The sequence below is a fragment of the Corticimicrobacter sp. genome (assembly GCF_040137905.1).
Lineage (GTDB): Bacteria > Pseudomonadota > Gammaproteobacteria > Burkholderiales > Burkholderiaceae_B > Corticimicrobacter.
Genome location: NZ_JBEFDG010000030.1, coordinates 56,916 through 114,586, shown reverse-complemented (window position 1 = coordinate 114,586; position 57,671 = coordinate 56,916). Strand labels below are relative to the sequence as shown.

Genomic DNA, 57,671 nt, shown 5'->3' with positions numbered 1-57,671 from the left:
GGGATCATCCAGCTTGGCAGCAATCGCCTTGTGGCCCAGTTCCTCAACCACGATCATGGCGGTTTCCTGATCCAGCACCTGGTTGATGGTCACCATCTGGCCCAGCTTCATCAACAGCTTGATGACTTCGGCGGCCTTGACGGACATCTTGTGCGCCAGATCGGCTACCGTGACCGTTTCGGGAACGTGCACTTCACGGACGATGAATTCAGGTGCTGCACTGGCGGCCTGTTGCTCGTCGCGGCGATCGCCGCGACGGCCCTTACCACCACCCTTGCCACTGCGCCAGCCATCACGGCCGGCAGGTGCATCGCTGCGCTGCGGGCGATCGGACGGCTTCTTGCGATTGCCATCGGACCACGACGAAGAGCCTGCATCCGCCGTCTTGACGGTTTTCTTGCCCGGCGCATTGTCAGTCGCCGGCTTGGCGTCTTTTTTCACGCCTTCCTTCTTGGAAGGCTTGTGCAGTGTACCGGCCACATTCTGCGGCTCGGGCTCAGGCGCACGCAGCACCTTGCGGGGACGGTTCAGCATGGCACGCAATGCCGCTGCCTCTGCCTCGGCTGCCTTGCGGGCTGCTTCACGATTCGCCGGAGGAGTGGCACCCGCTGCCGCTTCCACTGGTACTGCCTGGCCGGACATATTTTTCTTTCCTGTTGCCGCTTTGGGCGCGGACGAGACGGCTGCCTGCTTGGCAGGGGCCGGTTCCGCGTGTGCTGCTGCGCTGACGGAGGACGGCTCGGCCGTCTGCTCCTGCTGCGCCACGGAGGCCGTGGCCTCCTGCGCAGGGGTGGGTTGTTCTGCCGCGGGTGCAGCCGCGCCGGTATCGGCGGACTCCACTTGCGGAACGGATGGAATGGATGGCGCTTCGGTGGCAACCGGCACAGCCTCTTCTACGGCAGGCACGTCGGCCACGGCAGCCTGTTGCTCGACGGCAACCACCTCCACAGGAGCAACCGTGCTCTCTGCCGAAGCGGTCACATTCGACTCGATTGCCGCATGATCTTCAGCAACAACCTGAGCGACATCAGCCTGTACGGCTGCCGCCGCTTCGATGGGCGCGGCAGTTTCGTGGGTGACGTCCACAACCGGCACTGCTTCCTGGCGATCAACGTCGGCAGCATGGTCCTGGTCAGAGAGCGCGGCTTCGGCTGCCAGCGGATCCTGCACATCACGCTTGACGAAGACACGCTTTTTGCGCACTTCGACCTGCACCGTGCGGGAACGGCCGGTGGCATCGGCATGGCGGATTTCCGAAGTCTGGCGACGAGTCACCGTGATCTTCTTGCCCTCACTGCCTTGCGCCTTACCCTTGCGCAACGACTCGAGCAGCTTCGCCTTGTCGCTTTCGGTGACGACATCGTCGGCCGACTTGAGGTCGATGCCGGCAACGCGCAACTGCTCAAGCAGCGCGACGGCGGGCATTTTCAGCTCATTTGCGAACTGGGCGACGGTATTACTCGACATTCGTTTCTCTCTTCCCTTTCTACTGCATTTTTCAATATTGATGCTGTTGCCTGGCGGGAGACGGGCCGGCACTCACCGGCCGCTCCTGCACTTACGCCTCATCATCAAACCAGTGCTCGCGAGCACGCATGATCAGGTCGCTGGCCGCCTGCTCGTCGACACCAACCATCTCGGCCAGCTCATCGCTGGCCAGATCGGCCAGGTCATCGCGGGTTTCAATGCCATGCTGGGCCAGTTTCTCGATCAGTTCGGGCGTCATGCCTTCGAGACCGTTGAGATTCTGGGCAGCCTCTGCCTCTTCTTCCTTGGCAATAGCCTCGGTCAGCAGCGCGTTGCGGGCGCGAGTGCGCAACTCGGTAATGGTTTCTTCGTCGAACGCCTCGATGTCGAGCAGTTCCTGCATCGGCACATAGGCGATCTCTTCCAGGCCGGTGAAACCTTCGTCGATCAGGATGTCAGCGACTTCCTCATCCACGTCCAGTTTTTGCATGAAAGCGGCACGCAAAGTCTCGCGCTCCTCTTCCTGGCGGCTGTGGCTTTCTTCCTGGGTCATGATGTTGATCTGCCACCCGGTCAGGTCGGATGCCAGGCGGACGTTCTGACCACGGGCACCGATCGCCTTCGGCAGGTTTTCCTCGTCGACGACCACATCCATGGCGTGCTTGTCTTCATCCACCACGATGGACTCGACGTTGGCCGGAGCCAGCGCGCCAATGACGAACTGCGCGGGATCGTCAGCCCACAGGACGATATCGACCTGCTCGCCACCCAGCTCATTGCGCACAGCCGTCACACGCGAGCCGCGCATGCCGACGCAAGTGCCAATGGGATCGATACGCTTGTCGTAGGCCACGACAGCGATCTTGGCGCGAACGCCAGGATCGCGCGCTGCAGCCTTGATCTCGAGCAGACCCTGCTCGATCTCGGGCACTTCGTTTTCAAACAGTTGCTGGATGAATTCGGGAGCCGTGCGCGACAGCAGTACCTGCTGGCCACGTGCCGTGCGATCAATGGTCTGAACCCAGGCACGCACACGATCACCGATACGCAGATTTTCCTTGGGGATCATCTGGTTGCGAGGCAGGCGGGCTTCGATCTTGCCGCTTTCGATGATGGCATCGCCCTTGTCCATGCGCTTGACCGTGCCGGACACGATACTTTCGCCACGATCCAGAAAATCGTTGAGAACCTGCTCGCGCTCGGCATCGCGGATCTTCTGCAGAATGGCCTGTTTGGCGGCCTGCGCACCGATACGACCAAATTCGATGGCCTCGAGCGGTTCTTCAATGTAATCGCCGATCTCGACGTCGGGTGCCAGTTCACGCGCATCCGACAGCAGTTCCTGCTGATCGGGCTCTTGCAAACCTTCTTCGTCGGGCACGACCAGCCAGCGCCGGAAACCTTCATAGTTGCCGGTATCGCGGTCGATCGCCACGCGAATATTGACATCTTCCTCGAAGCGCTTTTTCATGGCCGACGCCAGCGCACCCTCAAGTGCACCAAAGACCACTTCACGCGGAACGGCCTTTTCGCTCGCCAGCGCATCCACCAGTAAAAGAATTTCGCGACTCATCGCTTCTTACCCTTGAAATTCAGGACGGGATCCAGCTTGGCACGCTCGACATCATCCAGCGTAAAGCTCAACACCTGCATCTCACCCTTCTGTGCCTCGAACTCCAACCCGAACGTTGCGCCGCCCTGCTGATCGGCGGCTTCGCCTTCCGTTTCCGGAAGCGTCAGAATCCCTGAAAAAACCTTGCGGCTGTCAATCGCCTCGCGCAGCTTGATCTCGACACGTTCACCAGCAAAACGCCGGAAATCGGCATCCTTGCGCAGTGGTCGATCGGTACCGGGAGAACTGACTTCGAGCCGGCTGTAATCCAAATTTTCGACTTCGTAGACGCGCGACAGATGCCGCGAGACCTGCTCGCAATGTTCGATCCGCACACCTTCGGGCGTATCGATAGTCACACGCAACAGCCCCTGGCCCGCACGTTCGACATCGACCAGTTCGATATCCATGCCTGCCAGCGCCTGCTCCGTCAACGAAAAAATGTCTGCCATATGCTCAAAAAAAAAGGGCTGAACAACCAGCCCACTGTGTTGCACCGGCACACGCCAGCGCAAGAGTCGCTATGTATGTGCCAGCCACCACGACAACAAGCTGACCATCCGGGCCGGGCATGCCTGCACAAAGTGCGCCTGCAAATTGCGTCCGCAAAGCGCAGACACAACAACCCTAGCCCATCAAAACCGTCTATTTTAACAGAAACAGTTGTCAGCGGCTACGGCCAATCACACCCAGGCGGGACTCATGCGCCGCTGCGCCGCGTGGCTGCCAGTCATCCCCCTGACTACCTTTCTTGCGTCGGGCAGGACGTTGGGCAGACGCCTTCGCAGGCGCATCACCCTGCCGGCCCTGCTTGCCACCACCGCTCCTGGCCGCCTTGCCACCACTCTTGGCGGCAGGACGTGCATTGCCTGTCGCAGCAGAACCGGACTGGGATTGAGATTGCGACTTGCCTCGCGGCTTGCGGGCACCACCGGCCGGCTTCGCCCCTCTGGACTCGCCACGCTCCAGAGGATGGCCGTTTGCGTACCCACCCACCAGGGGAGAGCCCGTCCCAAATGGATCGGACGGGCAACTGAATGTTGCACCGCCGCCGCCTTGCAGTTTGCCCTTGCGGCTGACTCGCGCACCATTGAGACCATTGCGCTCCATCGTACCGAAGCCCGGCGGCAATGCGCTGTCGTGTGACTTGGGCTGCTTGCGCACACGTTCACCATCATCATCGTCGTTGAGCAAGCCAAGCTGCACCATCAATGCAGCCGCCAGATCCTCGCTCAACTCCTCCCAGCGACCACGGCGCAGATTGCGCGGCAGGACAACCTCGCCGAAACGGGTACGGATGAGCCGACTGACCGTCACGCCTGCCGCCTCGAACATGCGACGAACCTCACGGTTGCGCCCCTCATTGAGCGTCACGCGATACCAGCGATTGCTGCCCTCCCCCCCCAGATAATCCAGGGAGCCGAACGCCGCCATGCCATCATCCAGCTGAACCCCTTCGACCAGCGCCTTGCGCTGTTCGTCGCCCAGCTCGCCCAGCACACGCACCGCGTACTCGCGCTCGGCCCCATAACGTGGGTGCATCAGGCGATTGGCCAGGTCCCCGGACGTTGTCAGGATCAGCAAGCCCTCGGTATTGAGATCAAGCCGACCGACCGACAGCCACTTTCCAGTGCGCAGCTTGGGCAGGCGCGCAAACACGCTGGCACGACCCGCGGGATCATCATGACTGACGATCTCGCCTGCCGGCTTGTGATACAGGATCACACGATGCTTGCGCTTGGAGGCCTGGCGGGCCACCAGACGACCATTGACGCGCACCTGATCCTTGGGACCAACACGCTGACCGATATGAGCCGGTTCGCCATTGACGGACACCCGGCCCGCCACGATCAGCTCTTCCATTTCACGCCGCGAACCGATGCCGGCCTCGGCCAGCACCTTGTGCAGCTTGGGCATGACCGCATCATGCTCAAGATATTTGCCCAGGCGCTTGGGCAGGGAGTCCGCCTGATCCAGATAGGACAGCGCCGCTTCCGCCTCACGCTCGGCCTCGGGATCGATAATGACAGCCGACTGCTGCACATCGGCGCTCACAGGTTTTTCAGAACGCCTGCGAGGCGTCGCCGGGCGCTTGCCTCGTCCCGCAGCGGGTGCCGCACCCTGGGCTTCCTGGGGCTTTTGCGCCCGGGGAGCCCCCTGACGCTTGCGCCCACCCGTCGTCTTGCGTGGGCTTGCACCCGCCTCGGGCGCAGCAGCCTCGACGCGAAGCTGGGCATCGCCAGCAGACTGCGGCTCGACAGCATCGGCGCGGCGACGCCGGAATGGCGTCCTCAACTTGCGCCCCTTGCCCTTGCCGCCCGCGGTTTCGCCCGCAGGCATGGAGGCGGATGCATCCGCCTGAGTCTGCAACAGTGCTTCTTCTTTAGTCGCCACTGACACTCCAACTTCGTGATTTCAAGAATTATTGTTCCGGCTCGCCTTGCTCGCGAGCCGCAGTATCTGCCTCATCGGCCACGCCATCCTCATCAGGCACGACCTGCGCAATGCGGGTGACGGCAAGCCGATCCGGCACAATCGCATCGCGCCCGGCATCACCCTCAGCCTCTCGGGCCATCATCTTGCTCAACAGACCAGCTGTATCCTGCTGTTCCAGCATGGGTAGCTCATCCAGCGCACGCAGCCCGAGATCATCGAGAAACTGTCGCGTGGTCGCGAGCAATCCTGGCCGTCCAGGCGCATCACGATAACCAATGGTATCGATCCACCCCCGATCCTCAAGCGTCTTGATGATCTGGGAAGAGACAGTGACCCCCCGGATATCTTCGATATCGCCACGCGTAACCGGCTGGCGCCATGCAATGATTGCCAGAGTCTCAAGGACTGCCCTCGAATAACGAGGTGCCTTTTCGGTACTCAATCGTTCAAGATAAGGCCGCATCGTTGCGCGGCTCTGGAAGCGCCACCCGCCAGCCAGTTCGACCAGTTCAAGCCCGCGCCCACTCCATTCATGGGCCAACTGCCCCAGTAGAAGTCGAAGCCTGCCGCCATCGAGCTGCCCATCTTCGAATAACTTGCGCAGCTCGGCATTTGGCATGGGTTGTGCAGCACACAGCAACGCTGCCTCAAGCACTATTATGACATCCTTATCGTCCATATGGTCCAGTATGCCCGCGTGACGGAAAGCCTATTGTTGCAAATATCGCATGGTAACGCAGTCACCATCAGACTCAACTTGCGCGGAAGCAACAGGCCTGTTAGAATCTTTTTCTCAGACGCGGGGTGGAGCAGTCTGGCAGCTCGTCGGGCTCATAACCCGAAGGTCGTAGGTTCAAATCCTGCCCCCGCAACCAGATATTCAAAAAGGGCTTGCCTTGTTGGCAGGCCCTTTTTTCATGCCGGGTTTCTTGCTGCACACTTCTTGCTGCGCACCCGCGAGCCATCGCGCGCATTGCTCAAACACAGACATGGTTTCCCACAAAACGCAATCCCACCAGAAAATCCTGACTCGACTGGCAGAGCAGGATGCACAACACATTCATCGGCAATTCCCCTCCATGAGAGCCATCCTGGAGAAAGACTCTGATGGGGGCATGCAGAAAATCGCCATTTCGGTATTTGATCATTGGCTTCGCGATGCGTCTGAATGGCATCTGATGAACATCACCGACTCAATGGAGCGCAATAGAAGAAACCAAAGCATGGAAGCACATTGGGCTTCGCTTTTTGACCTGACCCCAATATATACACCCAGATGGCGTGGTCGTTGGCCCGGAAAAGCAAAATTGACACTGAAGCGCTACACCTCGCGGGACGGTTTTTTAGCGCAGTCGCGCTTCAGCCCATCGAAAGCACCCACACAGTTCATCATACTCCCCGAACAAGGCTGCATATACGCAGCAGGATGGGATGACACAAATGTGCTTTACTTCCAGAACCGGGACAATGCGCAGCCCGTGATTCAGCTTGCCGTGGCCGCGGGCCTTTGCGTATTGCACTTTGACGAGACCTGAAAGAAAAATACCGGTCAGCGCGGCACGCTACCGGTATTTTTCCTGCCCCCTTCGGCTACCTCAAGCCTCCTGGCGCTCCACGCCCTCAGCCAGCCTCAGCAACACTTCCTTGGCCTCGGGCATTTCGTCGTAAAGCGTATCTGCATAGAGCCGCAGACGGGTTGCCAGTTTCCGGGCCACATCCTCGGGGTCGATATCACTGCCGCTGCGGACAATCTGCTGCCGGAATCCGTCCAGCAGTATCGCCACTTCGGCATCCCGCGCAGCCCCTGACAGGGCTTCCTTGTGTGCCCGCTTGGACAGCAGCGCAGCCTGTTCTGCGCAGGTATCGACGATACCGCCATCGCTTTTCACGATTGTCATAGTCTCCTCCTTGGTGGTGATCTGGCCGCAGGAGCACTGCAGCCGATAGGGACATTATGCCCTCTTGTCCCCGAAGATCAACCGCCAAAAGGTCGTAGATGCGCCCGTTGCTGCGTCACCAGTTGCGCAATGCCGCCCTGGGCCAGATCCAGCAGTCCATCCAGTTCCTGGCGAGAAAAGGCCCGGCCTTCGGCCGTGCCTTGCACCTCGACCAGATTACCCTGGCCCGTCATCACCACATTGACATCGGCCTCGCAACCCGAATCCTCTATATAGTCGAGATCCAGCAGCGGCGCACCGCGATACAGCCCCACCGACACGGCCGCCACCTGATCAAGGATCGGAGATTCGTCCAGATCACCGCGCTGCAGCAGCAGATCGACAGCATCGGCGGCGGCCACCCAGGCACCGGTAATCGAGGCACAGCGGGTTCCGCCATCAGCCTGCAGCACATCGCAATCGAGATGCAGGGTGCGCTCGCCCAGTTTCTGCAGATCGAACACCGCGCGCAGGCTGCGACCGATCAGACGCTGGATTTCCTGGGTTCGCCCACTCTGCTTGCCCTTGGCCGCCTCACGATCACTCCGCGTATGGGTCGCACGCGGCAACATGCCGTACTCGGCCGTCACCCAGCCCTGCCCCTTGCCTTTGAGAAAAGGCGGCACTTTATCGAGCACGCTGGCCGTGCACAGTACATGGGTCTGCCCCATGCGGATCAGCACCGAACCTTCGGCATGACAGGTAAAGCCACGCTCCAGCGACAGATCACGCAACGCATCGGGGCTGCGCCCGTGGGCACGGATATGGGAAGTCGAGTCATTCATGGAGATATCCTGGTTGCATGGGCATTCATGCGGTCATTCAAAATTTGCAGCCTGCTCGCGCATCTGCTCGATCTGCAACTTGAGATCCATCGCCGCACGGGTCATGACCAGCGCGCCCGACTTGGAGCCCAGCGTATTGGCTTCACGGTTCATTTCCTGGAACAGGAAATCCAGCCGCTTGCCCGCACTGGTGCGCTTGCCACGAGCATCCTCGGCAGCACCATGCTGCAACAGGTGCCGCAGTTCGGCCAGGTGCGAGCGCAGGCGGGCGATTTCTTCCGCCACATCGATACGCAAGGCAAACAGATTGGCCTCACTGGCCAGACGTTCCGACAATTCCTGCCCACCGATATGAGCAAAGCCCCCCGGAAATGCCTGCGCCACCGATTCCTGCAGGCGGCCCTGGAGTTTCTGCCGGTAATCGTCCTGAATACCCGGCAACTGCGGCTCCAGAGCATCAAGAATCGTGACAATTGTATCCGCGCAGCCCATGACCACCTCGGCCAGGCGTGCGCCTTCGCGCTCGCGCGCCTGCACGAACTGGGTCAGCGCCGTTTCTGCAGCCTCCAGGGTCAGCGCCAGTTGCACCTGCTCGCGCTCGCCAGGATCGGATTGCTCGGCCTGCCCGCCCAGCCACTGCAGCACTTCCTGCAGACGGGGCGCAGGCGTATCCGGCAGAATGCTGCGTACCTGCGCCAGTTGGCGAGCCAAGGCCTCAAGCGCAGCCATGTCGGGAATGCGCGCGACATCGCTGCGTGCCCCCTGGCTGGCCAGCCGTATCTCGACCTTGCCGCGCAGCAGACGAGCCGACAACAATTCACGCAGGCGACTTTCGGCGTGGCGGTATTCGTCCGGCAACTTGAAATGAAGATCGAGAAAACGGCTGTTGACCCCTCGCAGCTCGATGGTGAGTTGGGTATCGTCGTGCCGTGCGGTGCCGCTGCCGAAGGCAGTCATGCTGAGAATCATGGGCAATGTCCGGTTGGGCCCCATCAGGGGCAGAAAATATCTTTGAGCGTGGCGATCAGGCGCTCGATGCGCGGATCGGCAATGCGATAGTGGAGCGTTTGCGCTTCACGGCGATAAGCCACCATACCTTCCTCGCGCATTCGCGCCAGATGCTGCGACAGTGCCGACTGGCTGAGGTCGACATGCTCAAGCAGCGCACCGACGCTCATTTCCTGGCGTTCGATGAGCAGGCACAGGACAAGCAGGCGGTGGGGATTGCCCACAGCCTTGAGCAGCGCGGCAGCCTCGGCGGCACCGGCGAGCAGGAATTCCTTGTCTGCGACATGCGTATTCATGGCCCGATTTTATCGCAAAGCCCTGTTTATCAGCCCAACAGACAAAAACCATGCTGCAAAGCCGCAACGCCTCTTATGTCTTATATAAGAGTATTGCCAGTCTGCAGGCTTCGTCCTACAATACGGTCAATGGGTGCAGACTCACACGCTGTGGTATGCAATCCGGATTTTCCCACTCACTTCTCATATACAGGCCGCCATGCTAGAAGCCTATCGTCAACATGCCGCCGAACGCGCCGCGCTTGGTATTCCTCCCCTGCCCCTTTCTGCCCGGCAAACGGCCGATCTGATCGAACTGATCAAGTCGCCTCCGGCAGGCGAAGCCGATTTCCTGCTCGACCTGCTGACATATCGCGTGCCGGCCGGTGTGGATGATGCCGCCAAGGTCAAGGCCTCCTATCTGGCAGCCATCGCGCTCGGCAAGGAACCGTGTGCACTGATCAGCCGCAAGCACGCGGTCGAACTGCTCGGCACCATGCTGGGCGGCTACAACGTTGCCCCGCTGATCGAACTGCTGGATGACGCAGAGGTAGGTGCCGCCGCGGCCGAGGGCCTCAAGAAGACCCTGCTGGTGTTCGATGCCTTCCACGACGTCAAGGAAAAGGCCGACAAGGGCAATGCCAATGCCCGTGCCGTGCTGCAGAGCTGGGCCGACGCAGAATGGTTCACCAGCCGTCCCGAAGTGCCGGAAAGCCTGACCATCACCGTTTTCAAGGTCCCTGGCGAAACCAATACCGACGATCTGTCGCCCGCCCCCGATGCCACCACGCGCCCGGACATCCCGATGCACGCGCTGGCCATGCTCAAGAACAAGCGCGATGGCGCAGCCTTCCAGCCCGAGGAAGACGGCAAGCGCGGCCCGGTCAAGTTCATCGAGTCGCTCAAGGAAAAGGGCCACCTGGTCGCCTACGTGGGCGATGTGGTCGGTACCGGTTCCTCGCGCAAGTCCGCCACCAACTCGGTGCTGTGGTTCACCGGCGACGACATCCCCTTCGTGCCGAACAAGCGTTTTGGCGGCGTGTGCCTGGGCAGCAAGATTGCCCCGATCTTCTACAACACCATGGAAGATGCCGGTGCCCTGCCGATCGAGCTGGATGTGTCGCAGATGGAAATGGGCGACGTGGTCGAGCTGCGCCCCTATGAAGGCAAGGCCATCAAGAACGGCGCCATCATTGCCGAATTCAAGGTCAAGTCCGAAGTGCTGTTCGACGAAGTGCGCGCTGGCGGCCGCATTCCGCTGATCATTGGCCGTGGCCTGACCGCCAAGGCACGTGAAACGCTGGGTCTGGCACCGTCCGAACTGTTCCGTCTGCCGCAAAATCCTGCCGACACCGGCAAGGGCTACACTCTGGCACAAAAGATGGTGGGCCGCGCCTGTGGCCTGCCTGAAGGCACCGGCATCCGCCCAGGCACCTACTGCGAACCCAAGATGACCTCGGTCGGCAGCCAGGACACCACCGGCCCGATGACCCGCGACGAACTCAAGGATCTGGCCTGCCTGGGCTTTTCGGCTGACCTGGTGATGCAGTCGTTCTGCCACACCGCCGCCTATCCCAAGCCTGTCGACGTCAAGACCCATCACACGCTGCCGGCCTTCATCAGCACGCGCGGCGGCATTTCGCTGCGTCCGGGCGATGGCGTGATCCACTCGTGGCTCAACCGCATGCTGCTGCCGGATACCGTCGGTACCGGCGGTGACTCGCACACCAGGTTCCCGATCGGCATCAGCTTCCCGGCCGGTTCCGGCCTGGTGGCCTTTGCCGCTGCCACCGGCGTGATGCCGCTGGACATGCCCGAATCCGTGCTGGTCCGCTTCAAGGGCAAGTTGCAGCCGGGCGTCACACTGCGCGATCTGGTCAATGCCATTCCGCTGTACGCCATCAAGCAAGGCCTGCTGACCGTTGCCAAGCAAGGCAAGAAGAACATCTTCTCCGGTCGTATCCTGGAAATCGAAGGTCTGCCCGACCTCAAGGTGGAACAGGCATTCGAACTGTCCGACGCCTCCGCCGAGCGTTCGGCTGCCGGTTGCACGGTGCGCCTGAACAAGGACCCGATCATCGAGTATCTCAACAGCAACATCGTGATGCTGAAGTGGATGATCGCCAACGGTTATCAGGACGAACGCAGCCTGCGCCGCCGCATCGCCGCCATGGAAGCCTGGCTGGCTGATCCCAAGCTGCTGGAGCCGGATGCAGACGCCGAGTACGCCGCCGTGATCGACATCGACCTGGCCGACGTGCATGAGCCCATCGTCGCCTGCCCCAATGACCCCGATGACGTCAAGACGCTGTCTGACGTGGCAGGTGCCAAGATCGACGAAGTGTTCATCGGCAGTTGCATGACCAACATCGGTCACTTCCGTGCCGCCTCCAAGCTGCTCGAAGGCAAGCGTGACATCCCGGTCAAGCTGTGGGTCGCCCCGCCGACCAAGATGGATGCCCAGCAACTGACCGAGGAAGGCCACTACGGTGTGTTCGGCACGGCAGGTGCGCGTACCGAAATGCCGGGCTGCTCACTCTGCATGGGTAACCAGGCACAGGTGCGCGAAGGTGCCACGGTGATGTCAACCAGCACCCGCAACTTCCCCAACCGTCTCGGCAAGAACACCAACGTGTACCTGGGTTCGGCCGAACTGGCTGCCATCTGCTCGCGCCTGGGCCGCATTCCGACCAAGGAAGAGTACATGGCCGATATCGGTGTGATCAACGAGAACGGCGACAAGATCTACCAGTACCTGAACTTCGACAAGATCGAAGACTACAAGGACGTGGCAGACACCGTCAGCGCCTGATCCCCGGCATCCGGGTTGCATCACTTCACAGTCGCGCAACACCGGTTTCGCCACGCGCAACGCTCCTGGTTTCTCACGATCCAGGAGCGTTGCTGTTTTCAGCCAGCCAGAATACGGCTTTTCTTGCATTTCCTGACCGTCACACTCCGTTTGCCATGGTTTCCCTGTTTCTCAAAATGCTGCTCGGTGCCTTGACGGTGCTCGTCATTGCCCTGCTGTCCAAGTCTCGCAGTTTCTTCATCGCCGGCCTGGTGCCGCTGTTTCCGACCTTTGCCCTGATCGCCCACTTCATCGTGGGCACCTCACGTACTGCAGCAGACCTGCAGGCCACGGCGCTTTTCGGGCTGTGGTCACTGGCCCCCTATGCTGCCTATCTGCTGGCGGTGTATTACGGCAGCGTACGCTACAGCCTGCCCGCCACGCTGATCGGTGCCACAGTGGCCTGGGCGATCGTGGCCGGCATCCTGCTGATCGGCTGGAGTCGTTTCCATGCGGCGACCTGATTGGCCCAGTGCATGCAAATCATGCATACTGCCGCTTTTATCCATTCAGGCAAACCATGACGCACCGACCTGAAACCGCTGCCGGTATCGACGACACCCAATTCCTGCAGGCATTGCGCAAACGCTTCAATGCAGGCGAAAAACTCAAATATGTGTTCTTCTGGGGGCACCAGCAGGCCAAGTCAGGCATCACAGCCAGTTGCTTCAGCCAATGGTACGGTGCCCCGTTCGTCGTGGACGGACATCGCTACGCCAGCGCCGAACATTTCATGATGGCCGAGAAAGCCCGTCTCTTTGGCGATCACGAAAACCACGCCAAGATCCTCCAGGCCTCCAACCCCGGTGCCGCCAAGGCCCTGGGGCGGCAGGTACGCGGCTTTGACGATGCGACCTGGCTGGCCCAGCGATTCAATATCGTGGTCCGGGCCAACCAGGCCAAGTTCGGCCAGAACGAGAACCTGGGCGACTACCTGAGGCAGACAGGCTCACGCATCCTGGTCGAAGCCAGCCCTGTGGACCGCATCTGGGGCATCGGCATGGCCCAGGACGATACGCATGCAGGCAATCCCATGCTCTGGCGCGGCCTCAACCTGCTGGGCTTTGCCCTGATGCAGGTGCGGGAAGAATTGAGCAACCGTATCTAAAGCTCACGACATCAGTTTCAAGAGGCTTTCCCGCACAGGTTACCCAGGCACACGCCGATAGACCATGACACTCCAGTATCCGCTTCCGCTCCGGGCGTGGCACGTCCACCCGTCTGCTTCCAGGTGCCTGGCAATCAATCGATTCATGACACCGTGCCCTGCCAGGAAAACACGACCCTCACTGGATAAGTCCTGAAGCCGTTGTGCCGCCATATGTGCTCGCCGTTTCGCGCAACGGACACTTTCGGCCGCGCCCGAAAAACCGCATAGCCAGAGCACTCGAAAAACAAATGCCCACGTAAATGGGGAGAGGCGTGGATGATGCCAGTGTGTATGAGGCAATTGCGCTTCGCAGAAAACATCATCCACGATATCGGGCTCAAACCCCAACGCCTGCAGGGAAGAACGCGCCCTGGGCGCGCTGCTCGACACAATGACACTGGCTGAAGCAGCCAGTGTCATGCAGGCATCAGGAGCCTGCTCGTCAACAATCTCGGCACAGTCATACTGTGCCATCCAATCTTGCATCTCACGAGCCGGGATTTTTTGTGATGAGGACAGATCAGGCCGTCCATGCCTCATCAAAATGATTTCCCTGTTCACCATATCCATACCTTGATTTCGAGTTTATCTTCCCAGGCATGGCAGCCATTCAGGCGGACGATGCCCCGCCACCCGAGTCGAGCGTCGCAATCAAATCATTCACGGACGCCCGATATTGCGCCAGATCGAAATACAGGTCCGGCATGACATGAGAGATCCGGTCGTCATCATCGTCCGGGTCTTCAGCCTCTTCGGGGTCTGTTTCATAACGGATGTCGCGCCAGCACACGCGGTCACCTTCGACCTCCAGTTCGCAGGAAATCACACCGCAGTAATCACTGCCGCAATGACAGCGATACAGTACAAAGCGCCCGGAACCAAACTGGTTGAACGGCACGCAAAGGCCAAGAAAGCCCTGTAGCTGGTTTTCCCTGGCAGCCTTTACGGAATCCAGAAAAGTCATGCCGAACCAGGGTCGACTGCCGGCAAAACCTAACAGTGTAGACAGCGGCTGCCCATCGACGATAAATTCGGACTGCTCGCATGTGTTTGACTTCCCATTGATGACATAGGGGATCGACCTGCGTTCGATCTGCAACCGGCTGGTCGCAGGCTGGGACATATTCGACTCAGAAATATTTTGCTTGTTCATTTGGAGCGTGACACATATACAGGAGGCTGCCGGCTATCAACATAGCCCCACACCCGGAAATCCTGCCCAACCCGACTATATGGAACACCAACGGCCAGCAAGCAGGCTTCGATCGCTTTTTCATGATCAATCAGGGCAGGCGGCACCAGGCGGCCACGATGGATTTCCTCGATGGCATGCACATCCAGCCACTCGTACCACTCGGGCCCCTGCCTGATGAACTCCGGCCAGTCGATATGGCATTTGCCGCTGCGCACATCCGGGTCAAGATAGCGAACGGACGCCAGTGGGCCATTCTGGCCGATCCTGTCCAGCCCTTCGGCCAATTCGGTCCATTTGGTCCGGTTCATGACGGACACCAGTCCCCGTGCGTCGAGAAATGCCCTGATCCTAGGGTGCATGGTACTGCTCCAGCGCAGGCGCATCATCGGCACGGAACGCGCGTATGTATACAGGAAAAGTCATCGTGATCGGAAGTGTAACCTGCCTACTTCCCTGCCTGACACCGATCTCCTGCCTGCCTGGGTGCCACAGGGCTGCCCCTTTCTAGGCAATCAGGCCGGACTCTGGCACACTGTCGTTCATGCTTGCGGCAATCCGGACCCGGCATCCGGATGTCTGCCACGACAGCCGCCCATACATGGAGTCCGAGATGAATAACGACAGTTTCAAAACGCTCAAGACCTTCAAGCTGGGAGACACCTCCTGTCACTACCATTCACTGCCGGCGCTGGGCAAGACACTCGGTATAGACGTGCAGCGCCTGCCTGTCTCGATCCGGCTGGTGCTGGAATCCGTACTGCGCAATTGCGACGGCCAGAAAATCACCGAAGCACATGTGCGCGAGCTGGCAGGCTGGCAACCCTGTGCGCACCGTGAAGCGGAAATCCCCTTCGTGGTGGCACGCGTGGTATTGCAGGACTTCACTGGTGTGCCGCTGCTGGCCGACATCGCCGCCATGCGCTCGGTCGCCAGGTCCATGGGTCGCGATCCACAGTTGATAGAACCCCTGGTACCCGTCGATCTGGTGGTGGACCACTCGATCATGATCGACTATTACCGCCAGAAAAACGCCCTCGACCTCAACATGAAGCTGGAATTCAAGCGCAATGAAGAGCGCTACCGCTTCATGAAATGGGGCATGCAGGCCTTCGACACGTTCAAGGTCGTGCCGCCCGGCTTCGGCATCGTGCACCAGGTCAACCTCGAATACCTGGCGCGTGGTGTGCATCGCAGCCCTGACGGCATCCACTACCCCGACACGCTGGTCGGTACCGACAGCCACACCACCATGATCAACGGCATTGGCGTGGTCGGCTGGGGCGTCGGCGGCATCGAGGCCGAGGCCGGCATGCTGGGGCAGCCCGTCTACTTCCTGACGCCCGACGTCGTCGGTGTCGAGCTCAAGGGCAAGCTGCGCGAAGGCGTCACCGCCACCGATCTGGTGCTGACCATCACCGAAATGCTGCGCAAGCACAAGGTCGTCGGCAAGTTCGTCGAGTTCTGCGGGCCGGGAACCTCCAGCCTGTCGGTGACCGATCGGGCCACCATTGCCAACATGGCCCCCGAGTACGGTGCCACCATGGGCTTTTTCCCGGTCGATGACCGTACCATCGAGTACTTCGAAGGCACTGGCCGGACTGCCGAGGAAATCGCCACATTCCAGGCCTACTTCAAGGCCCAGAAGATGTACGGCGTGCCGCGAGCCCGCGACATCGACTACACCACGCTGCTGACCCTCGATCTGGGCAGCATCACCCCCTCCCTGGCCGGCCCCAAGCGTCCACAGGACCGGATCGAGATTGGCAACGTCAAGCGAACCTTCACCGACCTGTTCTCCCGACCGGTCGCCGAGAACGGCTTTGCACAGCAGGCAGACCGGCTGGATCATACCTACAGCACCACCCATGGCGTGCCGATCCGCAACGGTGATGTCCTCATCGCCGCCATTACCTCCTGTACCAACACGTCCAACCCGAGCGTGATGCTGGCCGCCGGACTGCTGGCCAAGAAAGCCGTTGAGGCCGGGCTCAAGGTACCGAAACACATCAAGACCTCGCTGGCCCCTGGCTCGCGCATCGTGACCGAATACCTCGAAAAGACCGGCCTGCTGCCCTACCTGGACAAACTCGGCTTCAATGTGGCGGCCTATGGCTGCACCACCTGCATCGGCAATGCCGGCGATCTGGACCCCGAGATCAACCAGGCCATCCTCGAAAACGATCTGATCTGCGCCGCCGTCCTCTCGGGCAACCGCAATTTCGAGGCGCGCATCCATCCCAACCTCAAGGCCAATTTCCTGGCCTCACCGCCCCTGGTCGTGGCCTACGCCCTGGCCGGCAGCGTGACGCGCGACCTGATGACCGAGCCGGTCGGGCGTGGCAAGCACGGCGATGTCTGGCTGGGCGATATCTGGCCGACTTCCCATGAGATCCAGGCACTGGTGCAGTATGCGCTCAACCCGTCTGCCTTCCGGGAAAACTATGCCCAGGTGCGCAGCAAGCCGGGGCCGCTCTGGGAAAAGATCAAGGGCGTGACCGGCCAGACCTACACCTGGCCGGCCTCGACCTATATCGCCGAACCGCCGTTCTTCCAGGGATTTTCCATGACACCGACTCCCATGCCGGCCGTCACAGGGGCGCGGGCGCTCGGCATCTTCGGCGACTCGGTCACGACCGACCATATCTCGCCAGCCGGCAGCATCAAGGAAACTTCGCCGGCAGGCAAGTGGCTGATGGAAAACGGCGTCATGCGCGCTGATTTCAACAGCTACGGTTCACGTCGCGGCAATCACGAGGTCATGATGCGCGGCACGTTTGCCAATGTCCGCATCAAGAACCTGATGATTCCGGCACGCCCCGACGGCACCCGCTTCGAAGGTGGCGACACACTGTACCAGCCGGATGGCGAGCAGATGTCCATCTATGACGCTGCCATGCGCTACCAGGCCAAGGGAATTTCCACCGTCGTCTTCGGCGGCGAGGAATACGGCACCGGCTCTTCGCGCGACTGGGCGGCCAAGGGCACCCAGTTGCTGGGCGTCAAGGCCGTCGTTGCCCGCAGCTTCGAACGCATCCACCGCAGCAACCTGGTCGGCATGGGTGTGCTGCCGCTGCAGTTCAAGGATCAGGACAGCGTGCAGTCGCTGCAGATCGACGGCAGCGAGACCTTCGATATTACCGGTCTTGAAAACGGCATCCGACCGCAGCAGGATGCCACCCTGGTTATCCGCCGGGCCAACGGCAAGGTCCGCAAGGTTGCGGTCTTGCTGCGCATCGACACCCCCATCGAGGTCGAGTATTACAAGCACGGCGGCATCCTGCCCTACGTACTGCGACAACTGCTGGCGGCATAGCGCCAGGGCGGCTCACACCGCCGAAACAGTTGTTATTTGCTATTATTCGCCCTGATTCATTATGTGCGGCGGCCGCTGACGGTCGCCGCTGCCATTTCAGGAGCCTGACCGAATGACCGCCGATCCCTCTGCCGCCGACGACTTCCTCGCTACGGTGGAGTCATTTCCCGTCCCCTCTCCCTCCCAGCGCAGGGAAATTCCTGTCGCGTTCAACGGCACTGCCGGCGATTATTTCGGTGTCTGGATCGTCAACCTGCTGCTCACTATCCTGACGCTGGGCATCTGGTCTGCCTGGGCCAAAGTGCGGACCAAGCGCTGGTTCTACGGTCACACCAGCATCGATGGACACGCATTTGAATATCACGCCACCGGCATGCAGATTTTCAAGGGTCGCCTGCTGGCCATCGTCCTGATCATCCTGCTGGCACTGCCAGGCGCATTCTTCCCGCCCGCCCAGTTGCTGACGCTACTGGTGCTGCTGCTCCTCATGCCCTGGGCCATCAACGCCGGCCTGCGTTTCAATGCCCGGGTCAGCAGCTGGCGCAATGTGCGCTTCAATTTCCAGGGCAGCTATGGCCGTGCTCTCTGGCTGTTTGTCGGCCTGCCGTTCATCGCACTGCTCACGCTGGGGCTGCTGACTCCCGTACTGTCCCGCATGATCGCGCGCTACGTCGTCGGCAATACGCAGTTCGGCAATGCCCGCATGGACACGCAGCCGCGCGTAAGCCATCTCTACGGTGTGTTCGGACTGTCCTTCCTGCTGTTCCTGGCGCTGTTCATCGGCATTCCGCTGATTCTGGCAGGGCTGTCCATACTGCCCACGCTGAGGGACATTCTGTTCATTCTCCAGTCGCCACACATGGCCAGCAGCTCGATGCCACCCGAAATGTTGCTCAAAATGGTTCTGGCCATTCTGCTACCCCTCATCCTGTCTTTCTATCTGGCCGTTTTCGTCGCAGCGCTCTACTACGGAACCCGCGAGCGCAACGAAATCCTGAACCAGCTCAGCATCGACAACGTACATGGCATGCGCAGCACACTGTCGCCCTGGCGTCTGATGTGGATTTTCGTCTCGGGCGGACTGGCGACAATCTGCAGCCTTGGCCTGGCCTATCCCTGGGCGCATGTGCGTCATTACCGTTATCAGGTCACGCAAATGACACTGCTGGCACAGGGAGATCTCGATTACTTCGTCACGGCCCAGGGCAATACGCCCAGCAGCTTCGGGGGCGAATTTGGCGAACTCGAGGGTTTTGCAAGTGCCGTCAGCCTCTGAGGCATCTGTCGTACTCTCCGGCCGTCTCTTCGCGGCCGGCTCTGCGGCCTGCGCCGATGCCACGCTGTCCATCGACGGGCATGGCCTGCTGCGGCTCGACTGCGGTCTGCAGCAGGAACACCTCGATGCCACCACCCTGGCCTGGGGTGACCGCATCGGCCGGGCACCCCTGCGTATCGAGCTGCCCGATGGCCGTATTTTCGAAACCAGCATGCATGACACTGCCAGCCAACTGAGGCAGCAACTGTATGGCCGGGTACCGCACAATGTGCTGTTTTACCTCGAACGGGTACATCCCCGCCTGCTGCTGCTTTTCGTGGTGGCCATCGCGCTGATGTTCGCTGGTGTGCGCTGGGGGGTTCCATGGACAGCCGATCTAGCAGCCCGCCTGGTTCCGGTTTCGGTCGAGCAGCGAATCGGCACAGGCGTCATGCAGACGCTGGATTATGCCGTCTTCAAGCCCAGTACCCTGCCCCCCAAGCAACAACAGCAGGTCCAGGCTGTGTTTGATGATCTGGTGCACAACCAGGTGGATCTCGAGCACACGCTGCAACTGCACTTTCGCAAAGGCGACACCATCGGTGCCAATGCGCTGGCCCTGCCCGGCGGTGACATCGTCATTACCGACGAACTCATCGAAATGGCGTCCAGCCAGGATGAAATCGCCGGTGTCCTCGCGCATGAAATCGGCCATGTCCACCATCGCCATGGCCTGCGCCGCATGGCACGTGCCGTTGGCCTGTCCGCCGTACTGATGATGATGACCGGCGATATCAGCAGCATGGTCAGCGACACGGCCGCCATGGGAGCAGGCCTGCTCGACCTGGCTTATTCCAGGGACTTCGAGCGCGATGCAGACACCCATGCCAGCGAACTGATGCACGCCAGCGGTCGCGATCCCGCGGCACTGGCGCACATGCTGGAGCGGCTGGAAAAATCGCATCCGGACAGGCTGTCACTGCCCGACTGGACGGCCTCGCATCCCGCCACGGAAGAGCGCATACGCAGACTCAGGGAAAGCATGCCTGCGCACCCGACGGATTGATACGGGTTAAACTGGGCAGTCATATTCCGTTTATCTTTTTTGCAGGCTGCCCTGCTCCCTACATGCTCCGTACCCGCCGTACCGTCTCCTCTTCCCTGCAACGCGATGCCAAGCGCCTGGGTGCCCTGGCACTGGCACTGGGTGCCTCCGGCAGCCGTGTCGAAGACCTTTACTGGGAAAACCAGTTGGCCGACCAGATTCGCAAACTGCTCCGGCAGCAACAGGACGAATCGCTGGAACACGCCCTGGACGAACTGGCCCAATCCGATACCAATGCCTACGAAGTACTGATCGAGCTGATCGAGACGCAATCGGAATCCGGCACCGTGACCGGCCCCGACGGGCAGCCATGGGATGCGTTGCTGATCGTCGCACCGCTTGCAGCCTGGACCCGCTACAGCATTTTTTCAGGCCCATTGGCAGCACCTGCCCACACTAACCTGCAACAGGCGCTGCATACGCATATCCTGGCACAGGATGCCCGGCTGGCACTGCTGCCGGCACTGTTCAGCATGGATCAGATGCCGCGTTCATTTTCCGAAACCTGGCGCTGGATGCAGAATCTCGCGCAGCAGGCGGTCCAGGGCAGTGACGTACATCTGCAGGACTATCTGCTGTCGGAGCAGGTCGAAACGGCTCCGATGCTGGCAGATACACGCTACCTGGTAGGCGTGGTCGCCGCTCCTGCGGGTGCACCGCTGTTCCGCTGGCAGGAAGGCGGCGGCCGTCCCGAGGCCAGCCGCGGCAACAGTCTCGAGCAATGGGTCGCCCATACGCATGAAGCCTTTTCGGAACTGCTGCCCGGTTGTGCGTTCGAATGCATCCTGCCCGATGCCTACTACGTCAGCAACCGCGAAGCCGACAAGACCATCCGTCCACTGACGCTGCAGGCCGCCCTTTCCTGGCTGCAGGAAAGCATGGACACGCCAGCCGAAACGCTGCGTGCCGTCATCGCCGGATGCGGCGACTCTCGGATCGAGGAATACCGCATCGGCCTGACCGCCAAGCAAAGCAACGAGGTCATCTACGGCTGCATGTGGCCGCTGTTCGGACCCGAAGTGGCCATCCAGGCCATCGATGACGGTGCCGAGACTGTCGCGCAGATCAGTGAACTGCTGCGCCGCCACGGTGTGCGCGAGATCCGCCGCATTCCCGGCCTGTTGACTCCCGAGCACTGCGAAGACTGCGGTGCGCCCTATTTCCCCAACCCGCAGGGGGAACTGGTGCATCCCGAGATGCCTGAGGAAGTTCCCTCCGCTCCTGCGCTGTTCCACTGACATGAATACGCACCCACCTCTCGTCCTGACCATCCAGTCCCACGTTGCCTGGGGCCATGTCGGCAATGCCGCCGCCATGCTGCCGTTGCAACTGTCCGGTGTCGAGACCGTGGCCGTGCATACGGTTCAGTTCTCGAACCACACGGGGTTCGGCGAGGTCAAGGGGCAGGTATTCAGCGCGGAGCATATCCGCGACGTGATCGAGGGGCTGCAGGCTCGCGATGTACTGGCCCACTGCTCCGCAGTGCTGTCCGGCTACCTGGGCGATGCGGGAATTGGTCACATCATTCTCGACGCAGTCCGCAAGATCCGACAGATCAATCCATCCGTGCGCTATCTGTGCGACCCGGTCATGGGCGACGTACATCGGGGCATTTTCGTCAGGCCCGGCATTCCACCCTTTCTGCGCCAGTATGCCATGCCGCAGGCCGACATCCTGACGCCCAACCAGTACGAGTTCGAACTGCTCGGCGACACCACGCTGCGAGACCTGCCACACGCCATCACCGAAGCGCGACGCCTGCTGCGCAGCGGCCAGGGCCAACCCGGCCCCGATACGATTATCATCACCAGCCTGCTGACCCCCGACATGGATGGCCAACTGGGTACGCTGGCCGTGCGCCGCGATGATGCCTGGCTGGTCACGACCCCGATCATCTCGCTCGATCCCATGCCCAGCGGCATGGGCGATGTATTCTCATCGACCCTGCTGGCCCGGCTGCTGGTCGGCGATGCCCTGCCACAGGCTCTGGGCCATGCTGTCAGCACCCTGTACGGACTGATTGCGGAACTGCCCAGCGGTAGCCGCAACCTGCCGCTGGTGCAGGCCCGCCAGCAGATCATCCAGCCAACGCGGCTTTTCGACGCCACAAAGGTGGCATGATGGCAGCGCGACAGTCCGATCCCCGTGCCATGCCACCCGCAGCGCCCGGCGTGGATCTGTTCTGTCGCGTGATCGACAACTATGGCGACATTGGCGTGTGCTGGCGACTGGCGTGCTGCCTGCATCACGACCATGGCTGCCCTGTCCGCCTGTGGGTGGACGATCTGCGTGCATTCCAGCATCTGTGCCGGGCTATCGATCCGGGGCTGTCCACCCAGATCCATGCGGGGATCGAAGTCATCCACTGGTCCGGATCGACGCCTGACCTTGAGCCACATGAGATGGTCATCGAAGCCTTCGCCTGCGACCCACCCAGCCATCATATCGCCCGCATGCCCGGCCACAGCAAGCTTTGGCTCAACCTTGAATATCTTGCCACCGAGGAATGGGCAGCAGGCTGCCACGGCATGGAATCCCCCCAGCCCGATGGGCAGCGAAAATTTTTTTTCTTTCCCGGTTTTCTCCCCGGCACCGGTGGCGTGCTTCGAGAACAGACGCTGACACAACAACGCCAGGACTGGCAATCGAATCCTGCCCAGGTGCGACGCTGGCTGGCAGGCCTGTTGCCTCACGACGAAACTGCACGTGCACTGATCGAGCAGCCCCAGTTGCAGATCGTCACCCTGTTCTGCTACCCGGATGCCCCCGTTGCCGAACTGCTACAGGCACTGGGACGACTGCCCGGCCAGATGCTGCTGCTGGTTCCCGAGCGGGTCATGCTGCCTGCACTGCCAGGTGCAATGGCATCCAATCTGCATCTCGCCCGGATTCCGTTCCTGCCACAGCCTGAGTATGACCGCCTGCTGTGGAGCGCCGACCTCAATCTGGTACGGGGCGAGGATTCTTTCGTGCGTGCACTGCTGGCTGGCCAGCCCATGCTGTGGCAGGCCTACAGGCAGGATGACGAGGCACACCTTGCCAAGGTCGAGGGCTGGCTGCGCCAGACCCGGGCACCTGAAACGATCCGGCAGGCCTGGCTGGCCTGGAATCGCCCCGCCGACACCGGCACGGTAGATCTCCTGGAGCAGGGGTTGCGTTGCGCAAACCGGGCTCGCTGGCACACGTTTTTCCAGGATTTTTCCACCTATCTTGACGGCCAGCATGATCTGGCCAGCGCATTATTGGCGTTCTACTACAAGCAGACCGGCCTCTCAGGCTAAAATAGCTGGCTTTACCATTTTTTCACGATGCAGACCCGGCACCGGCAGCGACCGGTACGGGCGTATCTGGTTCCCTGGAGTACTTATTAATGAAAACCGCACAGGAATTGCGCGTCGGCAACGTCGTCATGGTCAATGGCGCGCCACTGGTCGTCCAAAAGGCTGAATACAACAAGTCCGGCCGTAACGCCGCAGTCGTCAAGCTCAAGTTCAAGAACCTGCTGAGCGCCTCGGGCAGTGAATCGGTCTACAAGGCCGACGAAAAGTTCGAAGTCGTGATGCTCGAGCGCAAGGAATGCACCTATTCGTATTTCGGTGATCCCATGTATGTCTTCATGGATGCAGAATACAACCAGTACGAAATCGAAGCCGACAGCATGGGCGACGCACTGAACTACCTGGAAGAAAACATGCCGGCTGAAGTCGTGTTCTACGACGGTCGCGCCATCTCGGTTGAGCTGCCCACCACCGTGGTCCGCGAAATCATCTATACCGAGCCTGCCGTACGCGGCGACACCTCGGGCAAGGTGCTCAAGCCTGCCAAGCTGGCCACCGGTTTCGAGATTCCCGTGCCGCTGTTCTGCGCAATCGGCGACAAGATCGAAATCGACACCCGCACCGCTGAATACCGCAGTCGTGCCAACTGATCCCGACCCTGACCCGGACGGGGTGCCGCCAGACGGCCCCACCCCACGGGACTCTGTCTTTCACTGCCGTTTGTGCCAACAGGCATATGCTGGTCAGCAGGACGTAGAGGATCTTAAACCCGGATTGGCTTGCGCCGCATCCGGGTTTTTTATTTCATGAATATGAATCGGCCAGAAAAAATCATCGATGCTCTCAGAGTCATCTCGGCAAGGATCAAGTCCTTCAACCCCGAACATGAGAACCCAGAGGAGATATCATCATCAATAGATGAGCTTGAAAAAATATCCCGAAAGGAGTACTCAAAACACTATGAAAAATTTCTTTCCGACCCATCTCTGGCCAAAAAAATTGTCTCTTTATGCAGGGCAGAAAGTTTCGATATAAAAACAATCATAAACACGATTTCCACGATAGGAAACATGATCAAGAGATATGGACTTCCTCCATCTGACTATTTGTTTGATTTTTTTGACGAAACAAAACATCTAAAAAAAGCAAACTACTACGTCTCTTTGTTCATCATGCGCTTCCCGCAGTTTCGTATGCGGCAGGACAGACTCGACTACCTTGCATCGATGCCAAGAATTTCGCCAAGAAAAAATTCCGAGAGAAATTTCTATGTCGAGCTGAAAAAAATCATTGATTGCAGAGAACTGATTCCGGATCCCGAAAAAAGAAAGCTCACGCTTTCTCTTAAGAACATGATCGACAAGGAAGAAAATACCTTCTACAAAAATGAATACAAAGAATTACTACAAAAAATAATTCAATAAAAGCATATTGCACGGCAGGCATGAGCAGATCCGGGGGCGCGCTGCAACACCGGGATCATAGAAGACGATCATCATCCAGAATATCCGGTATCGGCATGATGCCGATACCGTCATCGGCCAGAGACTGGCGCTCCTCGGGCGTGGCGGTGCCACGTATCGGCCGCTCGGGCAACTCGCCCTCGTGAATGCGGCGTGCCTCTTCGGCAAAGCGCGGCCCTACATTGTCCATGCTGCGCACGAACTCGCGCATCCGCCGCAGCGCCTCGGCCTGTAGCGCCTGACCTTCCGGTGTTGCCAATGCAGACTGTGCCGAGCCACTGGCTGCAGTGTCGGCAGCCCCGCTATCTCCAGTGATTGCAGCGGTCGCGCCCGAGACATTCAGCCGGGGAGCCGACAGTCTGCGCTCGATCTGCGTACTGCCACACAATGGGCACTGCAGCAGGCCACGCGCCTGCTGATCCGCATAGTCTTCCTGCGAACCGAACCAGCCTTCGAAGAGATGTCCCTGGCCACAGGCCAGATCGTAGACTTTCAATGCCATACCCTGGAAGAATGAACGCTCATGCCTGCATTTTAGGGCAGTCTTGCATCAAGGCGCGGCACTGCGGCCAGCAATTGACGGGTTTCTTCGTGGCGTGGCTCCAGCAGGACCTGCTCCGCAGGGCCGATTTCCACAATACGACCCTGCGCCATGACGGCAATATCGTCGGCCAGATATTCGACCACGCCGAAATTGTGCGACACGAACAGGTAAGCCATGCCCAGCTCCCGCTGCAACTCCTGCAGCAGATCGATAATCTGTGCCTGCACCGATACGTCCAGCGCCGAGGTCGGTTCGTCGCAGACCAGCACGTCCGGCTCGGTCGCCAGGGCCCGGGCAATGGCGATGCGCTGGCGCTGGCCGCCGGAAAACTCGTGCGGATAGCGCGTCTGCGTATCGGCAGGCAAACCGACCCGTTCCAGCAACCCGGCAATCCGCTGGCGGCGCAGCTCGACCGGCAAGTCGCGACGCAACGAAGCCAGGCCTTCGTCCAGGATTTCGCCAACGCGCATGCGCGGATCGAGCGAGGCAAACGGATCCTGGAACACGATCTGGATACGGCGACGCAGGGTTTTCATGCTCGCACGTCCGGCATCCAGCACCGATTGGCCATCCAGCAGCACCTTGCCTGATATCCGGGCCTGCCCGTCGAGCAGGCGCAGCATGGCCTTGGCCGTGGTGGTCTTGCCGCAACCCGATCCCCCCAGCAGGGCCAGCGTACGTCCCTGACGCAGTTCGAAACTGACGCCATCGACGGCGCGAATCGTATCCACTTCGCGCCGCAGCAGCCCCTTGCGTACCGGGTAGTGCACCTTGAGATCCTGTACCTGCAACAACGCAGGCAACTGTGCGCTCGCCTCTGTCTGCACCGCTTTCATATCCATCGCCATATTCGGGACCTCGCCGGCGTCGGACACCTCCGCAGACACAGGCGTCGCCTCCCGCTTGCGCCCGGCAGCCGACAGCGGCCTGCCGCGCTTTTCATACCCCGGAATCGCATCGAACAGTTCCTGTGCGTAGGGATGTCGCGTCTGCTCGAAGAAATCACCGACCGGTGCCACATCGACGATTCTGCCATGGCGCATCAAAGCCACCTGATGGGCCACCTGGCGCACCACGGCCAGGTCATGCGTAATCAGCAAAATGGCCATGCCCAGTTCGCGCTGGATATCGGCCAGCAGCGACAGTATCTGGGCCTGGATGGTCACATCCAGCGCCGTAGTGGGCTCATCTGCAATCAGCAATGCAGGTTCGCCCGCCAGTGCCATGGCAATCATGATGCGCTGCTTCTGCCCGCCCGAAAACTGGAACGGATAATCGTCCAGCCGCCGGGCAGCATCGGGAATCCCGACCCGATCCAGCCAGCGTATGGCCTGATTGCGGGCCTGTTCAGCCCGCAATGGCGTGTGACGCATCACGACCTCCACGACCTGCCGCCCCACAGTCATGACAGGATTCAGACTGGTGGACGGCTCCTGGAAAATCATGCCGATATGGCCGCCCCGGACATTGCGCATATCCCGCTCGGCCAGCACCGTCAACTCCTCGCCGGCAAGCCGGATACTGCCCTGCGCCAGCTCGACCGTTTCGGGCAGCAAGCGCAGCAATGCCAGCGCCGTCAGGCTCTTGCCGCAGCCGGATTCGCCCACCAGCGCAAAGGTCTCGCCGCGTCGGATGCACAGGGCCAGCGCCTCGACGGCCGCCCGGCTGCTCTCTTCCGACTCGATACGGATAGCAAGGTCACTGACCTCGAGCACGACATCTGCTGCCTGTGTCGGAGGAGCCTGCGTCTCGGAGTGAGTCTCAGCCTGCAGTTCTGCAAAATGTGTATTGTGTGATGCACTCATGCGTTCCCCTCCCTGCCTGCCGCGCCGGGCACGGTGGGTGCAGTGCCGCCAGCCGGTGACGAAAGCCGACGCCGTACCCGATATCGACGTCCATGCGGATCAAAAGCCTCGCGCACGGCATCGGCGAACAGGTTGGCGGCCAGCACCAGTACCAGCATGAAGAAAAATGCTGTCGTCAGGTTCCACCAGACCATGGGATCGCGTGACATTTCCAGCCGCGCCATATCGATCATCGAACCAAAGGAATTCATACCGGGATCCACACCGATGCCCAGGTACGAAAGCACGGCCTCGTACAGCACCAGACCGGAAAACTCCAGCACCATGGTAATCAGCACGATATGCATCACGTTGGGCAGTAAATGGCGCAACATGATCCGCAGATGCGATACACCGAACGCCCTTGCCGCCTGGATATACTCCAGCTCTCGCAGCTTGAGCACTTCGGCCCGCAACAGGCGGCACAGCCCGGCCCAGCCCGTCAGCCCAAGGATCAGGCACAGCAGAAACAGACGCAGATCGGCACGGGCAGCCGAAGTCGGGAACATCTCGGGATGCGTATCGATATAGACCTGCATCATCAGCACGCAGGCCGCGATCAGCAAGACACCGGGAATCGAGGTCAGCGTCGTATAGATATACTGGATCAGGTCATCGACCCAGCCCTTGAAATAGCCGGCCGAAATACCGAATATCAATGCAGGCGGCAGCATGGCCAGCGTCGTCAGCGTCCCGATCACCAAGGCCGTGCGGATGCTCTTGAGTGCCTGCCAGAGCACATCGTTGCCCGTGCGATCGGTCCCGAATACGTGATAACCGCCTGCCAGGCTAGCCAGCATGCCCACCACCAGGCAGATCACCAGGAACGTCAGCCACATCGCACGCCAGGGTACAGCGCTACGCCCGCTCAGCAGCGACTGCCAGCCCTGTCGACGAGCCAACAGACTGCCCACGGCGGCACCTGCCAGCAAGGCCGCGACAACGCCTGCCAGTGCCCCTTTCAGCAACCGCCCGGTCACGTCGCCATGCCAGTCGGCCTCGGGATCATCCAGATGGACGCCGGCATAAATCAGCCGAGGAAAGTCGCGATAGGCCGTACCGTCGGCAGCCAGCATGGTTTCCTTGGTGAACAGGTGCGTAGCCAGCGGCACCGAATAGCTTTTCTCGGATTTGGCCAGCAGTGTCGTATCGAGCAGCGCATCCAGTACCGAACGGACCTGCGGCGCATAGGCTGGTGCTGCCGTGGCCGGTTGCCCCGGTGCCGGCGGCAGGCGTGGCCGGTAGTGCATGGAATCGAGCAGCGCCACCAGCACGAACAGCGCCAGCACAACGGCGGCGCACATGGCGGTGCGATCCTGCAGCACCTTGCGCCAGTTCTGGCGGCTACCGCTGTGGCGGGATGCCCGCCAGGCATAGAGCAGCGCCATCAGTACCAGCAGAAAAAAGGCCGCATCCGTCCAGAGGATCACGATCTTGGGCATGGCTCGGTATCCCTCCGTATCAGCTGAAACGCACGCGGGGATCGACCAGCGTGTACGAAATATCGGACAGGATCAGGCCGACGATATAGAGCATCGAACCGAGGAACACCATGGCCCGCACGATCGAAAAATCCTGCGCATTGATGGCGTCGATGGTATAGCTGCCCAGACCTGGAATGCCGAAGAAAGACTCGGAAATCAGGCTGCCCATGAACAGCAACGGAATGGCGGCCACCGTGCCCGTCAGGATCGGCAAGGCGGCGTTGCGCAGTACGTGACGCCACAGCACCCAGCTTTCGCTCAGGCCCTTGGCACGTGCCGTGCGCACATAATCCTTGCCCATTTCCTCGAGGAACAGCGTACGGTAGAACCGCGCCTCTGGCCCCAGCCTGGAGATAATCGCCACCAGTACCGGCAGGACCAAAAAGCGCAGCATACCCACGCCATCGGCAAAGCCCGAATACGGCACCAGCCGCAGCACCTTGGCAAACAGCCATTGCCCGGCAATGATATAGAACAGGCTGGAGATCGACAGCAGGATCACGCACAGCACCACCCCCCAGAAATCCAGCGCCGTGGACTTGAAATACACCAGCAGCATCGCGAACGCCACGCTGGCCAGCAGGCCCAGGAAAAAGCTGGGCAAGGCCAGCGCCAGGCTCGGGCCGATCCGCTCGCGAATCTCCAGTCCGATATCCCTGCCACTGTCGGACATGCCGAAATCGAGTGTCAGCAATGGCAGCGAGCGTTCGTAGAAAATCGTCTGCCGCAGGCTGTCCATGCCCGGTGCCTCGCTGTTGTAGAACAACGGTTTGTCATAGCCATGCTCGACTTTCCACTGCTCGATGGCCTCCTGGCTGACGCGCTGCCCGCCGATGGAAAGACGGGCCATGTCATCAGGTGTGTTGACCGCGAAAAACAGGATGAAAGTGAACAGGTTGACGCCCACCAGGATCAGGATGCCATACAACAAGCGGCGAAGAATGTAGATACTCATCGACGTTCTCCGTCTGCAGTCGCATGTGCCGTGGCCCGCTCACGTCGGCGGATGATGCGCCAGGCGGGCCAGACCAGCAACAGGACACCGGCCAGCAGCAGCCACAGCGGCCAGAATACGGGCGGGTTCCAGGCAGCAATGCGCTCGGTGCGCAAGGTCGGATCGACACGATAGTACTGCAGGGTATTGCGCACCATCTGTGTCGGCTTGGCATTGCTGACCCATTGCTGATAGGCACCCGCCGACTTGGGGAAATAGCCGAACATCCAGGGGGCATCGCGCTGTACCAGCGCACTCATGCGATGGATCAGCGCTTCCTTTTCAGGGCCATCATCCAGGAAGCGCAGTTGCTCGAACATGGCGTCATATTCGGGATTGCTGTAGTTGGCCGCGTTCTCGCCGCCGTTGCCGACCTTGGCATTGGGTCCATAGAGCAGGAACAGGAAATTCTCGGCATCGGGATAGTCGGCATGCCAGCCCCACAGAAACATCTGGGCCGCGCCACGCCGCATCTTGTCCTGGAAGCGACCGTAATCCGTGGCACGGATATCGAACTGGATACCGAGCAAGGCCATCCTGCGGCGCATCCAGTCGAATACCGGACTGGCACCGGTCATGCCGCCCATCGCATCGTAATGCAGCACCAGCGGTGTACCGGTCTCGGCATCACGCCCGCCCGGATAGCCGGCCTCGACCATCAACTGGCGAGCCGCCTCGATACTGCGCCGCTGCACACGGCCATCGACCTTGTCATAGACCACGGGGTCGCAGCCATCCTCGAACGGCTCAAATCCCAGCACGCCGGGCGGCACCGGACTGCATGCAACCATGCCCTGTCCATTTTCGAAGATCGCGATGTATTCTTCCCAGTCAAAGGCAATGCTGATGGCCTGCCGCAACTTGCGGTTGCGCAACTGGCGTTCGGGCGTATCGCCCTGCCCCACCACCGGGTCCAGCCAGTTGAATCCCATATACCAGATCGACGTCTCGACCGTGGTCGGCAACTGGATGGCGTGCTCGCGATAGCGCCGTGCCTTGTCGGCATCATCCTCTGCCGCCACCAGCATGGCAATGCCATACTCGCCACGCTCGGCCTGCGGGACATCGTAATAGCCCTGCATGAACTTGCCCATCAACGGAATGCCTTCCTTCTCGATGCTGAAGACCAGCCGGTCGATGAAAGGCGTGGGCTGTCCACAATCGCGCAGCAAGCCCGCCTCGGCATCCCCCGGCTCGCCTTCGCAGGGGTAAGGCTCGCCGCGATAGTTGGGATTGCGCACCATGACATGGCGCTGGTTCTGGCGCGACTCGGCCATCATGTAGGGGCCCGTGCCGACCGGCCAGGTATTGAGCGACAGATTGTGCTCGGCCATGCCCGGCTGCTGGTAGAAACGGTCGGCCTCCCACGCCATCGGCGCGAAGAAGCTCATGGCCAGCCAGTACTTGAACTGCGGATATTTGCCCTTGATGCGGATTCGCAGGGTATGCGCATCCAGCGCCTGAACGCCCTCGAACGCATACTGGCGCAAATCCAGCCAGGGCAGGTCACGCGTGCCGGGCGGCACATCCTTGCGCAGTGCCTGATCGGCCGCCTTGAGCTGCTCGCCATACTCGCGCATGCCGACAATGTAATCCGCCATGGTCGTAAACACCGGCGACACCGTGCGCGGGCTGGCCAGGCGGCGGATGGCATAGACATAGTCCTCTGCCGTCAGTTCACGCGTACCGGTCTCGGGAAAATCCGGAATCTGATACCGCCCGACCAGCCCGTCGGGTGGCAAGGGCCAGTAGGCGTACCCCCCATCTGCCGTGCGGGCAAAGGCCGGATGCGGCTGGAACAGGATGCCCGGCTTGATGTGGATATCGTAGACGCTTTCGACCACCGATTCGCCCGGCGCGTCGGCCGGCAATGGCTGCCCTTCTGCATCCAGGTATTGCGGCTCGACCAGCGCCTGTGCCGTACGCGGTATCAGTTCATAGGGCCGCTTGAGATAATGGTAGGCGAACGGGGCCTCGTAGATATTATAGGTATAGGGTGTTTCGTCGCCCGAATAAGAGCTGGCCGGATCCAGGTACTTGGGCGAGCGCGAGGCAAATGCCGTGTAGAAGGTATTTTCCGCCTCTGCGCCTTCCGCATAAGGGCTGTTGATGGCCTGCCGAGGCTGGCAGGCCGACAGCGCCAGCACTGCCATCAGTCCGGCACAGCAGCGCAGCAGGCCAAAACGACCTGAGCGCCTTGCGGCCGATCGCACCGTTCCGGTCTGAAGATAGGGTTGCTGGCACATAGGCCGACTCTCTCCTGAGCACATGCTGTGTCCTGTTTCAACGCGAACCGCAACGCTGCTGTTGCCAGCAGTCATAGCGCCACTGCCAGGGCGGCACGGGGTCAGCATCGGCCCACAGGCCGCGTCGCGCCTGTTGTGCCTGGCGCTCGACCGTGCGCAGGCTGTCATCGCGCAGGTGACGTCCCCGGCCCTGCATGTTAGCCCAGGCCCAGCCCGCTTCGACCATGCGGGCGTTGTAGGTCTGCCGACCCGCATTGTCCTCCAGCAGATCGCATACGTCGCGACCATATTGGTCAGTCTCGTAACACCTCAGGTCCAGCGTGCGTCCCTGCACCAGACTGCGCAGCGCATCCGCCGCCGCCCGGCCATGCGGCTGGCCCGGACGACCATCGCTGCCGGTCTCGGGCGCATCGATACTGGCCAGACGGACACGGTGTCGCGCCGTACCTGCACGCAATGTTACGGTATCGCCATCCGCGACATTCACGATTTCGCCATGCAGCATATAGGTATCCGCTGCCGGAATATGGCCTTCGCGCCGCGTGGTCTGGTTTTCTACGGCAGGCTGTCTTGCTGGCTCAGGCACATTTTGTGACTGCAGCGACCACCATGCCAGCACGGCCAGCGCGGCACTGATCAGCAACCGCCAGGTGCGGGGCGACCTCATTTCGCCTCCTGTCTGCGGCCTGCATCCAGCACCAGCAGCGTTATCACACCTGCCGTAATGCCCCAGAAGGCCGAACCGATACCGAACAGCGAAATCCCCGAAGCCGTCAGGATGAATGTCACCAGCGCCGCCTCGCGCTGGCGGGCATCCGTCATCGCGGTCGCCAGACCGCTGCCGATGGTATTGAGCAACGCCAGACCGGCCAGCGCCAGTACCAGTTCCTCAGGAAAGGCAGCCAGCAGGCTGCCCACCGTGCCGCCATACAGCCCCATCACCAGATAGAATCCCCCTGCCGCAACCGCCGCCACATAGCGACGCGCCGGCGACGCATGCGCGTCCGGCCCCATGCACAGCGCCGCCGTGATGGCAGCCAGCACAATGGCAAAGCCCCCGAACGGTGCCAGTACCAGTGTGGTCAATGCCGTCCAGGTCACCAGTTGCGACACCGGCGCAGGGTAGCCCGACGCCCGGATGGTGACGATGCCCGGTACATATTGCGACGCCATGTTGACGATGAACAGCGGCACGGCCAGGCCGATCAGGTTGCCCAGGCTGAATTCCGGTACCGTCAGCACGGGTGTGGTCAGCGCGAATGTCACGCCTTCGAAATGCAACAATCCCTGTGCCCCCGCCATGCCCATGCCCAATGCCAACACACCCGGCACGGCATAGCGTGGCCACCAGCGCCGTCCTGCCAGATAGATCGCGAACATCGACAGCACCAGCACGAACTGGCTTTCCAGAGCCAGGAAACCCTTGATGCTGAACCGCAGCAGGATGCCCGCCAGCATGGCCGCCGCCAGGGCCGACGAAATACGCGCCAGCAAGCGTTCGAACCAGCCCGTGATACCGACCAGCAATGTCAGCACGGCCGTCATGATGAACACACCGGTGGCTTCCGGCATCGTCAGGCCAGCCGCGCTGGTCGCCAGCAAGGCAGCCCCGGGCGTGGACCAGGCCGTGACCACCGGCTGGCGATAGCGCAACGACAGGCCAATGCAGGTCAGCGCCGAACCGATGCCCAGCGCCCACATCCACGATGCCACTTCGGCCGGCCCCGCACCACTGGCACGGGCCGCCTGGAATACCACCACCACGGAGCTGGTGTAGCCCACCAGCACCGTCACGAAGCCGGCCACCAGGGCCGATCCCGAAAAATCCTTGAGCAGTCGCATTTGTTTTTATGTATCAGGCTGGGCAGATGCCGTCATCCGCCGACCGGACGATTGTACGGGCAAGGCAGGTTGATTTTCCATGCTGGCACAGGCGCGTTTACCCTGAAAACCGTGCTGGGCAGATCGTAAAATCACTGATTGGCGAGATATCCAGCCTCCTCTGCTCCATGCCCTAAACAAGACACTGTCACTCAAGATGAAAACAGACTGTATCTTCTGCCAGATTGCCAACCGGCAGGCACCCTCGCATATCCTGTGGGAAGATGACACTCACATGGCCATTCTCTCGATCTATCCCAACACACCGGGATTTTCGGTGGTTCTCTCCAAGAGGCACCGCCCAAGCTATATCTTCGAACTCGAGGATCAGGAAATAGCCGACCTCATGAAAGCCGCCCGCCATGTCGCCAAGATGCTGGATGCCGCATTTGATGACGTGGGTAGAACCGGCTGCATGATGGAAGGCTTTGGGGTCGATCATGCCCATGTGAAGCTGTTCCCCATGCATGGCACCAAAGGAAGCTGGCGGCAAAGGAACTCCGACATGAAAAAGTATTTCGAACAATACGAAGGCTACATCTCATCACATGATTGTGCTCGTGCCGACGACGCCGAACTAGCGAAGCTGGCGCAGCATATCCGCAAACATGACACGCTCATACGTTCCGGGCACACAGAGCATCCCTGACCAATCATGCGTACGATTACAGAATCCCAGTTCAATCAACTGACTCTGGCTGATAACGCTGTCACAACAATGCAGATATCACCTGACGGGATGAAAATAACCATCGCCGTGGATGGAGGAGCCTTCTCCACGCAGGATGGGAAACATCAACACTTCAACGTATTCTTGCTGCAGGCAACATCAAAAAGCCAAATAGAATCCAGAATCTACGATCACATCAACAAGCAATGGCTGCGCAATGAGACACATGACACCCTTGAAACCATATGCGAAATCACATCCGACAATGACATCATCCTGAGCGGCTTTGGTCGGGATACCGGCATGTGGCTGACATTTATTGTTCCGAAGCCTATCACTGTGACTGCAACCCTGGAGGGATTGGCCCTCCCCCAGCAGGGACTCTACAACCCTTCCGCGCATTAATTAACAAGCAGACCCCATTCATTTCAATTCAAAAAAATATTCAATAAATGAATTGAAATCAGCCCACTGCGGATAGAAATCTCCATTCAAAAATCCAACCAACCTCTCCCCAACCTCCAACTCAACGACCTCCCCGGTTTTTCTATTATAAAAATAACCACCACCACCGTCAAAACCATCCAGCGGAATATACTCAACAGGCAACCCCAGACCCTCATGCGTCGACTTAATATTCAATTGATAATCCGTATTCAAAACAAACCAACACAGCTGATAAATACTCCCCCTTCCACTGAAATTCGTTCCACTCTCTGCATGCAAGTAAAAACAAGCCATATCTGATTCAAGATCCACACCCAACGACAACAAAGCACTTTCGTATGCTTCCGTCGAATCATCAAACCACCATCCATTTTCCTGCAGGTAGGATTTCACTTTAACTGACACCATAACACCACCCTCATATTTTCTGGAAAACTGCACATTCGGCAAAAATTACCTAAAAACACGCAATTATTTTTTCATAATACAGAAAACACAACCAAGCGACAGAGAGACTTCGCCCCCCCAAAAGCTTTGCTCGACTCATTTCAGCCCGAAATCCCCGCTGTTAAAATAATCCGTTTCCTATACACTACACATTTACCTACAGACGGGCTTACGCCCCTATCTCTGTCCATGACCACCCTCATCCTGGCATCCAGTTCTCCCTATCGTCGTGAACTGCTTGAGCGCCTGCGCGTGCCCTTTACCGTCGTGTCCCCGGATGTCGATGAAACCCCCACGCCTGGCGAAGCGCCTGCCGAGCTGGCACTGCGTCTGGCTGTCGCCAAGGCGCAGGCCGTAGCGGCCCGCCACCCTGGCGCGCTGGTCATCGGTTCGGACCAGGTTGCCACGCTGGGCACAGCCCCCATCGGCAAGCCCGGAGGCCATGCGCAGGCCGTTGCCCAGTTGCGCCGCCTGTCCGGCCAGACTGTCGTATTTCACAGCGCTTTGGCGCTCACCGATGGCAGCCGCACCGAATCGGCCGACATTCTGACAACCTGCCGCTTCCGCACGCTCGACGATGCGAGCATCGAGCACTATCTGAGCATCGACCGCCCCTATGACACGGCTGGCAGCGCCAAAGCCGAAAGCCTCGGCATCAGCCTGATGGAAGCCATGGACAGCAGCGATCCGACTGCGATCATCGGCCTGCCGCTGATCGAACTGTCACGCATGCTGCGCAGCTTCGGGCTGGATCCGCTCAAGCCTGGCCAGCCAACTCCCCTGTCTGGCTCATCGATCGCCTCCTCCGAACAAGAGAGCGTCCCCGCATGAGTACGGTCAGCAACAGCACGACAAACACCGCCCGCCAGCAGGGACATCTGCACCTCATCCCCGTTTCCCTGGGCGAGGGCGTCCCGTCATCGCTGTGGTTGCCAGAAGATGTGCGTACCCTGGCCGCGCGGCTCGACTGCTACATCGCGGAAAACGCCAAGACGGCACGCGCCTTCCTCAAAGCCATCGGCACCGATACGCCCCTGCAGGAAATCACCATCCATGTGCTGGACCGCAAGGCCAGCGAAGCAGACATGCACCGCTGGCTGCAGCGCGCGCGTGATGGCGGCGAGATTGGCCTGGTGTCCGAGGCCGGTTGCCCGGCCGTGGCCGATCCCGGGGCGCACGTGGTGCGCATCGCCCACACGCTCGGCATACGCGTCTGCCCCTGGACCGGACCGTCGTCCATTCTGCTGGCGCTGATGGCCAGCGGCCTGGATGGACAGCGGTTCGCTTTCCACGGCTATGCACCGGTGGCACCCACCGAACGCGCAGCCCAGCTCAGGCAATGGGAGCAGGCATCAGCCCGCCAGCAACAGACGCAGATCATGATCGAAACGCCCTACCGCAATACGGCCTTCTTCAAGACGCTGCTCGACACACTCAAAGGCAGCACCCGACTGTGTGTGGCGCGCTCGGTCACCACGCCCGATGAATCCATCCAGACGCGCACCATCAGCGACTGGAAACAGTCGCCAGCCCCCGATCTGGACAAGCAGCCCACACTGTTCCTCTTTCTGGCCTGATATCGAACCTGCCGGCAACAGCATGAGCTACATCGATTCCTTTGATCATGAATACATTGGTCAACTGGGCTACCTGCCCATTTATCGGCCACTGGAAGTCATTCATGGAGAGGGCTGGGGCGGTTATGACTTCAGCGCCACGCCTGACAATCTTGTGCTGGGCGGTGGCAGCGGCGAACACCCTGCCCTTGTTCTGCACCGGCTCGAAGCACTGGCCGTACGCTTCCTGTACGATCAGATCACAGAGGATGAAGCACAGACACTTGAACAGGCAGACAGAGCATATCTGGACGATCTTTATTTTTCAGACCGTACTCTGGAGTTTTGCCAGTGGAATGTCCGGCACTATGCCGATCTGCAGAAAATGGCAGAAAGCAGCAGTTTCCTCAACCCGCTTTCCCAGGATCAGTCTGTCGAGCAATGGCTCGCACAGTCCATGGGCGAACTGATCCATTACGCCTTGCCCGACCTGAATCCGGACCACCAGAAGCAAGCCAGGGTCCTGGCACGCTTCGACATCCGGCCGACCATGCGCAATGTGGCGATTGTGCCACCAGGCTATCCCAGTTGCGGCGGGCGAACCGTCGAAAACGGCCGGATGAAATGGGGCAGACACCGCTGGTAGCGGTACCAGACATCTTGGCATCCCATCGCCATGCATCCGCCGTGGCAGCAGAGTCCATTTATCTCTATTTTTCACACGTTGTTGTCAAAATGTGACCATGACGCTTCGGGTCTGCGCATACACTCCGATCCGCAACGCCTTGCCCAGGCGACGTGCACTGAATACGCATAGAAAGCACACCACACTCATCAGGAATTACGCCGTCATGCCCTCGCAGCCAACGTGGACCCTCAAGAACAAACTCAGTGCGCTGATCATATTTTTCATTGCCACGCTGGTGCTCATCGGCATTCTGGCCATGCAACAACTGTGGCATGTCAGTGCCCAGCAGCGCGTCATGTACACCGACACCGTCACACCCGTGCGCGTCCTGATGGATGCCGCCCGCCAGGGCGCAACCCATTTCCGCCGCATGTATGTCTACATCTGGCAAACGGATCCCCAGGCACGCGCATCCGAACTCAAACTCAACGCCGAGTCAGAAAAAACCATCTTTGAAGCCCGGGACATCCTGCTGGCCAATAAAGACGATGCCCAGCTGCGTGATCTGGGCACCAAACTGGCCGACACCTGGACACAGTACCAGCAAGCCGTCTCTGTCGTTCAAAAAATGGCTGACCAGGCAGATCCGACCGCGATGGAAGTCTTGCATAAAGACTCGGCCCGCCTGCATGTTGCCGTACGAACCATCCTGATGGATGCCGCCAAACGGCAGGAAGAACTGGCTCGCCAGAATATTGAACAATCCGCGCAGGCTGTGGAACGCACCTTCTGGCTGCTGACTTCGCTCATCATTCTGTGCGCAGGCGTCAGTTGCGCCCTGGGCTTCTGGCTGGTGCGCACCATTACGCGCCAGTTGGGTGGTGAGCCGACCTATGCTGCCGAAATTGCCCAGGAAGTAGCCAAGGGCAACCTGGCCGTCCGGGTACAGTTGCAATCCACGGACACCAACAGTGTTCTGGCCAACATGGAAGCCATGCGTGCCAGGCTGGCCGAACTGGTTCGTCAGGTACGCCATGCCAGCGAATCGATTGCCACCGGCTCGTCGCAAATCGCCAGTGGCAATGCCGATCTGAGCCAGCGTACCGAAGAACAGGCGTCCAGCCTGGAGCAGACGGCGGCCTCGATGGAAGAAATGAATGCCACCGTACGGCAGAACCTGGATGCCGTACAGTCAGCCTCGACGCTGGCGCGCTCTGTCCACGAAACGGCAGCGCAAGGCGGCACGGTCATGGAAAATGTCGTCAGCACCATGGAGTCGATCAAGACCAGTTCCCGCAAAGTGGAAGACATCGTGGGCGTCATTGACTCCATCGCCTTCCAGACCAACATCCTGGCATTGAATGCAGCGGTAGAAGCGGCACGCGCCGGCGAGCAGGGACGCGGCTTTGCCGTGGTCGCCAGCGAAGTGCGGGGCCTGGCCCAGCGCAGCGCACAGGCAGCCAAGGAAATCAAGCACCTGATCGGCACCAGCGTCGACGAAGTCAGCAAAGGATCAGCGCTTGTCAGCGCAGCCGGCACCACGATGGCCGAGATGGTGGATGGTGTGCGCAAGGTGGCAGAACTGATCGGCGAAATCGGCACGGCGGCCCAGGAACAGGTACAAGGCATCTCCCAGGTCGGCGATGCCGTCAACCAGTTGGATCAGGTCACTCAGCAAAACGCCGCACTGGTGGAGGAATCCGCTGCCGCAGCGGCGAGTCTGAACGATCAGGCTGGCACACTGGTGCAATTGGTCAGTGTGTTCAACCTTGGCGATACGGCCGGACACGCACAGCCGTCTTTGTCATACAGGCCGGCCATACGTCAGCTCTCGCACTGATTTCAGGAAAACCAATAATCATGCATCCGCCGCAGAAATGCGGCGTCTATCGGATAGCCCGAGGCAGATCCGATCACGGAATCGATTCCGCATTCCGGGCAAAAGGCACAGGTATCGCCATCGGTCCATTCCACGATCGCCGATGGCGCAAATACCTTGCAGCAATGGAAACAGCCACAGGACTGGCTGTTGAGCAGTTCTTCCCTATGCCGTGAAGAGTGCTTGTGCGCAGCGCGGAGCGCCGGATCGACTTCTTTCATTCGGTTTTCCTTTTTCATTCAGCTTTCCGCATTCCAGGTGAAGCAATCATCATCACACTTGTAATAGCGCCGGACATGGTCGAATACCTGCTGCAACTGAGCAAAGACTTCGCCAAACTGCTGCCGGAACATACCGCTGTTGCGCCAGATCAGCCGCACCGGCATTTCTTCAGGTGCCAGCGGCACCAGGAAGTCGTACAGCGCATCGGGATTGCGGCCAAAATAGGGACCAAAATCGAACACCCTGGCCAGATGGTCGTATACATCTGCCGGCGTCCTGTGGATCGCGCCATCAAGAATGACGGTTTTCATGCAGCCTCGGGCGCAGCCAGCCGCGCAATTCGACCACGTCATTGACCAGGCCGACATGTGCTGCACGGTTCAACTCCTCCGGCGGATGTGCGCCATAGGTCACACCCAGCCCGTGCACGCCGGCATTGGCGGCCATGTTCAGATCGTGGGTCGTGTCCCCGATCATCAGAACCTGTTCGGGCGGCACCATCAACTCGTCCATCAGCTCGAACAACATGGCCGGGTTCGGCTTGCTGTGCGTCTCATCGGCACAGCGGGTTGCGGCAAAGTGGCCTTCCAGCCCGGTAGCCGCCAGGGCGCGGCTCAGGCCGAGACGGCTCTTGCCGGTCGCCACTGCAGTCTGCACGCCGGCACCGCTCAGGGTACCCAGCAGGCCATGCACCCCCTCGAACAGTTTGAGTTCATGGTCACGCAGCAGATAATGCACCCGATAGCGCTCGATGAAGCGCGGCAGCATGTCCTGCGACAGCTCCGGCACCACGCGCTGCAAGGCCTGGTCAAGTGACAGGCCGATCACCCAGCTGGCGATGGCGTCGGAGGGAACAGGCAGATCCAGGTCGGCACAGGCCTTCTGGATTGAAGAGACGATGCTGTGGGTGGAATCCATCAGCGTGCCGTCCCAGTCGAAAATGATCAGCGAGTAACGGCGGCCATCATCCGCCAGCGTATGGGTCATGCAATCTCTCCCTGTTGCTGTGCCAGCCGTGCCAGCAGTTCGGTGCAGGCCGACGGCAGTGGTGCTTCCAGCGTCAGCGGCTCGCCACTGACGGGATGCGGTATCTCGAGCAGACGCGCATGCAGGAACATCCTGCCGAAACCCTGCGCTGCAAACAGCGCGCGCGTCTCGTCACGCCCATACTTGTCATCCCCCACCAACGGAAAACCGCTGCTGGCCAGGTGCACCCGTATCTGGTGAGTGCGGCCGGTCCGCAGTTCGGCATCAACCAGACTGTACTCGCCGAAGCGCTGCACTTTTGTGACGATCGTATGCGCCTGTACGCCGTCTTCGTCGACCTTGACCCGCCGCTCGCCGCTGCGGGTCGTCCATTTGAGCAGCGGCAGGCGGATATGCTGCCGGTCATTGCGCCAATCGCCCTCGACCAGCGCATAGTAATGCTTGCGGCCTCGCCCTTCGCGCATCATGGCGTGCAGCGCCAGCAGCGCGGCACGGCGCTTGCCGAGGATCAGCAGCCCTGAGGTATCGCGGTCGAGCCGGTGCGCCAACTCCAGGAATTTCTGCTGGGGCCGCGCCGCACGCAGTTGCTCGATCACGCCGAACGACACACCGCTGCCGCCATGCACCGCCACGCCGGCTGGCTTGTCGATCACCAGCATGTGCTCGTCCTCGTAGACCACCGGGAACTCGGCCCCCGGCACCCATTCGTCCGGGTCGCGGTCGGCCATGCGCATCGGGGGGATCCGCACCGTCTGCCCTTCGGCCAAACGACTCTCGGCCTGACAGCGACGCCCATCGATACGCACCTGACCACTGCGGATCGCCTTGTATATATGGCTTTTGGGAACGCCCTTGCACAGCCGCACCAGAAAATTGTCGAGGCGCTGGCCCTCGTGGCCGGCATCGATTTCCACCATCCGGACCGTGCTCGCGTGATTATCTTTGCGCATGAAGAAAAGAAGCTATAATCGGGACAGCCTTAAAGGGCTGAGTGAACCCGCTCGACGTAGAGACAAAGCACCTCCGCTCGCGGCATATACAACGCCGCCTCCGCAGACTGCACTATTTCCGTCAAGCGTGCTGGCCGCTATTGTACCCTCAAGGGTTCCGCCTGCTCCTCAACCCCTGGGCCATCCGGTACTCAGTGCAATCCTGGACTGCCGAAGCGTGTCACCCCGTTTGGCGACCGCATCGCCCGTTTTGTATCACTGTGATCGGTTTGGAATTTCGAGGAAACATTACTTGACCTGCAACAGACGCACCTCGCTACCCTTTGCGTCTGTCGGCCACAGAAAACATTCTTGTTGAGACATAGACAATGAACCACCTGCTGACCGCCCCACGCCCTCCGGGGAAGGACGTGCCTGCTCGCTGAGTCGCAGGCCCATCCGGCCTGGTTTCCACGTTCTTTCAGCCGTACCGAATGGTCCGAGGCATGCATGGCGCCAAATCCAGGCGCATGTTGACCACGGAGAAACCCATTCATGAAACGCATGCTGTTTAATGCAACGCACCAGGAAGAACTGCGCGTTGCCATTGTCGACGGTCAAAAGCTGGTAGACCTCGACATCGAAACTGCCGGCCGCGAACAGCGCAAAGGCAACATCTACAAAGGTTCCATCACCCGGATCGAACCAGGTCTTGAGGCCTGCTTCGTCAATTACGGCGAAGACCGCCACGGTTTCCTGCCCTTCAAGGAAGTCGCCCGCGCCTATTTCAAGGAAGGCGTGGATGTACGCACCGCCCGCATCCAGGACGCCCTGTACGAGGGCCAGGAACTGATCGTTCAGGTCGAAAAGGAAGAGCGCGGCAACAAGGGCGCGGCCCTGACCACCTTCATCTCACTGGCGGGCCGCTATCTGGTCCTGATGCCCAACAACCCCCGTGGCGGTGGTGTATCGCGCCGTGTCGAGGGCGAGGAGCGCCAGGAACTGCGCGAGGCCATGGACCAGCTCAAAGTGCCGCAGGGCATGAGCATCATTGCCCGCACCGCAGGCATCGGCCGCAATGCCGAAGAGCTTCAGTGGGACCTGTCCTACCTGCAGCAACTCTGGGAAGCCATCGACGGTGCCGCCCGCGACAATCCTGCACCGGTACTGATCTACCTTGAGTCAAGCCTGGTCATTCGCGCCATCCGTGATTACTTCTCGCCCGAGATCGGCGAAATCCTGATCGATACGGATGATATCGCCGACCAGGCGACTGCCTTCATGAGCGTCGTGATGCCGGACAACGTCCAGCGCGTCAAACGCTACCGCGAAGACATCCCCCTCTTCTCGCGCTTCCAGATCGAACACCAGATCGAAACTGCCTATTCGCGCACGGTACAGCTGCCGTCGGGCGGCGCCATCGTGATCGATCATACCGAGGCATTGGTTTCCATCGACGTCAACTCGGCCCGCTCCACGCGCGGTGCCGACATCGAAGACACAGCCCTGCGCACCAACCTTGAAGCGTCCGACGAAGTCGCCCGCCAGTTGCGCCTGCGCGATCTGGGCGGTCTGATCGTGATCGACTTCATCGACATGGAAGACAGCAAGAACCAGCGCGCCGTCGAACAGCGCCTGCGTGAAGCGCTGCACCTTGATCGTGCTCGCGTACAGATCGGCAAGATCTCGCGCTTCGGCCTGATGGAGTTGTCACGCCAGCGGCTGCGCCCGGCCCTCAACGAGGGCTCGCACATCTCCTGCCCGCGCTGCAACGGCACCGGCGTGATCCGCGATACCGAATCCTCGGCACTGCACATCCTGCGTCTGCTGCAGGAAGAGGCCATGAAGGAAAACACTGCGGCCGTACATGCCCAGGTGCCGGTCGACGTGGCCGCCTTCCTGCTCAACGAAAAGCGTGCCGACATCGCCAAGGTCGAAACCCGCCTCAAGGTCAACCTGCTGCTGATCCCCAATCGCCATCTCGAAACGCCGCACCATCACATCGAACGGTTGCGCCACGACGATCCGCGCCTGGAAGATCCCAAGTCCAGCTTCCAGCTGGTACAGGCCCCGGAAGAAAACGAGCCGGGCTGGACCGCTGCCGCCAAAGAAGCACAAAATCGTCCCGAAGCGCTGGTCAAGGGCATCACGCCGGCCCAGCCCGCCCCGGTTTCCTCTCCCTCTACGGCCAGGAAACCTGCCGCCGGCGAACGCCAGGCCGCAGCGGCCGCCACATCCGGTGGCGGATTGATCGGTTTCATCAAGCGCCTGTTCGGCCTGGGTGTTTCCGAAGATGCCGCACCAGCCAAGAGCAACGCTGCTGCCGGTGAAAACGGCAATCGCGAGCGCCAGCAAGGTCGCAAGCGTGGCGACCAGTCACGTCAGCGTGATCGCCAGGGCGGTGGCGAAGGTCGCAACAGGCAACAGCGCGGCGAACGCCGCAATGGTGACGAAGCCCGTACAGAAGAAGGCGCACGCAACACGCGTGGTGGCCGTCGCAACGAAGGCGAACGCAAACAGGCTGCCCCCCAGGCAGCAGACAATGCCCGATCTGTCGAAGCAGCCTCGTTGTCCGTCGCTGCAGCAGAAGACACGGCGCAACAGGAGCAACGTGCCGGTCGTGGTCGTCGCCGCAACAACCGCAGCCGTACCGGTCGCGACGACCAGAATGGCACCGAGACCGAAGTGACCGACCTGGAAAGCGGCGCAGCCGTCGCACCTGCTGCGGATCAAACTCAGCTCAACAGCCCGGCTGTCGATACCGCCAACAGCCAGGATGAGGACGAGAATACCGATCTGACCGTCCAGGGCGAAGAAGCCGAAGGAACTGCCGATACCGAGCGCAAGCGCCGCCGCCGTCGCGGTCGCCGCAGCCGTCGAGGCACGGATGAAAACGGCAGCGAAAACCTGCAAGGCGAAGAGGCTGGAGAAAACGCCGATGCGGCCGACCAAGTCGTCGCGACAGACGCCACTATCAGCGCACCTGTAACGCTTGCGACCGTCGAAACCCAGGCTGCAGAAACGCCGATGCCCGCCATCGTGGCAGCACCTCAGGTTGAAGAGCAATCGACGATCGTCACCGAAGTGGCTGCCGAGCCTGCCGAACAACCTGCCGTGCAGGCACCGGTCGAGCAAGTGCCTGCAGCACCCGCAGCGGCATCTGAACCGGTTGTCACCGAAGCAGAGCAAGCTGCAGAAGTGGTTGTCGTACAGGCAGAGGTGCCTGCCCCCGCAGTCGACAGTGCTGCCCCGGCAGCGGCAGAAGCCGCCGCGCCGGTCGCACCGGCCGTCACGGTCGAGGAAACTGCACCGGCACAGCCCGTGTCGGCCGACCCGATCGTGGTACCCGCACCGGTTCGGCACGCTGCCGGCGAAAGCCTGACCACCGTTGTCCAGGCTGCCGGCCTGCAATGGGTCGAGACTCAGCCCGAACGCCTGTCGGCCGTACAGGCCCAGATCGCCAGCCAGCCCGCCAAGGCCCGCCTGGGTCGCATCATTCCGGCCTCCCCCAAGGTCGATGCGGCACCGCTGGTTCAGGTTGAAACCCAACGCTGAAACGCACCAGACCTGATGGTCTGAAAAAAACCGCCCCGATAAGAATTTATCGGGGCGGTTTTTTATTACGCCATGACGTCAGTGCCGGACTTGGGTAGACTACAGCACTTTTTCAATCATATTCGCCAGGTACGGCAACACCCTTGACCCATCTCGATAGACCCGACTCCACCCTTGATATCACTGATGCCTATTCGTTAGAAGTCAACGCGAAGGACATTCCTGCGCTGACCGCAGCCGCATCCCGAATATTGCCCACATCCACAATTTCCATTCCCTACCTGCCTGGCCAGGACAACAAGGTACGACTGGCCGCAGCGCAGGCCGTGCATCAACTCGGCTTTGAAGCCATGCCACACCTTGCGGCACGCCGCATTGCCTCGCTCACAGAACTTGAATTATTCATCATGCGCGCAACCGCCGAAGCGGGCGTCAAGCGTTGTCTGGTGATTGCTGGAGACCCACCCAACCCGATGGGGCCGTTTCCAGACAGCTTATCGCTGATCGAAACAGGCGTCTTCGAGCGTTCTGGCATTGAAGTCATAGGCGTGGGAGGGCATCCAGAAGACCATCCGGCCATGAGCCCGTCCGCTCGCTGGGATGTGCTTGACCGCAAATGCCGCAGCATTGTCATGCACGGCATGACGCCTTTGATCATCACGCAGTTTGCATTCGATGCCGACATCGTGCTGACTTGGCTGAAAGCATTGCGCGAGCGTGGCCTCGATCATCCCGTGCGGATCGGCGTACCTGGCCCGGCAGGCATCGCGGTGCTGATGCGTTATGCCGCACTGTGCGGCGTCAGCGCGTGCGCATCGATGTGGTCCAAGTATGGTATTTCAATGGGCAAGCTGCTCGGAACGGCGGGCCCTGATCTTTTTGTGGATCGCCTGACCGCCGGCCTGACAGAAGCACATGGAAAGGTGAACCTGCATTTCTTTCCATTCGGAGGCATCTCGCAGTCTGCAAGATGGATAGAGCAGTACCGCTCTCGCAAACACGAAGCGGCACGCTGACACCGGAACACGGCAAAAAAGGCGGACGGCATACAGCAGACCGCCAGGCCACTGCCTCAGACCGAGGCAGCAGCTTACTGGGAAACGACCCCTTCGGGCTGGCGCATCAGCAACGCCAACAGGCGTGCCAGTTCATCGCGCAGCTTGCGCCGGTCCACGATCATGTCGATCGCCCCCTTGTCGAGCAAAAACTCGGCGCGCTGGAAGCCTTCGGGCAGTTTTTCACGCACGGTCTGCTCGATCACGCGTGGGCCGGCAAAGCCGATCAGCGCCTTGGGTTCGGCCACGACCACATCACCCATGAAGGCAAAGCTGGCAGACACGCCGCCCATGGTCGGATCCGTCAACACGCTAATGAAAGGCAGTCCTTTTTCGGCGAGACGCATCAGCATTGCATTGGTTTTGGCCATCTGCATCAGGGATTGCAAACTTTCCTGCATGCGTGCACCGCCCGAAGCCGCCACGCAGATAAATGGCATGCGACCATCAATGGCCGCCTGTACGCCACGCGCAAAACGCTCGCCAACGACCGATCCCATCGAGCCGCCCATGAATTCGAACTCGAAGCAGGCCAACACGACCGGCTGTGTGACAATCGCACCCTGCACCACCACCAGCGCATCGGTTTCACCCGTCTGCTTCATGGCTTCCTGCAGACGCTCGGGATACTTGCGGCTGTCCTTGAACTTGAGGCTGTCGACTGCGCGGGTATTCTGGCCGATCTCGGTACGCCCTTCACGATCCAGCAAGGTATCGATACGGGCACGGGAGCCGATGCGCATGTGATGATCGCATTTCGGGCAGACACGCATGTTTGCCGAAAGATCCTCGTTGTACAGCACGGCCTCGCATGACGGACACTTGACCCACAGGCCTTCGGGCACTCGCTTGCCGGCCCCTTCGTTCTTGTGAATGCGCGGAGGCAAAATCTTGTCTAGCCAACTCATGTTGCGATTCCTGTTGTCAATCTGTTCAGAGCGCGTCGCGCACGGTCTTGAGCCATGCACCTGCGGCCTCGGCAGCCTTTTCGGCCACAGCCGATGGCGCGGCATCCGCCACGGCCTGCTCGATGGTTTCGATCAGCTTGCTGCCGATCACCACGGCATCGGCCACATCGCCGATGCGGGCAGCACTGGCAGCATCGCGGATGCCAAAACCGACCCCGACGGGGATCGTGACATGCTCGCGGATAGCAGCCAGCCGGCGTTCGACGTCGTCGATATCCAGATGGCCTGCGCCAGTAACGCCCTTGAGCGACACATAGTACACATAGCCACGTGCCAGGGCAGCTACCTGGCGAATACGCTGTTCGGCAGAAGTGGGGGCCAGCAGAAAAATCGGTGCAATGCCATGCAGGGCCAGTGCGGCAGTGTAATCAGCACTTTCCTCGGGCGTGTAGTCTACCGTCAGCACACCATCGACACCCGCTTCTGCGGCACGGGCAGCAAACTGCCCCAATCCCATGCGCTCGATCGGATTGGCGTAGCCCATCAGCACCACGGGCGTATTCTGGTCATCGCGGCGAAACGCAGCGACCAGCTCCAGCACCCTGGACAGGTTCATGCCACGATCCAGCGCCCGCTGCGTGGCACGCTGCACGACCGGGCCATCTGCCGAAGGATCGGAGAACGGAACGCCCAGTTCAAGTATGTCAGCCCCATTGGCCACCAGCGCATGCATCAGCGGCACGGTCGCTTCATCGGACGGATCGCCCGCGGCGATGTACGGCACCAGTGCCGCCCGGCGTCGCTCGGCGGCGCGCAGTGCAGCAAAGGTACGATCAATACGATTGTCAGGCTGTGCGCTCATGCCCGCACTCCTTGTCGATACGGAAAATGGTTCATGCTTTTCCTAGAAAACGATACCGCCGCGCTCGGCCACGGTATGGATATCCTTGTCGCCGCGCCCGGACAGATTGACCAGGATGATCTGGTCAGGCGACATGCTGGCTGCCATGCGGCGGGCACACGCAAGGGCATGTGAAGATTCAAGCGCCGGAATGATACCTTCCAGGCGGCAGCAGTCATGGAATGCCGCCAGTGCCTCTGCATCGGTCACGGTCTGGTATTCGGCGCGGCCAATGTCCTTGAGCCAGGCATGCTCCGGCCCCACGCCCGGATAATCCAGGCCGGCCGAGACCGAATGGGTTTCCTGGATCTGGCCATGCGCATCCTGCAGCAGATAGGTGCGATTGCCATGCAGTACGCCCGGCGTACCCAGCGTGAGCGAGGCTGCATGACGCCCGGTCTCGAGCCCGTCACCAGCCGCTTCGACACCGACCAGACGAACAGCATCGTGCGTCAGATAAGGATAGAAAATACCCATCGCATTGGAACCGCCACCCACGGCAGCGACCACGACATCGGGCTGGCGACCAGCTGCCTCGGGCATCTGCACCAACGCCTCGCAGCCGATCACCATCTGGAAATCGCGCACCATGGCCGGATAGGGATGCGGCCCCGCGACCGTGCCGATGATGTAGTAGGTATCCTCGACATTCGTGACCCAGTGGCGCATGGCCTCGTTCATCGCATCCTTGAGGGTGCGCGAACCCGAGTCGACCTCGCAGACCTCGGCACCCAGCAGCTTCATGCGATATACGTTGGCTGCCTGTCGGCGAACATCCTCGCTACCCATGAATACCTTGCACTCCATGCCGAAACGAGCCGCCACGGTGGCCGTGGCCACGCCATGCTGGCCTGCGCCGGTTTCGGCGATGACCTTGCGCTTGCCCATGCGGCGGGCGAGCAAGGCCTGGCCAATACAGTTGTTGACCTTGTGCGCGCCTGTATGATTGAGATCCTCGCGCTTGAACCAGATCTGCGCGCCACCGATCTGCTCCGACCAATGGCGAGCATGATAGACCGGCGAAGGCCGGCCAACGAAATGACGCAGTTCGTATTCGAACTCGGCCACAAAATCGGGATCATCGCGATAGCGGGCGTAGGCATCGCGCAATTCATCCAGTGCATGCACCAGGGTCTCGCCGACGAATACGCCGCCGTATGGCCCAAAGTGCCCGCTGGCATCAGGTTGGTCGTAAGCTGTCATGAGGCTACCTAAAGGAATCGGACATTTTAGCAGTCTGGCCGTTGGCGCGCGATGCCCAGCACCCGTTCCCCCAAAGGGGATTCATCAAAGCAGGATATCGAAGGCCGGCCAGGCCTGAACGTTGACAGCGCATGCGTTCAGGCTCGCACGGCCTCCACCACGTCATGCACCTCGGTCAGCGCAGCCAGTACCTGAGACAGTTGGCTGCCATCGCGTACCTCAACCGTGAACACCATGTGTGCCAGCGAACGCCTGCTCTGGGTATTGACCCCCACGACATTGAGCCGCTGCCTGGCAAACACTTCGGAGAGGTCCCGCAGCAGGCCGGAACGATCCTGCGCCCGCACACTGATGTCGACCGGATACAGTGCATCCTTGCCCTGCCCCCAGGCCACCTCGATGACCCGCTCTGGATGACGCTCGGCGAGTACCGCAAAACTGTGACAGTCCGCACGGTGTATGGACACCCCGCGGCCTCGCGTGACAAAGCCATTGATGGCATCGGGCGGTGCCGGTCGGCAGCAGCGTGCCAATTGCGTCATCAGCGCATCGACCCCGACCACCAGCACACCGCCCTGGGTCGAGGCCGTCTCGCGCCCGGCCGTGCGCCCCGGCTGTGCAAACAGGTCGGCGTCCTCATCTTCTGCCTGCTCGCCCCGTTCCTGTTGCTGGAACAGGTGGTCGAGCTGGCGCAGGCTGAATTCTTCCTTGGCCGCGGCGACATACAGGTCATCGGCACGGGCAAAACCCAGTTGCTGTGCCAGTTGCTCCTGGTTGACGGCGGTCTTGCCCAGCCGCTGCAATTCCTTTTCGACCAGCGCCTGGCCCTGTACGATGCGCTGCTGCAGCTCGATGGCGTTGAACCAGAGCCGCACCTTGGCACGTGCTCGCGGACTGGCCAGAAAACCGGATTGGGGCTTGAGCCAGTCGCGCGAAGGCCCGCCCGACTTGGCGGCAATGATCTCGACCGTTTGCCCGGTCTGCAATTTCGTCAGCAGCGGCACCATCTGGCCATCGACCCGTGCTCCGCGACAACGGTGTCCCAGGTCGGTATGCAGGTGGTAGGCAAAATCCACCGGCGTGGCTCCCTGGGGTAGATCGATCACGCGAGCCTGCGGCGTCAGCACGTAGATGCGCTCATCCTCGACGGCCATCTCGACCTGGGCCTCGGGCCGGCTGCCTTCCTCGTTGCTGACATCGGTGTTCCAGGCCAGCAACTGGCGCATCCAGGCAAGCTGACGGTCATACTGACTCGAAGCCTTGACCTGGCCGCCACGGGCGCCGGCCTCCTTGTAGTGCCAATGCGCCGCCATGCCATACTCGGCAAAATCGTGCATCTCGCGGGTGCGAATCTGCACCTCGAACGGTTTGCCATCCTCGTCATTGACGACGGTATGGAGAGAGCGATAGCCATTGGGCTTGGGCCGCGAGATGTAGTCGTCGAACTGCTCGGGCAAGGGATTCCACATCTCGTGAACCAGCCCCAGCGCCGTATAGCATTCGCGCTCGTCGGCCACGATCACGCGCAACGCCCGCAGGTCGTATAGCTGGGAAAAATCCAGCTTCTTGATGCGCATCTTGTTCCAGATGCTGTAGATATGCTTGGGGCGCCCACTGACATCGGCCTCGATGCCAACCGCCTCCAGCGCCTCGCGCACGCCCTCGACGGCACGCACGATGAATGCCTCGCGCTCGACCCGCTTCTCTTCGAGGCTGGACGCAATCGACTTGTAGCGCACAGGATCGAGCTGGCGAAAGGCCAGGTCCTCGAGTTCCCACTTGAGTTGCCAGATGCCCAGCCGGTTGGCCAACGGCGCATACAGGCTCAGGCTTTCGCGGGCGAACTCGGGCGAACACGGTACTTTGCTGACGGCATGCCAGCGCAGCGTCTGCAGGCGCGAGGCCAGCCGCATCAGCACGATACGCAGATCGGCGGCCATCGCCAGCAGCATCTTGCGCAGCATTTCCTGCTGGTTGCCCGAACGGGCTTCGCTGTCATTGGATTCGCGAGCGATCTGCCCCAACCGGATCAGCGCCTGCGCACCCTGCACCAGCCGCGCTACCTCACCGCCGAATTCGGCGGCGACCGGGTTGTTGCGCAGTGAGCGCGGTTCCATATGCTCGACCGGCAATGCGGCGAGCAGGCCGGCCGTGCGGGTGGCGGCATCAAGCTGCAAACCCGCCAGGATCAGGGCCACGCCAGCACCGTGAGCTGCCAGCCGTTCGCCACTGGCCGCCTGCCTATCATTCAGGCGTGGCAGGATCCAGGCGCGCACCTGGGCCATCAGCGCCTGCCCCTTGTCGTCCAGTTCCTCCGAAACGGCCTGCAACCAGTCCTCATCGAGCAGGGCAGCTGGATCGGCACTCAGGTCGACGGTATCGGTACGGGTGGTTGAAGATACGGGCATGGTTGCAAGCAGAAAACGGCAGAATACCGGACAGAAATAACCAAAATGTCAGGATACCGCGTAATTGTCGTGGTCAGGGTGGCGGCAGGTCAAAGACCTGGCGCAGATAGGCCAGGTAGGCCGGGTCATCACACATGGTTTTTTCCGGCGCATCCGACACCTTGGCAACCGGCTGGCCGTTGCAGCGAATCATTTTCATGACTACCTGCAGCGGCTGATGGCCCAGGTCGTTGGTCAGGTTGGTGCCGATACCGAATGACACCTTGCAGCGCCCGGCAAAGCGCTTGGCCAGTTCGATGGCCAGCGGAAACGTCAGCCCGTCCGAAAAGATCAGTGTCTTGGTACGGGGATCTACCCGATTCTTGCGATAGTGCTCCAGCATGCGCTCGCCCCAGATAAACGGATCTCCCGAATCGTGACGTGCCCCGTCGAAGAGCTTGCAGAAATACATATCGAAATCGCGCAGGAAGGCTTCCATGCCATAAACATCGGACAAGGCAATACCCAGGTCACCTCGATATTCCTTGGCCCAGGTCTCGAGCGCGAACACCTGGGAATCCCGCAGGCGCGGCCCCAGCCCCTGGCAAGCCTGGAGATATTCATGCCCCATGGTGCCCAGCGGCGTGACATTATGCTCACGCGCCAGCCAGACATTGCTGGTACCTGCAAAATGCGGCCCCATCTGATCCTTTAGCACCCGCACGACTTCGGCATGCCAGGCCTTGGAAAAACGGCGGCGCGTACCGTATTCAGCCAGCCTGAATTCTTCGATCTGAGGATCATCGAGCACCAGATGCATTTTGGATTGCAGGCGCTTGCGCCCTTCCTCCCATTCCGAGTCCGGAAAGCGGCTGGTATTTCTGAAATAAACCTCATTAACGATTGCCAATACCGGAATTTCAAAAAGAATCGTATGCAGCCATGGCCCTTTGACGCTGATTGAAATGCCTCCATTATCATCGCTCTCGATAATATCGATTGCCTTTTCCGGTAAATGGAACAGCCTCAGGAAATCAACGAAATCACTTTTGATAAATCGCAAGCCGGAAAGGTAGCGAAGTTCGTCCTCTTCGAAGCGAAGCTGGCATAATGCGCGAACTTCTGCGCGGATTTCGTCGATATAGGGCCGCAGGTCAACACCTGATGTGCGGCACTTGTAGCGGTATTCGACCTGCGCGGCAGGGAACTGATGCAGCACAACCTGCATCATGCTGAATTTGTACAGATCGGTATCGAGAAGCGAAGTAATAATCATATCGTCAGCTGCATATCAAGCGGCCATGGTACAGCACCAGCCCCGAAAGGGGTATCCCTGCCAAAATCCGCCAATTGGGTAAAATTGCACATTGCGGCCAGTGCGGTCGCACTGATTTCGTTGGAGCGCGGCACGGCCGCCGGAGTACCGAACATGACTCATGTCGTCACAGAAAACTGTATCAAATGCAAATATACCGATTGCGTGGACGTTTGTCCGGTCGATTGCTTCAAGGAAGGTCCCAACTTCCTCGTCATCGATCCTGATGAATGCATCGACTGCGCAGTCTGTATCCCGGAGTGCCCGGCCAACGCCATCTTCGCCGAAGAAGATGTGCCCAGCGATCAGGTCCAGTTCATCGCGATCAATGCCGAGCTTTCTCCGTCCTTCCCCACCATCAGCCGTGCCAAGGACTCTCTGCCGGATGCCGACGACTGGAATGGCGTGGGCGACAAGCTCCAGTACCTGGAACGCTGACGCGCGCAGCGCATCGATGCCCGCAGCAAGGATCGGCCCGACATGACGACGCTTCCCGACGAAAAATTCTTCCGCACACCGGTTACGGAGGTTCGTACCTGGGTGCCCGGCAAGCTGTTTTCGCTGCGGGTCGAACGCCAGCCTGGCTTTGTCTTCACGGCCGGTCAGTTCGCCCGCCTCGGCCTGCAGGATCACACCACACCGGAAGAGGCCCCGGCACTCTGGCGTGCCTATTCGATGGTATCGGGCGCAGCCGACCCCTATCTCGAGTTCTATTCGGTCGTCGTGCCCGAAGGGCAGTTCAGCCCGCGCCTGGCCGCCCTGCAGCCAGGTGACATGCTGTGCGTCGATCGCACCCCCTTCGGTTTTCTGACGGCCGACCGGCTGCACCAGAACGGCGATCTCTGGCTGATCGGTACGGGCACGGGTCTGGGCCCCTACCTGTCGATCCTCAAGGAGCAATCGGTCTGGCAGGCTTTCGATCGCATCATCGTGATCCATGGGGTACGCCATGCCGATGAGCTGGCCTATCGCGACACACTCTCGAATCTGGCAGACCAGGTTCCCTGGCGTGACTGGGGCGTAGCCGGCGATGATCGCTTCCTGTACCTGCCCATCGCCACCCGCGAGGCGCTGCCTGGCATGCCCCAGGAACGCCTGACCACGCTGATCGAAAATGGTGGCCTGGCCCGGCTGACAGGTTCCCCACTTGACCCAGAACGTGCCCGCGTCATGCTGTGCGGCAACCCCGACATGATCACGCAAGCCCGCAAGATGCTGAGCGAACGCGGCTTTGCACCGGGTCGACGCGGTGCCCAGGGCAATCTGGCCGTCGAAAACTACTGGTAACCCGCAGGGTGGTGTGCATGCCCCCTGCCTCTCTTTCGCGCATGCTCGAAGAACAGATCAACGCCCTGCTGCCCCAGACGCAATGCACCAAATGCGGCTATGACGGCTGTGCGCCCTATGCCACCGCCCTCGCACGCGGTGAGGCTGCCATCAATCGCTGTCCGCCCGGCGGCGACGCCGGCATTGCGGATCTCGCCAGATTGCTGGACACGCCGGTGCTCCCGCTGGATGAAACGCATGGCAGGCATACGCCCCTGCTGGTCGCCGTCATCGACGAGCAACATTGCATTGGCTGTACGCTGTGTATCCAGGCCTGTCCTGTCGATGCCATCGTCGGTGCCAACAAACGCATGCATACCGTGCTGGCCGACTGGTGTACGGGCTGCGATCTCTGTCTGCCACCCTGTCCGGTCGACTGCATCAGCCTGGTCCCGGCGAGCCGCCCGGCCTGGAACCGCAATGATGCCGAGCAGGCCCGGCTGCGCTACCAGAATCGCCAGACGCGCAAACAACACATGGCAGACAAGGCACCGGCAGCCGTAACGGCTCCCCCCGTTGCCGTGCGCGACGCCGGACACAAGCAGCAAAGCGTGCTGGATGCCCTGGCAAAGGCCAGGGCTCGCCGCGCAGCAGCAGGAAGCACACCATGAATGCAGTCAAGCGTCTCGAAATGTTCCAGCGGCTGAGGGCGGCCAACCCTCACCCGACCACCGAACTCGAGTACGACACCCCCTTCCAGTTGCTGATTGCCGTCATTCTGTCCGCACAGGCAACGGACAAGTCCGTCAATCTGGCGACACGTCGTTTTTTTCTACAACACGGCACGCCGCAGACCCTGTTCGATCTCGGTGAAGAAGGCCTGGCAGAGTACATCAAGACCATTGGCCTGTATCGCACCAAGGCCAGGAATGTGATCGCCACCTGCCGGATGCTGCTTGACCTGCATGGCGGTGAAGTGCCTCGCGAGCGTGAGGCACTGGAAGCCCTGCCCGGTGTCGGCCGCAAGACTGCCAATGTCGTGCTCAACACCGCATTCGGACTGCCGACGATGGCCGTCGATACCCATATTTTCAGGGTCTCGAACCGGACCGGCCTGGCTCCCGGCAAGAACGTCCTCGAGGTCGAGCAGAAACTGCTGCGCAATGTCCCCCGGGAGTTCTTGCTGGATGCCCATCACTGGCTGATCCTGCATGGCCGCTATATCTGCGTGGCACGTACCCCGAAATGCCCGCAGTGCGGCATCAGCGATCTTTGCGACTTCAAGCCCAAGACCGCAGCCTGAACAACTGCCGAGCGGCATACATGCCCCGCCCTTTATGTATGCTCTCGACAGAAATCGCATTAGAATAGTTATGTTATAACATTTCTATTAATATGCCGTACCGGCAGTATGCGCCGTGCATTGCAGCCTGCGACATCCCCTTGCGACACGCCACAACATGACTCCCCACTCAACCCCCGACGGCCGCGTTCGCCTGCCCGTCACGGTACTGTCCGGCTTTCTCGGTGCCGGCAAGACTACCCTGCTGAACCACATTCTGAACAATCGCGAAGGCCGCCGCGTAGCGGTCATCGTCAACGACATGTCCGAAGTCAACATCGATGCCGCGCTGGTGCGCGACGGCGGTGCCAGCCTATCCCGCACGGACGAGAAACTGGTCGAAATGAGCAACGGCTGCATCTGCTGCACGCTGCGCGAAGACCTGTTGCTGGAAGTGACCAGACTGGCCGCCGAAAAGCGCTTCGACCAGTTGGTCATCGAATCGACCGGCATTGCCGAACCCCTGCCGGTGGCTGAGACCTTTACCTTCGAGGACGACCAGGGCCGCAGCCTGAGCGAGATCGCCCGGCTCGATACCATGGTCACCGTCGTCGATGCCTGTAATTTCCTGCGCGACTACGATTCCCATGACAGCCTGCAGAAACGCGGGGAATCGCTGGGGCCGGAAGACGAGCGCACCGTGGTCGATCTGCTTATCGATCAGGTCGAGTTCTGCGACGTCATCGTCCTCAACAAGATCGATCTCATCGACGCCGCATCCTGCAGCCGGCTGCAGGCCATCCTGCAGCGCCTCAACCCGCGTGCCCGCATCGAGATTGCCCGTTTCGGCCAGGTACCGCTGGACCGCATCCTGGATACCGGTCTCTTCAACTTCGATGCGGCCGCCCAGGCACCGGGCTGGCTCAAGGAGTTGCGCGGCGAGCATGTGCCGGAAACCGAAGAGTATGGCATTGCCAGCTTTGTCTACCGGGCACGCCGGCCCTTCCATCCGGGTCGCTTCTTCGAGCTGACACAGGAAAAATGGCCTGGTGTCGTGCGCGCAAAAGGGTTTTTCTGGCTGGCCAGCCATCCTGCCCTGGCGGGCAACTGGTCCCAGGCCGGTGCCATTCTGCGACATGGTGTTGCGGGGCACTGGTGGGCTGCCGTGTCTCCCGAGCGCTGGCCGCAGGACGACGAAAGTCGCCTGCGCATTCTCGAAAAATGGGACAGCAGCGTCGGTGACGCACGCCAGGAACTGGTTCTGATCGGCATGGGCATGGACCAGGCGACCCTGCGGGCCCGGCTGGATCTTTGCCTGCTGGATGACGCCGAGATGGCGCAGGGGCCGATCGCCTGGCAAACATGGCACAATCCCTTTCCTGACTGGCCCTGAGCAGGAGCGGGCCGCTGCACCCCAGGACCGCAGCGACAGGATTGCTGCGAGCCTGTTCATTGCTTTTGCCACTGCCATGCCCGATTCCTCCCAAGCACACAGCGCCCTGCCTGTACCGATTCCCGTCACCCTGCTGACTGGATTCCTGGGCAGCGGCAAGACGACGCTGCTCAACCATCTGGTCCGGCAGCCAGCATTGCGTCACGCCCTGGTCGTCATCAACGAATTCGGACAGACGGCACTGGATCACCTGCTGGTCGCACACAGCGCAGAACAGGTCGTGGCACCATTGGCAGGTGGCTGCCTTTGCTGCCAGCTGCGCGGTGATCTGGTGCAGACGCTGCGCGACATTACCTGGCGTTTTGCCCGTAACGGCCAGCGCCAGTTCGACCGCGTGCTGATCGAAACCAGTGGCCTGGCCGATCCGATACCCGTACTCCAGACGCTGGCCAGCCACCCGCAATTGTCAGGCCGCTATCGACTTGACGGGGTGATCTGTACCCTTGATCTGTGCCATG

53 protein-coding genes, 1 tRNA gene and 1 pseudogene (2 of these 55 cut by a window edge) are annotated in these 57,671 nt (G+C 60.6%); 27 read left to right on the top strand and 28 right to left on the bottom strand.

What is annotated here, in order from left to right; all coding sequences use genetic code 11:
• The 5 genes and pseudogenes from infB to scpB all read right to left on the bottom strand — a co-directional run.
• On the bottom strand, positions 1-1,467 hold the 5' portion of the coding sequence (infB, locus tag ABN482_RS05030; protein WP_349502954.1) for a translation initiation factor IF-2. The gene continues 1,548 nt to the left of window position 1, outside the view; only the first 1,467 of its 3,015 coding nucleotides appear in the window; it begins with the start codon at positions 1,465-1,467; the stop codon falls past the left edge of the window.
• 91 nt (positions 1,468-1,558) lie between these two features.
• A complete protein-coding gene (gene nusA, locus ABN482_RS05025; RefSeq protein ID WP_349502953.1) occupies positions 1,559-3,040 on the bottom strand; it encodes a transcription termination factor NusA in 1,482 nt (493 codons plus the stop codon).
• Positions 3,037-3,531 (bottom strand): ribosome maturation factor RimP, encoded by a 495-nt coding sequence (gene rimP, locus ABN482_RS05020; RefSeq protein WP_349502952.1) that lies wholly within the window; start codon positions 3,529-3,531, stop codon positions 3,037-3,039. Before rimP ends, nusA begins: the two co-directional genes overlap by 4 nt.
• Before the next feature lie 214 nt (positions 3,532-3,745).
• Positions 3,746-5,419 carry a 23S rRNA pseudouridine(2605) synthase RluB gene (gene rluB / locus ABN482_RS05015; protein ID WP_349502984.1) on the bottom strand — a complete coding sequence of 558 codons (1,674 nt, stop codon included), beginning with the start codon at positions 5,417-5,419 and terminating at the stop codon, positions 3,746-3,748.
• Between the two features lie 88 nt (positions 5,420-5,507).
• Positions 5,508-6,194: pseudogene (gene scpB, locus ABN482_RS05010) on the bottom strand (SMC-Scp complex subunit ScpB); the annotation flags it as partial.
• Positions 6,195-6,313: 119 nt separating this feature from the next.
• Here scpB and ABN482_RS05005 point away from each other — a divergent pair.
• Positions 6,314-6,390, top strand: a tRNA-Met gene (locus tag ABN482_RS05005).
• Between the two features lie 114 nt (positions 6,391-6,504).
• The gene (locus ABN482_RS05000; RefSeq protein WP_349502951.1) at positions 6,505-7,050 is read left to right on the top strand and encodes a hypothetical protein; all 546 of its coding nucleotides are present in this window, start codon (positions 6,505-6,507) and stop codon (positions 7,048-7,050) included.
• Positions 7,051-7,110: 60 nt separating this feature from the next.
• Here the strand turns inward: ABN482_RS05000 and ABN482_RS04995 are convergent, their stop codons facing one another.
• The 4 genes from ABN482_RS04995 to ABN482_RS04980 form a co-directional block, all read right to left on the bottom strand.
• Positions 7,111-7,413, bottom strand: coding sequence for a hypothetical protein (locus ABN482_RS04995; RefSeq protein WP_349502950.1), 303 nt, complete (start codon positions 7,411-7,413; stop codon positions 7,111-7,113).
• A gap of 77 nt (positions 7,414-7,490) precedes the next feature.
• Complete coding sequence (rph, locus tag ABN482_RS04990; protein WP_349502949.1) at positions 7,491-8,237, bottom strand: ribonuclease PH; 747 nt, start codon at positions 8,235-8,237, stop codon at positions 7,491-7,493.
• A 33-nt stretch (positions 8,238-8,270) separates the two neighbouring features.
• On the bottom strand, positions 8,271-9,206 hold the full coding sequence (locus tag ABN482_RS04985; RefSeq protein ID WP_349502948.1) for a YicC/YloC family endoribonuclease: 936 nt from the start codon (positions 9,204-9,206) through the stop codon (positions 8,271-8,273).
• A gap of 23 nt (positions 9,207-9,229) precedes the next feature.
• Positions 9,230-9,541, bottom strand: a complete 312-nt coding sequence (locus ABN482_RS04980) for an ArsR/SmtB family transcription factor (RefSeq protein ID WP_349502947.1) — start codon at positions 9,539-9,541, stop codon at positions 9,230-9,232.
• A gap of 199 nt (positions 9,542-9,740) precedes the next feature.
• Between ABN482_RS04980 and acnB the strand changes: the two genes are divergently transcribed.
• The 3 genes from acnB (at position 9,741) to ybiA (ending at position 13,479) form a co-directional block, all read left to right on the top strand.
• On the top strand, positions 9,741-12,332 hold the full coding sequence (gene acnB, locus ABN482_RS04975) for a bifunctional aconitate hydratase 2/2-methylisocitrate dehydratase (protein ID WP_349502946.1): 2,592 nt from the start codon (positions 9,741-9,743) through the stop codon (positions 12,330-12,332).
• A 155-nt stretch (positions 12,333-12,487) separates the two neighbouring features.
• Positions 12,488-12,835 (top strand): GlpM family protein, encoded by a 348-nt coding sequence (locus ABN482_RS04970; RefSeq protein ID WP_349502945.1) that lies wholly within the window; start codon positions 12,488-12,490, stop codon positions 12,833-12,835.
• Positions 12,836-12,891: 56 nt separating this feature from the next.
• Complete coding sequence (gene ybiA / locus ABN482_RS04965; RefSeq protein WP_349502944.1) at positions 12,892-13,479, top strand: riboflavin biosynthesis intermediates N-glycosidase; 588 nt, start codon at positions 12,892-12,894, stop codon at positions 13,477-13,479.
• Positions 13,480-14,131: 652 nt separating this feature from the next.
• Here ybiA and ABN482_RS04960 read toward each other — a convergent pair.
• The gene (locus tag ABN482_RS04960; protein ID WP_349502943.1) at positions 14,132-14,674 is read right to left on the bottom strand and encodes a hypothetical protein; all 543 of its coding nucleotides are present in this window, start codon (positions 14,672-14,674) and stop codon (positions 14,132-14,134) included.
• Positions 14,671-15,075, bottom strand: a complete 405-nt coding sequence (locus ABN482_RS04955) for a DUF6678 family protein (RefSeq protein WP_349502942.1) — start codon at positions 15,073-15,075, stop codon at positions 14,671-14,673. Before ABN482_RS04955 ends, ABN482_RS04960 begins: the two co-directional genes overlap by 4 nt.
• A gap of 251 nt (positions 15,076-15,326) precedes the next feature.
• Here ABN482_RS04955 and acnA point away from each other — a divergent pair, with 251 nt between their 5' ends.
• The 8 genes from acnA to ABN482_RS04915 all read left to right on the top strand — a co-directional run bounded on the left by acnA (position 15,327) and on the right by ABN482_RS04915 (position 25,091).
• Positions 15,327-18,029, top strand: coding sequence for an aconitate hydratase AcnA (gene acnA / locus ABN482_RS04950; RefSeq protein ID WP_349502941.1), 2,703 nt, complete (start codon positions 15,327-15,329; stop codon positions 18,027-18,029).
• Positions 18,030-18,141: 112 nt separating this feature from the next.
• Positions 18,142-19,305 (top strand): YjgN family protein, encoded by a 1,164-nt coding sequence (locus tag ABN482_RS04945; protein WP_349502940.1) that lies wholly within the window; start codon positions 18,142-18,144, stop codon positions 19,303-19,305.
• Positions 19,289-20,350 carry a M48 family metallopeptidase gene (locus ABN482_RS04940; protein WP_349502939.1) on the top strand — a complete coding sequence of 354 codons (1,062 nt, stop codon included), beginning with the start codon at positions 19,289-19,291 and terminating at the stop codon, positions 20,348-20,350. Before ABN482_RS04945 ends, ABN482_RS04940 begins: the two co-directional genes overlap by 17 nt.
• A gap of 62 nt (positions 20,351-20,412) precedes the next feature.
• Positions 20,413-21,627, top strand: coding sequence for a DUF2863 family protein (locus tag ABN482_RS04935; protein ID WP_349502938.1), 1,215 nt, complete (start codon positions 20,413-20,415; stop codon positions 21,625-21,627).
• A gap of 1 nt (position 21,628) precedes the next feature.
• The gene (gene pdxY / locus ABN482_RS04930) at positions 21,629-22,510 is read left to right on the top strand and encodes a pyridoxal kinase PdxY (RefSeq protein ID WP_349502937.1); all 882 of its coding nucleotides are present in this window, start codon (positions 21,629-21,631) and stop codon (positions 22,508-22,510) included.
• Positions 22,507-23,670: an elongation factor P maturation arginine rhamnosyltransferase EarP gene (earP, locus tag ABN482_RS04925; RefSeq protein WP_349502936.1), complete on the top strand. Its 1,164-nt coding sequence runs from the start codon at positions 22,507-22,509 to the stop codon at positions 23,668-23,670. The genes pdxY and earP overlap by 4 nt, the downstream gene beginning before the upstream one ends.
• A gap of 89 nt (positions 23,671-23,759) precedes the next feature.
• Positions 23,760-24,317, top strand: coding sequence for an elongation factor P (gene efp, locus ABN482_RS04920; protein ID WP_349502935.1), 558 nt, complete (start codon positions 23,760-23,762; stop codon positions 24,315-24,317).
• A 156-nt stretch (positions 24,318-24,473) separates the two neighbouring features.
• Positions 24,474-25,091: a hypothetical protein gene (locus tag ABN482_RS04915; protein ID WP_349502934.1), complete on the top strand. Its 618-nt coding sequence runs from the start codon at positions 24,474-24,476 to the stop codon at positions 25,089-25,091.
• Between the two features lie 55 nt (positions 25,092-25,146).
• On the opposite strand, the gene ABN482_RS04910 is transcribed toward ABN482_RS04915, so the two are convergent.
• The 7 genes from ABN482_RS04910 to ABN482_RS04880 form a co-directional block, all read right to left on the bottom strand.
• On the bottom strand, positions 25,147-25,632 hold the full coding sequence (locus ABN482_RS04910) for a DUF1178 family protein (RefSeq protein ID WP_349502933.1): 486 nt from the start codon (positions 25,630-25,632) through the stop codon (positions 25,147-25,149).
• A gap of 32 nt (positions 25,633-25,664) precedes the next feature.
• Positions 25,665-27,479 (bottom strand): ABC transporter ATP-binding protein, encoded by a 1,815-nt coding sequence (locus ABN482_RS04905; protein ID WP_349502932.1) that lies wholly within the window; start codon positions 27,477-27,479, stop codon positions 25,665-25,667.
• Positions 27,476-28,960, bottom strand: a complete 1,485-nt coding sequence (locus ABN482_RS04900) for an ABC transporter permease (protein WP_349502931.1) — start codon at positions 28,958-28,960, stop codon at positions 27,476-27,478. Before ABN482_RS04900 ends, ABN482_RS04905 begins: the two co-directional genes overlap by 4 nt.
• 19 nt (positions 28,961-28,979) lie before the next feature.
• The gene (locus tag ABN482_RS04895) at positions 28,980-29,957 is read right to left on the bottom strand and encodes an ABC transporter permease (RefSeq protein WP_349502930.1); all 978 of its coding nucleotides are present in this window, start codon (positions 29,955-29,957) and stop codon (positions 28,980-28,982) included.
• On the bottom strand, positions 29,954-32,149 hold the full coding sequence (locus ABN482_RS04890) for an ABC transporter substrate-binding protein (protein ID WP_349502929.1): 2,196 nt from the start codon (positions 32,147-32,149) through the stop codon (positions 29,954-29,956). Before ABN482_RS04890 ends, ABN482_RS04895 begins: the two co-directional genes overlap by 4 nt.
• A gap of 130 nt (positions 32,150-32,279) precedes the next feature.
• Positions 32,280-32,909 (bottom strand): thermonuclease family protein, encoded by a 630-nt coding sequence (locus ABN482_RS04885; RefSeq protein WP_349502928.1) that lies wholly within the window; start codon positions 32,907-32,909, stop codon positions 32,280-32,282.
• Positions 32,906-34,084: a benzoate/H(+) symporter BenE family transporter gene (locus ABN482_RS04880; RefSeq protein WP_109060632.1), complete on the bottom strand. Its 1,179-nt coding sequence runs from the start codon at positions 34,082-34,084 to the stop codon at positions 32,906-32,908. Before ABN482_RS04880 ends, ABN482_RS04885 begins: the two co-directional genes overlap by 4 nt.
• A gap of 196 nt (positions 34,085-34,280) precedes the next feature.
• Between ABN482_RS04880 and ABN482_RS04875 the strand changes: the two genes are divergently transcribed.
• On the top strand, positions 34,281-34,772 hold the full coding sequence (locus ABN482_RS04875) for an HIT family protein (RefSeq protein ID WP_349502927.1): 492 nt from the start codon (positions 34,281-34,283) through the stop codon (positions 34,770-34,772).
• A 6-nt stretch (positions 34,773-34,778) separates the two neighbouring features.
• Entirely contained in the window at positions 34,779-35,198 is a 420-nt protein-coding gene (locus tag ABN482_RS04870) for a hypothetical protein (protein WP_349502926.1), read from the top strand.
• 18 nt (positions 35,199-35,216) lie between these two features.
• On the opposite strand, the gene ABN482_RS04865 is transcribed toward ABN482_RS04870, so the two are convergent.
• Complete coding sequence (locus ABN482_RS04865) at positions 35,217-35,633, bottom strand: hypothetical protein (RefSeq protein WP_349502925.1); 417 nt, start codon at positions 35,631-35,633, stop codon at positions 35,217-35,219.
• A gap of 243 nt (positions 35,634-35,876) precedes the next feature.
• On the opposite strand from ABN482_RS04865, the gene ABN482_RS04860 reads away from it, so the two are divergent.
• From ABN482_RS04860 to ABN482_RS04845, 4 genes are all read left to right on the top strand, one after another.
• Positions 35,877-36,518 (top strand): Maf family nucleotide pyrophosphatase, encoded by a 642-nt coding sequence (locus tag ABN482_RS04860; RefSeq protein WP_349502924.1) that lies wholly within the window; start codon positions 35,877-35,879, stop codon positions 36,516-36,518.
• On the top strand, positions 36,515-37,264 hold the full coding sequence (locus ABN482_RS04855) for an SAM-dependent methyltransferase (protein WP_349502923.1): 750 nt from the start codon (positions 36,515-36,517) through the stop codon (positions 37,262-37,264). Before ABN482_RS04860 ends, ABN482_RS04855 begins: the two co-directional genes overlap by 4 nt.
• Positions 37,265-37,286: 22 nt before the next feature.
• Positions 37,287-37,889 (top strand): hypothetical protein, encoded by a 603-nt coding sequence (locus ABN482_RS04850; protein ID WP_349502922.1) that lies wholly within the window; start codon positions 37,287-37,289, stop codon positions 37,887-37,889.
• A 205-nt stretch (positions 37,890-38,094) separates the two neighbouring features.
• Positions 38,095-39,711: a methyl-accepting chemotaxis protein gene (locus ABN482_RS04845; RefSeq protein ID WP_349502921.1), complete on the top strand. Its 1,617-nt coding sequence runs from the start codon at positions 38,095-38,097 to the stop codon at positions 39,709-39,711.
• Positions 39,712-39,713: 2 nt separating this feature from the next.
• Here the strand turns inward: ABN482_RS04845 and ABN482_RS04840 are convergent, their stop codons facing one another.
• From ABN482_RS04840 to ABN482_RS04825, 4 genes are read right to left on the bottom strand one after another with little or no spacing between them, the layout of a single operon-like run.
• A complete protein-coding gene (locus ABN482_RS04840) occupies positions 39,714-39,971 on the bottom strand; it encodes a cytoplasmic protein (RefSeq protein WP_349502920.1) in 258 nt (85 codons plus the stop codon).
• Between the two features lie 18 nt (positions 39,972-39,989).
• A complete protein-coding gene (locus ABN482_RS04835) occupies positions 39,990-40,283 on the bottom strand; it encodes a barstar family protein (RefSeq protein WP_349502919.1) in 294 nt (97 codons plus the stop codon).
• Positions 40,264-40,959: an HAD-IA family hydrolase gene (locus ABN482_RS04830; RefSeq protein WP_349502918.1), complete on the bottom strand. Its 696-nt coding sequence runs from the start codon at positions 40,957-40,959 to the stop codon at positions 40,264-40,266. The genes ABN482_RS04835 and ABN482_RS04830 overlap by 20 nt, the downstream gene beginning before the upstream one ends.
• Positions 40,956-41,909 carry an RluA family pseudouridine synthase gene (locus tag ABN482_RS04825; RefSeq protein ID WP_349502917.1) on the bottom strand — a complete coding sequence of 318 codons (954 nt, stop codon included), beginning with the start codon at positions 41,907-41,909 and terminating at the stop codon, positions 40,956-40,958. The genes ABN482_RS04830 and ABN482_RS04825 overlap by 4 nt, the downstream gene beginning before the upstream one ends.
• Positions 41,910-42,443: 534 nt before the next feature.
• Between ABN482_RS04825 and ABN482_RS04820 the strand changes: the two genes are divergently transcribed.
• Entirely contained in the window at positions 42,444-45,443 is a 3,000-nt protein-coding gene (locus tag ABN482_RS04820) for an Rne/Rng family ribonuclease (RefSeq protein WP_349502916.1), read from the top strand.
• Between the two features lie 143 nt (positions 45,444-45,586).
• On the top strand, positions 45,587-46,459 hold the full coding sequence (locus ABN482_RS04815) for a methylenetetrahydrofolate reductase (RefSeq protein WP_349502915.1): 873 nt from the start codon (positions 45,587-45,589) through the stop codon (positions 46,457-46,459).
• Positions 46,460-46,533: 74 nt separating this feature from the next.
• Here ABN482_RS04815 and accD read toward each other — a convergent pair whose 3' ends face one another.
• The 5 genes from accD to pncB all read right to left on the bottom strand — a co-directional run bounded on the left by accD (position 46,534) and on the right by pncB (position 53,173).
• Positions 46,534-47,406 (bottom strand): acetyl-CoA carboxylase, carboxyltransferase subunit beta, encoded by an 873-nt coding sequence (gene accD, locus ABN482_RS04810; RefSeq protein ID WP_349502914.1) that lies wholly within the window; start codon positions 47,404-47,406, stop codon positions 46,534-46,536.
• A gap of 25 nt (positions 47,407-47,431) precedes the next feature.
• A complete protein-coding gene (gene trpA / locus ABN482_RS04805; protein ID WP_349502913.1) occupies positions 47,432-48,268 on the bottom strand; it encodes a tryptophan synthase subunit alpha in 837 nt (278 codons plus the stop codon).
• Between the two features lie 42 nt (positions 48,269-48,310).
• Complete coding sequence (trpB, locus tag ABN482_RS04800) at positions 48,311-49,510, bottom strand: tryptophan synthase subunit beta (protein ID WP_349502912.1); 1,200 nt, start codon at positions 49,508-49,510, stop codon at positions 48,311-48,313.
• A 137-nt stretch (positions 49,511-49,647) separates the two neighbouring features.
• Positions 49,648-51,918, bottom strand: coding sequence for a RelA/SpoT family protein (locus ABN482_RS04795; RefSeq protein WP_349502911.1), 2,271 nt, complete (start codon positions 51,916-51,918; stop codon positions 49,648-49,650).
• 73 nt (positions 51,919-51,991) lie between these two features.
• A complete protein-coding gene (gene pncB, locus ABN482_RS04790; RefSeq protein ID WP_349502910.1) occupies positions 51,992-53,173 on the bottom strand; it encodes a nicotinate phosphoribosyltransferase in 1,182 nt (393 codons plus the stop codon).
• 153 nt (positions 53,174-53,326) lie between these two features.
• On the opposite strand from pncB, the gene fdxA reads away from it, so the two are divergent.
• From fdxA to ABN482_RS04760, 6 genes are all read left to right on the top strand, one after another.
• Positions 53,327-53,650, top strand: coding sequence for a ferredoxin FdxA (fdxA, locus tag ABN482_RS04785; protein WP_349502909.1), 324 nt, complete (start codon positions 53,327-53,329; stop codon positions 53,648-53,650).
• 42 nt (positions 53,651-53,692) lie between these two features.
• Positions 53,693-54,499 carry a ferredoxin--NADP reductase gene (locus ABN482_RS04780; protein ID WP_349502908.1) on the top strand — a complete coding sequence of 269 codons (807 nt, stop codon included), beginning with the start codon at positions 53,693-53,695 and terminating at the stop codon, positions 54,497-54,499.
• A 17-nt stretch (positions 54,500-54,516) separates the two neighbouring features.
• Positions 54,517-55,149: an electron transport complex subunit RsxB gene (gene rsxB, locus ABN482_RS04775; RefSeq protein WP_349502907.1), complete on the top strand. Its 633-nt coding sequence runs from the start codon at positions 54,517-54,519 to the stop codon at positions 55,147-55,149.
• A complete protein-coding gene (gene nth / locus ABN482_RS04770) occupies positions 55,146-55,781 on the top strand; it encodes an endonuclease III (protein WP_349502906.1) in 636 nt (211 codons plus the stop codon). The genes rsxB and nth overlap by 4 nt, the downstream gene beginning before the upstream one ends.
• 157 nt (positions 55,782-55,938) lie before the next feature.
• Complete coding sequence (gene zigA, locus ABN482_RS04765; RefSeq protein ID WP_349502905.1) at positions 55,939-57,153, top strand: zinc metallochaperone GTPase ZigA; 1,215 nt, start codon at positions 55,939-55,941, stop codon at positions 57,151-57,153.
• Positions 57,154-57,229: 76 nt separating this feature from the next.
• Positions 57,230-57,671, top strand: the 5' portion of a protein-coding gene (locus ABN482_RS04760) for a CobW family GTP-binding protein (protein WP_349502904.1). Its footprint extends 572 nt past the window's final position; only the first 442 of its 1,014 coding nucleotides appear in the window; its start codon is at positions 57,230-57,232; its stop codon lies off the right edge, out of view.

Excerpts from the sequence above, each read along its gene's own strand:
- nusA (WP_349502953.1), bottom strand. The coding sequence starts at position 3,040 with ATGAGTCGCGAAATTCTTTTACTGGTGGATGCGCTGGCGAGCGAAAAG.
- rimP (WP_349502952.1), bottom strand. The coding sequence starts at position 3,531 with ATGGCAGACATTTTTTCGTTGACGGAGCAGGCGCTGGCAGGCATGGAT.
- rluB (WP_349502984.1), bottom strand. The coding sequence starts at position 5,419 with ATGCCTGCGGGCGAAACCGCGGGCGGCAAGGGCAAGGGGCGCAAGTTG.
- ABN482_RS05000 (WP_349502951.1), top strand. The coding sequence starts at position 6,505 with ATGGTTTCCCACAAAACGCAATCCCACCAGAAAATCCTGACTCGACTG.
- ABN482_RS04995 (WP_349502950.1), bottom strand. The coding sequence starts at position 7,413 with ATGACAATCGTGAAAAGCGATGGCGGTATCGTCGATACCTGCGCAGAA.
- rph (WP_349502949.1), bottom strand. The coding sequence starts at position 8,237 with ATGAATGACTCGACTTCCCATATCCGTGCCCACGGGCGCAGCCCCGAT.
- ABN482_RS04985 (WP_349502948.1), bottom strand. The coding sequence starts at position 9,206 with ATGATTCTCAGCATGACTGCCTTCGGCAGCGGCACCGCACGGCACGAC.
- ABN482_RS04980 (WP_349502947.1), bottom strand. The coding sequence starts at position 9,541 with ATGAATACGCATGTCGCAGACAAGGAATTCCTGCTCGCCGGTGCCGCC.
- acnB (WP_349502946.1), top strand. The coding sequence starts at position 9,741 with ATGCTAGAAGCCTATCGTCAACATGCCGCCGAACGCGCCGCGCTTGGT.
- ABN482_RS04970 (WP_349502945.1), top strand. The coding sequence starts at position 12,488 with ATGGTTTCCCTGTTTCTCAAAATGCTGCTCGGTGCCTTGACGGTGCTC.
- ybiA (WP_349502944.1), top strand. The coding sequence starts at position 12,892 with ATGACGCACCGACCTGAAACCGCTGCCGGTATCGACGACACCCAATTC.
- ABN482_RS04960 (WP_349502943.1), bottom strand. The coding sequence starts at position 14,674 with ATGAACAAGCAAAATATTTCTGAGTCGAATATGTCCCAGCCTGCGACC.
- ABN482_RS04955 (WP_349502942.1), bottom strand. The coding sequence starts at position 15,075 with ATGCACCCTAGGATCAGGGCATTTCTCGACGCACGGGGACTGGTGTCC.
- acnA (WP_349502941.1), top strand. The coding sequence starts at position 15,327 with ATGAATAACGACAGTTTCAAAACGCTCAAGACCTTCAAGCTGGGAGAC.
- ABN482_RS04945 (WP_349502940.1), top strand. The coding sequence starts at position 18,142 with ATGACCGCCGATCCCTCTGCCGCCGACGACTTCCTCGCTACGGTGGAG.
- ABN482_RS04935 (WP_349502938.1), top strand. The coding sequence starts at position 20,413 with ATGCTCCGTACCCGCCGTACCGTCTCCTCTTCCCTGCAACGCGATGCC.
- pdxY (WP_349502937.1), top strand. The coding sequence starts at position 21,629 with ATGAATACGCACCCACCTCTCGTCCTGACCATCCAGTCCCACGTTGCC.
- earP (WP_349502936.1), top strand. The coding sequence starts at position 22,507 with ATGATGGCAGCGCGACAGTCCGATCCCCGTGCCATGCCACCCGCAGCG.
- efp (WP_349502935.1), top strand. The coding sequence starts at position 23,760 with ATGAAAACCGCACAGGAATTGCGCGTCGGCAACGTCGTCATGGTCAAT.
- ABN482_RS04915 (WP_349502934.1), top strand. The coding sequence starts at position 24,474 with ATGAATATGAATCGGCCAGAAAAAATCATCGATGCTCTCAGAGTCATC.
- ABN482_RS04910 (WP_349502933.1), bottom strand. The coding sequence starts at position 25,632 with ATGGCATTGAAAGTCTACGATCTGGCCTGTGGCCAGGGACATCTCTTC.
- ABN482_RS04905 (WP_349502932.1), bottom strand. The coding sequence starts at position 27,479 with ATGAGTGCATCACACAATACACATTTTGCAGAACTGCAGGCTGAGACT.
- ABN482_RS04900 (WP_349502931.1), bottom strand. The coding sequence starts at position 28,960 with ATGCCCAAGATCGTGATCCTCTGGACGGATGCGGCCTTTTTTCTGCTG.
- ABN482_RS04895 (WP_349502930.1), bottom strand. The coding sequence starts at position 29,957 with ATGAGTATCTACATTCTTCGCCGCTTGTTGTATGGCATCCTGATCCTG.
- ABN482_RS04890 (WP_349502929.1), bottom strand. The coding sequence starts at position 32,149 with ATGGCAGTGCTGGCGCTGTCGGCCTGCCAGCCTCGGCAGGCCATCAAC.
- ABN482_RS04885 (WP_349502928.1), bottom strand. The coding sequence starts at position 32,909 with ATGAGGTCGCCCCGCACCTGGCGGTTGCTGATCAGTGCCGCGCTGGCC.
- ABN482_RS04880 (WP_109060632.1), bottom strand. The coding sequence starts at position 34,084 with ATGCGACTGCTCAAGGATTTTTCGGGATCGGCCCTGGTGGCCGGCTTC.
- ABN482_RS04875 (WP_349502927.1), top strand. The coding sequence starts at position 34,281 with ATGAAAACAGACTGTATCTTCTGCCAGATTGCCAACCGGCAGGCACCC.
- ABN482_RS04870 (WP_349502926.1), top strand. The coding sequence starts at position 34,779 with ATGCGTACGATTACAGAATCCCAGTTCAATCAACTGACTCTGGCTGAT.
- ABN482_RS04860 (WP_349502924.1), top strand. The coding sequence starts at position 35,877 with ATGACCACCCTCATCCTGGCATCCAGTTCTCCCTATCGTCGTGAACTG.
- ABN482_RS04855 (WP_349502923.1), top strand. The coding sequence starts at position 36,515 with ATGAGTACGGTCAGCAACAGCACGACAAACACCGCCCGCCAGCAGGGA.
- ABN482_RS04850 (WP_349502922.1), top strand. The coding sequence starts at position 37,287 with ATGAGCTACATCGATTCCTTTGATCATGAATACATTGGTCAACTGGGC.
- ABN482_RS04845 (WP_349502921.1), top strand. The coding sequence starts at position 38,095 with ATGCCCTCGCAGCCAACGTGGACCCTCAAGAACAAACTCAGTGCGCTG.
- ABN482_RS04840 (WP_349502920.1), bottom strand. The coding sequence starts at position 39,971 with ATGAAAGAAGTCGATCCGGCGCTCCGCGCTGCGCACAAGCACTCTTCA.
- ABN482_RS04835 (WP_349502919.1), bottom strand. The coding sequence starts at position 40,283 with ATGAAAACCGTCATTCTTGATGGCGCGATCCACAGGACGCCGGCAGAT.
- ABN482_RS04830 (WP_349502918.1), bottom strand. The coding sequence starts at position 40,959 with ATGACCCATACGCTGGCGGATGATGGCCGCCGTTACTCGCTGATCATT.
- ABN482_RS04825 (WP_349502917.1), bottom strand. The coding sequence starts at position 41,909 with ATGCGCAAAGATAATCACGCGAGCACGGTCCGGATGGTGGAAATCGAT.
- ABN482_RS04820 (WP_349502916.1), top strand. The coding sequence starts at position 42,444 with ATGAAACGCATGCTGTTTAATGCAACGCACCAGGAAGAACTGCGCGTT.
- accD (WP_349502914.1), bottom strand. The coding sequence starts at position 47,406 with ATGAGTTGGCTAGACAAGATTTTGCCTCCGCGCATTCACAAGAACGAA.
- trpA (WP_349502913.1), bottom strand. The coding sequence starts at position 48,268 with ATGAGCGCACAGCCTGACAATCGTATTGATCGTACCTTTGCTGCACTG.
- trpB (WP_349502912.1), bottom strand. The coding sequence starts at position 49,510 with ATGACAGCTTACGACCAACCTGATGCCAGCGGGCACTTTGGGCCATAC.
- ABN482_RS04795 (WP_349502911.1), bottom strand. The coding sequence starts at position 51,918 with ATGCCCGTATCTTCAACCACCCGTACCGATACCGTCGACCTGAGTGCC.
- pncB (WP_349502910.1), bottom strand. The coding sequence starts at position 53,173 with ATGATTATTACTTCGCTTCTCGATACCGATCTGTACAAATTCAGCATG.
- fdxA (WP_349502909.1), top strand. The coding sequence starts at position 53,327 with ATGACTCATGTCGTCACAGAAAACTGTATCAAATGCAAATATACCGAT.
- ABN482_RS04780 (WP_349502908.1), top strand. The coding sequence starts at position 53,693 with ATGACGACGCTTCCCGACGAAAAATTCTTCCGCACACCGGTTACGGAG.
- rsxB (WP_349502907.1), top strand. The coding sequence starts at position 54,517 with ATGCCCCCTGCCTCTCTTTCGCGCATGCTCGAAGAACAGATCAACGCC.
- nth (WP_349502906.1), top strand. The coding sequence starts at position 55,146 with ATGAATGCAGTCAAGCGTCTCGAAATGTTCCAGCGGCTGAGGGCGGCC.
- zigA (WP_349502905.1), top strand. The coding sequence starts at position 55,939 with ATGACTCCCCACTCAACCCCCGACGGCCGCGTTCGCCTGCCCGTCACG.